44 protein-coding genes and 1 pseudogene (1 of these 45 running past the window's edge) are annotated in these 45,334 nt (G+C 65.5%); 15 read left to right on the top strand and 30 right to left on the bottom strand.

Annotation, left to right across the window (positions count from 1 at the left end; all coding sequences use genetic code 11):
- The first annotated feature begins 340 nt into the window (after window positions 1-340).
- The 8 genes from ACIBCN_RS02185 (at window position 341) to ACIBCN_RS02150 (ending at window position 12,111) form a co-directional block, all read left to right on the top strand.
- Window positions 341-2,305 carry a hypothetical protein gene (locus tag ACIBCN_RS02185; protein WP_396989627.1) on the top strand — a complete coding sequence of 655 codons (1,965 nt, stop codon included), beginning with the start codon at window positions 341-343 and terminating at the stop codon, window positions 2,303-2,305.
- On the top strand, window positions 2,302-4,272 hold the full coding sequence (locus ACIBCN_RS02180; RefSeq protein WP_396989626.1) for a TOMM precursor leader peptide-binding protein: 1,971 nt from the start codon (window positions 2,302-2,304) through the stop codon (window positions 4,270-4,272). The genes ACIBCN_RS02185 and ACIBCN_RS02180 overlap by 4 nt, the downstream gene beginning before the upstream one ends.
- An 11-nt stretch (window positions 4,273-4,283) precedes the next feature.
- Window positions 4,284-5,858, top strand: coding sequence for a SagB family peptide dehydrogenase (locus tag ACIBCN_RS02175; protein ID WP_396989625.1), 1,575 nt, complete (start codon window positions 4,284-4,286; stop codon window positions 5,856-5,858).
- Complete coding sequence (locus ACIBCN_RS02170; protein WP_396989624.1) at window positions 5,855-8,485, top strand: lantibiotic dehydratase; 2,631 nt, start codon at window positions 5,855-5,857, stop codon at window positions 8,483-8,485. The genes ACIBCN_RS02175 and ACIBCN_RS02170 overlap by 4 nt, the downstream gene beginning before the upstream one ends.
- A complete protein-coding gene (locus ACIBCN_RS02165) occupies window positions 8,415-9,293 on the top strand; it encodes a lantibiotic dehydratase C-terminal domain-containing protein (protein ID WP_396989623.1) in 879 nt (292 codons plus the stop codon). The genes ACIBCN_RS02170 and ACIBCN_RS02165 overlap by 71 nt, the downstream gene beginning before the upstream one ends.
- Complete coding sequence (locus ACIBCN_RS02160) at window positions 9,263-10,363, top strand: lantibiotic dehydratase C-terminal domain-containing protein (protein ID WP_396989622.1); 1,101 nt, start codon at window positions 9,263-9,265, stop codon at window positions 10,361-10,363. The genes ACIBCN_RS02165 and ACIBCN_RS02160 overlap by 31 nt, the downstream gene beginning before the upstream one ends.
- Window positions 10,364-10,461: 98 nt before the next feature.
- Window positions 10,462-11,838 carry a nitroreductase family protein gene (locus ACIBCN_RS02155; protein ID WP_396989621.1) on the top strand — a complete coding sequence of 459 codons (1,377 nt, stop codon included), beginning with the start codon at window positions 10,462-10,464 and terminating at the stop codon, window positions 11,836-11,838.
- Window positions 11,839-11,910: 72 nt separating this feature from the next.
- Window positions 11,911-12,111 (top strand): hypothetical protein, encoded by a 201-nt coding sequence (locus ACIBCN_RS02150; protein ID WP_396990199.1) that lies wholly within the window; start codon window positions 11,911-11,913, stop codon window positions 12,109-12,111.
- A gap of 346 nt (window positions 12,112-12,457) precedes the next feature.
- Here the strand turns inward: ACIBCN_RS02150 and ACIBCN_RS02145 are convergent, their stop codons facing one another.
- From ACIBCN_RS02145 to ACIBCN_RS02135, 3 genes are all read right to left on the bottom strand, one after another.
- Window positions 12,458-12,757 (bottom strand): helix-turn-helix domain-containing protein, encoded by a 300-nt coding sequence (locus ACIBCN_RS02145; protein WP_396989620.1) that lies wholly within the window; start codon window positions 12,755-12,757, stop codon window positions 12,458-12,460.
- 993 nt (window positions 12,758-13,750) lie between these two features.
- Window positions 13,751-13,984, bottom strand: a complete 234-nt coding sequence (locus ACIBCN_RS02140) for a Clp protease N-terminal domain-containing protein (RefSeq protein WP_396989619.1) — start codon at window positions 13,982-13,984, stop codon at window positions 13,751-13,753.
- 10 nt (window positions 13,985-13,994) lie between these two features.
- Entirely contained in the window at window positions 13,995-14,303 is a 309-nt protein-coding gene (locus ACIBCN_RS02135; RefSeq protein ID WP_396989618.1) for a hypothetical protein, read from the bottom strand.
- A gap of 690 nt (window positions 14,304-14,993) precedes the next feature.
- Here ACIBCN_RS02135 and ACIBCN_RS02130 point away from each other — a divergent pair.
- Both ACIBCN_RS02130 and ACIBCN_RS02125 read left to right on the top strand, forming a co-directional pair.
- On the top strand, window positions 14,994-16,232 hold the full coding sequence (locus ACIBCN_RS02130) for a pentapeptide repeat-containing protein (protein WP_396989617.1): 1,239 nt from the start codon (window positions 14,994-14,996) through the stop codon (window positions 16,230-16,232).
- Window positions 16,233-16,505: 273 nt separating this feature from the next.
- Complete coding sequence (locus ACIBCN_RS02125) at window positions 16,506-16,682, top strand: recombinase family protein (protein WP_396990158.1); 177 nt, start codon at window positions 16,506-16,508, stop codon at window positions 16,680-16,682.
- Here ACIBCN_RS02125 and ACIBCN_RS02120 read toward each other — a convergent pair.
- From ACIBCN_RS02120 to ACIBCN_RS02105, 4 genes are read right to left on the bottom strand one after another with little or no spacing between them, the layout of a single operon-like run.
- Window positions 16,679-16,990 carry a hypothetical protein gene (locus ACIBCN_RS02120; RefSeq protein WP_396989616.1) on the bottom strand — a complete coding sequence of 104 codons (312 nt, stop codon included), beginning with the start codon at window positions 16,988-16,990 and terminating at the stop codon, window positions 16,679-16,681. The genes ACIBCN_RS02125 and ACIBCN_RS02120 overlap by 4 nt on opposite strands.
- The gene (locus ACIBCN_RS02115; protein WP_396989615.1) at window positions 16,990-18,237 is read right to left on the bottom strand and encodes a polymorphic toxin type 37 domain-containing protein; all 1,248 of its coding nucleotides are present in this window, start codon (window positions 18,235-18,237) and stop codon (window positions 16,990-16,992) included. Before ACIBCN_RS02115 ends, ACIBCN_RS02120 begins: the two co-directional genes overlap by 1 nt.
- 1 nt (window position 18,238) lies before the next feature.
- A complete protein-coding gene (locus ACIBCN_RS02110) occupies window positions 18,239-18,538 on the bottom strand; it encodes a WXG100 family type VII secretion target (RefSeq protein WP_396989614.1) in 300 nt (99 codons plus the stop codon).
- A gap of 4 nt (window positions 18,539-18,542) precedes the next feature.
- The gene (locus tag ACIBCN_RS02105) at window positions 18,543-18,857 is read right to left on the bottom strand and encodes a WXG100 family type VII secretion target (RefSeq protein ID WP_396989613.1); all 315 of its coding nucleotides are present in this window, start codon (window positions 18,855-18,857) and stop codon (window positions 18,543-18,545) included.
- Between the two features lie 487 nt (window positions 18,858-19,344).
- Here ACIBCN_RS02105 and ACIBCN_RS02100 point away from each other — a divergent pair, with 487 nt between their 5' ends.
- Window positions 19,345-19,602, top strand: a complete 258-nt coding sequence (locus ACIBCN_RS02100; RefSeq protein WP_396989612.1) for a ferredoxin — start codon at window positions 19,345-19,347, stop codon at window positions 19,600-19,602.
- A gap of 197 nt (window positions 19,603-19,799) precedes the next feature.
- Here the strand turns inward: ACIBCN_RS02100 and ACIBCN_RS02095 are convergent, their stop codons facing one another.
- The 6 genes from ACIBCN_RS02095 to ACIBCN_RS02070 all read right to left on the bottom strand — a co-directional run bounded on the left by ACIBCN_RS02095 (window position 19,800) and on the right by ACIBCN_RS02070 (window position 24,295).
- Window positions 19,800-19,976, bottom strand: coding sequence for a hypothetical protein (locus tag ACIBCN_RS02095; RefSeq protein WP_396989611.1), 177 nt, complete (start codon window positions 19,974-19,976; stop codon window positions 19,800-19,802).
- Window positions 19,969-21,072 (bottom strand): RimK family alpha-L-glutamate ligase, encoded by a 1,104-nt coding sequence (locus tag ACIBCN_RS02090; RefSeq protein ID WP_396989610.1) that lies wholly within the window; start codon window positions 21,070-21,072, stop codon window positions 19,969-19,971. Before ACIBCN_RS02090 ends, ACIBCN_RS02095 begins: the two co-directional genes overlap by 8 nt.
- Window positions 21,073-21,150: 78 nt before the next feature.
- Complete coding sequence (locus ACIBCN_RS02085) at window positions 21,151-21,312, bottom strand: hypothetical protein (RefSeq protein WP_396989609.1); 162 nt, start codon at window positions 21,310-21,312, stop codon at window positions 21,151-21,153.
- Window positions 21,313-21,825: 513 nt separating this feature from the next.
- The gene (locus ACIBCN_RS02080) at window positions 21,826-23,055 is read right to left on the bottom strand and encodes a hypothetical protein (RefSeq protein WP_396989608.1); all 1,230 of its coding nucleotides are present in this window, start codon (window positions 23,053-23,055) and stop codon (window positions 21,826-21,828) included.
- A 168-nt stretch (window positions 23,056-23,223) separates the two neighbouring features.
- Window positions 23,224-23,769 carry a universal stress protein gene (locus tag ACIBCN_RS02075; protein ID WP_396989607.1) on the bottom strand — a complete coding sequence of 182 codons (546 nt, stop codon included), beginning with the start codon at window positions 23,767-23,769 and terminating at the stop codon, window positions 23,224-23,226.
- A 199-nt stretch (window positions 23,770-23,968) separates the two neighbouring features.
- Window positions 23,969-24,295, bottom strand: a complete 327-nt coding sequence (locus ACIBCN_RS02070; RefSeq protein ID WP_396989606.1) for a hypothetical protein — start codon at window positions 24,293-24,295, stop codon at window positions 23,969-23,971.
- 180 nt (window positions 24,296-24,475) lie between these two features.
- Between ACIBCN_RS02070 and ACIBCN_RS02065 the strand changes: the two are divergent.
- From ACIBCN_RS02065 to ACIBCN_RS02055, 3 genes and pseudogenes are all read left to right on the top strand, one after another.
- Window positions 24,476-25,455 (top strand): annotated as a pseudogene (locus ACIBCN_RS02065) (alcohol dehydrogenase catalytic domain-containing protein).
- A gap of 124 nt (window positions 25,456-25,579) precedes the next feature.
- Entirely contained in the window at window positions 25,580-27,040 is a 1,461-nt protein-coding gene (locus ACIBCN_RS02060; protein ID WP_396990157.1) for an aminotransferase class I/II-fold pyridoxal phosphate-dependent enzyme, read from the top strand.
- Complete coding sequence (locus ACIBCN_RS02055) at window positions 27,037-27,525, top strand: CinA family protein (protein ID WP_396989605.1); 489 nt, start codon at window positions 27,037-27,039, stop codon at window positions 27,523-27,525. Before ACIBCN_RS02060 ends, ACIBCN_RS02055 begins: the two co-directional genes overlap by 4 nt.
- 61 nt (window positions 27,526-27,586) lie before the next feature.
- On the opposite strand, the gene ACIBCN_RS02050 is transcribed toward ACIBCN_RS02055, so the two are convergent.
- From ACIBCN_RS02050 to ACIBCN_RS02040, 3 genes are all read right to left on the bottom strand, one after another.
- Window positions 27,587-28,087 carry a hemerythrin domain-containing protein gene (locus ACIBCN_RS02050; protein ID WP_396989604.1) on the bottom strand — a complete coding sequence of 167 codons (501 nt, stop codon included), beginning with the start codon at window positions 28,085-28,087 and terminating at the stop codon, window positions 27,587-27,589.
- A 94-nt stretch (window positions 28,088-28,181) separates the two neighbouring features.
- Window positions 28,182-29,141, bottom strand: a complete 960-nt coding sequence (locus ACIBCN_RS02045; protein ID WP_396989603.1) for an alpha/beta fold hydrolase — start codon at window positions 29,139-29,141, stop codon at window positions 28,182-28,184.
- A gap of 98 nt (window positions 29,142-29,239) precedes the next feature.
- The gene (locus ACIBCN_RS02040; RefSeq protein WP_396989602.1) at window positions 29,240-30,163 is read right to left on the bottom strand and encodes an alpha/beta hydrolase; all 924 of its coding nucleotides are present in this window, start codon (window positions 30,161-30,163) and stop codon (window positions 29,240-29,242) included.
- A gap of 122 nt (window positions 30,164-30,285) precedes the next feature.
- On the opposite strand from ACIBCN_RS02040, the gene ACIBCN_RS02035 reads away from it, so the two are divergent.
- A complete protein-coding gene (locus tag ACIBCN_RS02035; protein ID WP_396989601.1) occupies window positions 30,286-30,678 on the top strand; it encodes a MerR family transcriptional regulator in 393 nt (130 codons plus the stop codon).
- A gap of 138 nt (window positions 30,679-30,816) precedes the next feature.
- On the opposite strand, the gene ACIBCN_RS02030 is transcribed toward ACIBCN_RS02035, so the two are convergent.
- The 14 genes from ACIBCN_RS02030 to ACIBCN_RS01965 all read right to left on the bottom strand — a co-directional run.
- Window positions 30,817-32,655, bottom strand: coding sequence for an acyl-CoA dehydrogenase (locus ACIBCN_RS02030; protein WP_396989600.1), 1,839 nt, complete (start codon window positions 32,653-32,655; stop codon window positions 30,817-30,819).
- On the bottom strand, window positions 32,652-33,635 hold the full coding sequence (locus ACIBCN_RS02025) for an alpha/beta hydrolase (protein WP_396989599.1): 984 nt from the start codon (window positions 33,633-33,635) through the stop codon (window positions 32,652-32,654). Before ACIBCN_RS02025 ends, ACIBCN_RS02030 begins: the two co-directional genes overlap by 4 nt.
- A gap of 9 nt (window positions 33,636-33,644) precedes the next feature.
- Window positions 33,645-34,826 (bottom strand): SDR family oxidoreductase, encoded by a 1,182-nt coding sequence (locus ACIBCN_RS02020; RefSeq protein WP_396989598.1) that lies wholly within the window; start codon window positions 34,824-34,826, stop codon window positions 33,645-33,647.
- 29 nt (window positions 34,827-34,855) lie between these two features.
- Window positions 34,856-35,725, bottom strand: coding sequence for an alpha/beta fold hydrolase (locus tag ACIBCN_RS02015; protein ID WP_396989597.1), 870 nt, complete (start codon window positions 35,723-35,725; stop codon window positions 34,856-34,858).
- A 286-nt stretch (window positions 35,726-36,011) separates the two neighbouring features.
- Complete coding sequence (locus tag ACIBCN_RS02010) at window positions 36,012-36,668, bottom strand: DUF6182 family protein (RefSeq protein WP_396989596.1); 657 nt, start codon at window positions 36,666-36,668, stop codon at window positions 36,012-36,014.
- Window positions 36,640-37,485, bottom strand: coding sequence for a hypothetical protein (locus tag ACIBCN_RS02005; protein WP_396989595.1), 846 nt, complete (start codon window positions 37,483-37,485; stop codon window positions 36,640-36,642). Before ACIBCN_RS02005 ends, ACIBCN_RS02010 begins: the two co-directional genes overlap by 29 nt.
- A complete protein-coding gene (locus ACIBCN_RS02000) occupies window positions 37,482-39,848 on the bottom strand; it encodes a phosphotransferase (RefSeq protein ID WP_396989594.1) in 2,367 nt (788 codons plus the stop codon). Before ACIBCN_RS02000 ends, ACIBCN_RS02005 begins: the two co-directional genes overlap by 4 nt.
- The gene (locus ACIBCN_RS01995; RefSeq protein WP_396989593.1) at window positions 39,845-41,497 is read right to left on the bottom strand and encodes a GH3 auxin-responsive promoter family protein; all 1,653 of its coding nucleotides are present in this window, start codon (window positions 41,495-41,497) and stop codon (window positions 39,845-39,847) included. The genes ACIBCN_RS02000 and ACIBCN_RS01995 overlap by 4 nt, the downstream gene beginning before the upstream one ends.
- 43 nt (window positions 41,498-41,540) lie before the next feature.
- The gene (locus ACIBCN_RS01990; protein ID WP_396989592.1) at window positions 41,541-42,629 is read right to left on the bottom strand and encodes a hypothetical protein; all 1,089 of its coding nucleotides are present in this window, start codon (window positions 42,627-42,629) and stop codon (window positions 41,541-41,543) included.
- Window positions 42,626-43,201 carry a 4'-phosphopantetheinyl transferase superfamily protein gene (locus tag ACIBCN_RS01985; RefSeq protein ID WP_396989591.1) on the bottom strand — a complete coding sequence of 192 codons (576 nt, stop codon included), beginning with the start codon at window positions 43,199-43,201 and terminating at the stop codon, window positions 42,626-42,628. Before ACIBCN_RS01985 ends, ACIBCN_RS01990 begins: the two co-directional genes overlap by 4 nt.
- 8 nt (window positions 43,202-43,209) lie before the next feature.
- Window positions 43,210-43,464, bottom strand: coding sequence for a phosphopantetheine-binding protein (locus ACIBCN_RS01980; RefSeq protein ID WP_396989589.1), 255 nt, complete (start codon window positions 43,462-43,464; stop codon window positions 43,210-43,212).
- Complete coding sequence (locus ACIBCN_RS01975; protein ID WP_396989588.1) at window positions 43,457-44,323, bottom strand: alpha/beta fold hydrolase; 867 nt, start codon at window positions 44,321-44,323, stop codon at window positions 43,457-43,459. The genes ACIBCN_RS01980 and ACIBCN_RS01975 overlap by 8 nt, the downstream gene beginning before the upstream one ends.
- Before the next feature lie 6 nt (window positions 44,324-44,329).
- Window positions 44,330-45,313 (bottom strand): NAD(P)H-dependent flavin oxidoreductase, encoded by a 984-nt coding sequence (locus ACIBCN_RS01970; RefSeq protein ID WP_396989587.1) that lies wholly within the window; start codon window positions 45,311-45,313, stop codon window positions 44,330-44,332.
- Window positions 45,313-45,334, bottom strand: partial view of a hypothetical protein gene (locus tag ACIBCN_RS01965; RefSeq protein WP_396989586.1) — the final stretch only. It continues 809 nt past the right edge of the window; only the last 22 of its 831 coding nucleotides appear in the window; the start codon falls outside the window, past its right edge; the stop codon is at window positions 45,313-45,315. Before ACIBCN_RS01965 ends, ACIBCN_RS01970 begins: the two co-directional genes overlap by 1 nt.

Here is a 45,334-nt window from a genome sequence, read left to right as displayed (position 1 = left end):
CCCTCAGCATGGGCCACGGCCTCACCGAACTAGGCGCATCCTGTTGCTGCTCCGGTTCCACGTGCAGCAGCTGCTGCGCCGCACCCATCTGATCGATCGACAGCCGCCAAGCCGCTGCCACATCACCGCAGGCGGGCCCGATCTGCCGATTATTCGGATCGGTCCGCTCACCCGATTGCCGTAACGGCTGGCTTCGTATCTACAAATGATCATTCATCACCGGACCATCCAGTCAAGGACATTCAACGTAGTCCGGTGAGATCGATGAATTGCGAAATGAGTTATGAGGCCAAAACTTCGAAGCGACACACTTTATCTGCCTGCGGATGAGGGTGCCTATTTGATCAACAACACAAGCACCCTCACCCTCAAAGGCCGGGGTATCTACGATTGGATCGAGCGACTCGATCCGTTCTTGGACGGCCACAACACACTCGAGGAGTTGGTACACAACCTTCCCGCCGATAAGCGCACGATGGTCACGGACCTGATCGGCCTGCTCGAGCGCAACGGATTCGTCGACGACACGATCGACGACCGTCCACACGGCCTCACCGAGGTCGAGCAACGAACCTACGCCGAAGAGATCGCGTTCATCGGCTATTTCTGCGACTCCGCGGCGGCACGATTCGAGTCCTTTCGCTCCGGGCGGTACCTGGTCGTCGGGTCCGGCCTGTCGAGCGTCGCGGCCATCCGAGCTCTGCTGCACCTGGGACCACGCCGCGTCGACGCGTCCTTCACCCGGGACACAGCGGCCGACCGGCACTGGCTTGCCGAGGCGGTGGGGGCGGCCAGGCGGCGCGATCCCGACCAGCAATTCGTCGAAGTCGAGGAGCCTCCCTGGGATTCTCCTGCGGCGTTGGCGCAGGCGCTGGCACCGTACACGGCAGTTGTCCACGCCACCGACCGGCCGATGCCGCAGCGGTCAGCGGCGCTGGAGGACGCGTGTGTGGCCGCAGGTATCGCCTGCGCGCAGGCGGCCGTGGTCGGTGATATCGCGTGGGTGGGTCCGCTGTGGGCGCCCGGCCTGCCTATCCGCTGGCGTGATGCCTGGCGGCGGCTGTTGCGCAACCGTTCGTCACAGAACCACGACGCGTACGGGTGGCAGGATCGGCCGACCGCCGAAGTGTCGCCGCTGCTCACCTCACCTACTGCTGCGATCGCGGTGAGCCAGCTCGCCTTCGAGATGTTCAAGCGGCTCACCGGAATTCCTGCGGTCGAGCTCGAGGGGCGGGTTCTCCGGCTGGATCTGCGGTCGCTGGCGTCCCGTGTGCACCGAGTCCCGCCCGGGCCCGGGCGCCTGGCAGTCTCGTCGCCCCGCGAAGATGCGATCAGCTTCCGTGATCGATACGAGCAAAGGCGGGCCGCTCCCCCGGTGACTGAGGAGGCGTTCTCCACGGCCGTGCGCGATTGCGTCGATGAAGAGTTCGGTGTCCTCCAGACGGTAGACGAGGCAGACTTTCCCCAGCTTCCGCTGAATGTCTGTGCCGTGTCGTTCACAGCAGCTACCCCTGATGACCGTGTCCTTGGCACCGTCGAGGTGCTGGGCAGCGGAGCCGAGTTCGGTCAGGCTCGTCGCCGCGCCGCACGACGTGCCTGCGAACTCTATGCGGCAATGTCGGTCGACCCGGCCCGGCTCGTGGACGACCGCGAGGTATGGGGAATGGAGCTCGTCGCGGACGAACCGGTCCTATTGCCGGCGACTGCGGCATTCCCGATTCTCGGCGGCCGAGTTCCGGATGACGTCACGCTTCCTTATGTCGGCTCCGCTGCGACGTGGGATGACGCAGTCGCCCGGGCGCTCGCGCGATTCTTCGCTCATCGGGCGGCTGCACGACTGGCCGACAACGCGGATGCGCCCTTGCTGGACCTTCGAGGCCGCACGCTGACGGCCGATGCGGCGGCGTATCTTCGGCAGCTCAAGATCATCGGAAAGGTTCCCCGAATTCGCGATATGTCCGCCGAAAACACCCCGGTGATACTGGCGTTCGGCATGGCAGATCACACCATTGTAGAAGCCGGCTTCGACGAAGCCGCGGTTGTCGAAGCGGGTCTGGCCGGGTGTCTGCTGATGGAGCAGGTGACCGTCGGGGATCGGGATACCGGCTTGATAGTGGCTCCACCCATGCCCATCGCCTCGAAAGAGCCGAGCGGCCAGACCATCCGAAACGGACCGGCTCCGGGGACTGTCCTCCGTGCGCTCGCCGCTCACGGCCGTCGGCTTGCCGCAGTCCCCCTCGACCACGACGCCGCGGTGCGTTCCGGTTGCCCGAACATCCTCACGCTCGTGGAGGTGTCGAAATGACCGCGGGCTACGCCAAGTCGGCGGCCATGTCATCGCTGACCAGCATGCTGCGTCACCGGCTGCCCGCCGGGACTTTCATCGACGATGGCAGCGCGGGCGATGACCGCAACCGGGACTCTGCGCACCTCACCCCTGACCTTGCCGTGCATGTCCGGTCGGGATGGCATCCTGACGACCAGCTCGCCTTCGCCCGGCGTTGGCTGACGGCAGGTGTTCCGGTGCTGACCGTGCATCGTGAACCCGGTTCCGGCTGTCTGGTCGTCGGACCGTACGCGCGTCCCGGGCAACCCGGCTGCACCGTATGCGCGGATACCCGACGCGGATCTGCCCGCGAGGACTACCCGACGTTGACTCGGCTGTGGGAGACCAACCCGCAAGCCATGCGCGCCCCGGCCGTCAGCCTGCTGACCTGGGCGGCCGCCGAGCTCACCGGGCAGCTTGCCGCCGAGCTGGTGGCAGATCAGATAGAGCCCGCAGCAGCGAGCGGGACGTTCCTCCGGCTAGACCTGATCACCCTTCGCGTTACCCTCCACCGGTTCCTGCCCGACGCCCAGTGCGCACTTTGCGCGCAACCCCGCGCCGACCGCAGGGAAAGCGCGGTCATCACCCTTCGACCGCAGCCGAAGCAATCCCCGGACAGTTACCGGGTCGGCTCTCTTGCCAGTCGGCGAGACCAACTGTGGGACACCTACGTCGACCAGCACGCCGGGATCATTCACAGCCTCTTCCGCGACAGTGACGGGATGTTTCCCGTCACCCACGGGCGGTGCGGCCACCCGTTCGTGCACGGGCAGGTCGCTCTCGGACGGCAGCTGAGCTACGAGCATTGCGATCTCACCGCCCTCGCCGAAGGATTGGAACGCTACGGCGGCATGCAGCAAGGAGCCAAGCACGCTACGGTGCGCGCGGCGTACACCGACATCGCGGCACAGGCGGTAGATCCCAGCACCCTCGGCCTGCATGAACCGGAGCAGTACGCACTGCCTGACTTCCCGTTCCAGCCTTACACCGAAGACCTCGTGATGGATTGGGTGTGGGGATATTCCTTCAGCCGCGGCGAGCCGATCTTGGTGCCCGCCACATACTCCTACTACCAATGGCTGTACCACCCGATGCGCGACCAGCCGTTCGCCTACGAGATCTCCAACGGCTGTGCGCTGGGCGGTTGTCTGGAGGAAGCGATCCTGTACGGCCTGTTGGAAGTGGCCGAGCGAGATTCGTTCCTGCTGACTTGGTATGGGCGAATTCCGGCGCCCCGAATCGACATCGGCGCCGCACGGCTTCGCACGATTCCGCTCATGGTCGAGCGTATCGAACGCCGCACCGGTTGCCGGGTCTATGCTTTCGACACCACCGTCGAGCAAGGCGTGCCGTGCAGCTGGGTCATGACGGTGCAAGAACACGATGTGCCGGGCGTACCGAAAGCGCTCTTCGCCGCCGGGTCGCATCTCGAGCCGGAGCTGGCTCTGGAGCGCGCGCTGCTGGAGCTTGCCCCGGTGACCAACGGGTTCCCGCGGATCTATCAGCGGAACCACGATCGCGTGCTGCGCATGCTGGAGGACCCGTATCAGGTTCAGCACATGGACGATCACCGTCTGCTCTACTGCAGCCCGGAGGCATTCGGGCGGCTGGACTTCCTGCTCCGTGGCGATGCGAACCCAGCATCCCTGCAGCCCGGCGAACCACCGTCCGGCGACCTGACCGAGGATCTTCGGCGCCTGGTGAATCGCTACTTGGCGACTGGGCTCGATGTCATCGTGGTGGACCAGACCAACCCGGAGCATGAGCCAGGCGGGTTTCGCTGCGTCAAGGTCATTGTTCCCGGCACGCTGCCGATGACCTTCGGCCATTACGCGCGACGCCTGTGGGGTCTCGAGCGCGTACTGACCGTGCCCACCCTGCTCGGCTATCGGCGGGAACCCTTGCGGTGGAACGAACTCGACCTGGCCCCGCATCCGTTCCCGTGAAGGAATCAGGCATGACACAGCCGAGCGCTGTCGGGGAACGATACCTGCGCCGCACATTCGAGGGCATGTGGGAACTCTTCGCCGAGGGCCAAGGGCCGTTGGGGACGAACGGCGCATCTCGCCGCTACGCCGAATTCGGACGGGTCGCCCTCCCACCCGCCATTGGTCGGCCGCGGCAGAGCGGCGGAGACCGGCCGCCGGGGACGGTGCCGTCGTGGCTTCCGGAGTTTCTCTGGCTCGGCTTCGGCCTGCACAGCCTGGAAGTGGGGCCGTCTTCGGGCTGGCCGTATCACCGGACCACCCCGTCGGCGCGATGCCTTTATCCGACGGAAGTGTACGTGTGGTTGGCGGCGGGAGACGGCCTGCCATCCGGTCTGTACCACTACGACGCACCCCACCATGGATTGGATCTGCTCCGTTCCGCTGTCGCGTCCGAGGTTGTCGGTCGTGCCGTCGGTCGTGATCTCGCCGGTGTCACGGCCGCCGCATTCGTCACCAGCGTCTTCCACCGGACGGCGGCCCGCTACCGCAATTACGCCTACCGATTATGCAGCCAGGAAGCCGGTATGACGGTGGGCTGTCTGGCGTTCGCTGCCGAGGCGTGCGGATTTCGCCCGGCCGTCTGCTATCGCTTCCTCGACCAGGCTGTGCAGCAGTTGCTGGGATTGCCGGACGGCATCGAAAGCCCGTTCGCGGTATTGACACTCACTGAGAGCGAAGGTCCGGTAGTTCCCCCAGAACTTACCGGTTCGGTCTCCGTGTCGGCCGCGACCGCAAACCTTTCCCCGCTGACCGTGCCGACCGAAGAATCGACCACAGCCACCCCCCAGTTCTGCCCGGAGGCCCTCGAGCTGGATTCGAGTTCTCGACTAGTCCGGCTCGATAGCATTCGGCCCTGCGTCGGGGACGCGACGGGTTGTCCCCCTTCCGCTATCGCACCGCTCGATCCCGTTGCCGACGGCACCAGCGAATTCGACTGCGGCATTTCCACATTCGATCCTGGCGCGCTCATCGGGCGGGAATCCGGCCCACCCAACTTTCAGCCTATCCCCGTTTCGATGACCTTCGCACAGCTCTGCGGAATCGTCAGAAGGGCAACAACAGGCGAGCCGCCAGGTGACCTCCGGCTGCCGTCGGTGCGGGCACCGCTGTCGATCTTCGTGGTGGCAAACCGAGTGACCGATTTGTCGGCAGGGGTATACCGCTTCGCTCCCGGCGGACCGCGGGTTGTGCACAACGCGCCAGTCGGCAGGCGCCTGCAGCGAATTACTCGATCCACCAACATAAATGCCTGTGCCTCCCCCGCAGTCCTGTATGTGTGCACGGACGCGAAGTTGTACCTGGACGGGTTCGGAGATCGCGGATATCGCATCATGAATCTCGAGGCAGGCGCGCTGGCGCAACGGCTGAGCATCGCAGCCGCTGCCCACGCCTTGGCCGCACGAGTGAGCAATGGCTATGACACCCCGGCGCTGCGCGAACTGCTCGGGCTCGGCTCTTCCTGGGATTTCCCGGTGTTCCAGATCTTCTTGGCCAAACTACGACTTGCGCCGCGATACCGGTTTCCGTTGGGTGGGTGCACATGAACACGGCAACCTCATCGGATGTCGGGCAGGGCTGGTCGCCGCTCTCGCCGAATCCCGAGGTTGTGGTGCGGACATGCGGACTGGACGCGGCCGTGGCGATGGAACTGCATACCTGCGGTGCCGCACAGATCGCTGACGACATACGCCGACTCGACGCCGATCTCCAGTCTGCCGCGGGGACGCTCTCGGACGAGCTGCACCGAGTCGTCGGCGACGAACCCGACCGCAGCATGCGCGCCCGGCTGATTGCGTTGCGCCGCGACATCTTCAATGGTCGCCCACCTCGGCCGACCATCGGCATGGATGAGCTGACCGATCGGTTAGACCGGCCGCTGGCGGCGCGGTTGCACTGGTATCAGGCCGAAACCAGCCGTCGCCGGCGGCTGCGGGAACAAGGCCGGGAATACTTCGATGCCGAGTCCGAAGCCGCCATCGCAACACTTCGCGAGGCGGCCGGACAGCCGGCGTTCCAGCTCGGCCTCGCGCTGGCCAGTCCGGACTTCACCCACGATCTGCTCAGCTGGCTGGACGGGCACGCCGAGCCCACGGACCGCTTCGTGGAGACCCTCTACAAATACGTGACCCGCGCGGCGGTGAAGACCAGCCCCTACAGCACCTTCGCGACCGCCGGACTGGCGCATTGGATGGCGGATGGACCAGCTGTCTCCATTGTCGGTCCGGCCCGCGTCCGCAGAGTGATTCAGCTCAATGTTGCGATAGCCGAACAACTCCGCGCGCATCTGGCCGGCTTGCCGGGCATTCGAAGCGCACTGCAAGTACGGCTCTCCCCCGCAATACGATTCGCGGGAAACAAAATACGCTTGCTCGACCCACGCGGTGGCGAGCGCATCCGCGAACTGCGGGCCGTGCCCAGCTTAGTCGTTGTCATGAAATGCCTTGCGTCCGAGCGACTATGGTCCTACGCCGATTTCGTCGACTGGCTGGCCGCGACGACCGGTCGATCCGAAGTGGCGGCCGCCGCATACCTCGACCGGGTAATCGGGATGGGCATTGCGGAGGTCGTGCCGTCGATACCGGACCAGGCGGTCGATCGCATCGCCGAACTGGCGGGTACCGCCGAACTGGCCGCGGCGCCACCCGGCCTCGTTTCGAGACTGACAACGGTCGCGGCCGGTCTCGACCGGATGCGGACGGTTGGTCTGCCCGGTGCCCGGCTGACTGCTCGACAGGAACTCCTCGACGCGCTCGACGCCACCTACCGCGAGGCCAGCTGGCCGGAGGCGGCGCGGCTGCCGCGCAAGCACGTGTGTTTCGAAGACTGTGTTTTCGACTCACCCCAAATCACCCTGGGTAGCAACGCCTGGCAAGGCGTCATCGGGTCTTTGACCGCGTTGCACGCGGCAGCGGGGATGTTCGACTGGAACCTGATGTACCGGCGAGCCGCCGCCCGCTACTTTCTGCGACAGCACGGCCCGCATGGGCGGATAGACTTTCTCACGCTGTGTGGCGAGATCGCTGCCGGCGGCGACCCAGTCCTCGCCACTCTCCTCGACCACCCGCAGATGTATCCCACCGACACCCCCGACCTGTTCGCCGAGATCATCACTGCGCAACAGCGCCTACGCGCGACAATCAACGAGTATCCCGAGCGAAACGGCCTGCGGCAGGTACCTGCGGAGGCATTCATCGAAGCCGCCGAAGCCCTGCCGCAGTGGGCGGCTCCGCCGCGCTCGCTGGCGTTCTACGGCCACCCGCTGGGCGGAAGGAACGGCCGAATCCGCTACGTCTTGAACAACGTCGAGGGCGGACATGGGCGTGCCGCCGCCCGGGTGCATCGTCAACTAGGGACCGCGCCGCCGCAACCGACGTGGGCCGATGACGAGCCGGAAACGGTCTATGGAGAGATCTCCGCCTCGGCGGGCTCAAATGTCAATCTGCGGCACGGCAAAGCTCACGCGGAGATCTCCTACCCCGGTGTGGTCGCCTGCCGCCCGAAGAGCGAACTGATCGACCTCGGCGAGTTAGACGTTCACTACGATCCGGCCACCGACGCCCTGCAGCTGACCGCCGACCGCCTCGGCGCCCGCGTGATCCCGGTCCATCGCGGCGTCATGGCCGAATTTTTGCTGCCACCCGCGCATCGCCTGCTCGTGCAGATCTTCGGGGACAGCCCCGTCTGCTATCTCGGCGAGGGACTTGCCGGCCCACGTGTGGGCAGCGCCGGGGAGCCGTACCGGTGCGGGCGGCTCGTGGTCGGCGACGTCGTCGTGCAGCGCGTCACTACGGCGGTACCCACCTCACTGATACCGCGTTGCGCCAATTCCACAGGCCCCGACTTCGACTACCTCATGCGAGTCGGTGGCTGGTGTCGGGAGCACGCCATTCCCGAGCGGTGTTTCGCCAGGGTGCTGCCGAAACCGCAGTCCGAGTCCGCATGGCGAAATAAGGCCCGAAAACCGCTCTACCTTGATCTCACCTGTCGACCGGCGCTGACCATCCTCAACCGGCTGGCCGGCGAGCCTGCAGAAACTGTCCTGTTCCAAGAGGCTCTTCCGCTGCCAGAGGACGCGCTGATCGAGTTTGGGGGCCGCCGCCATGTCGGTGAACTCGTCATCGAGCTGTCTCGAGCGCGGACCATGGCTGTCCGCACATATCCATTACCATGAAGACCTGGACCGGTTGCTCCGTCGCTGCGTCGGCCCACTGGTCGCTCGACTCGGCGATCGGGTCGCTCCCTGCGGTGTGTATTTCCTTCGCTACTGGCAAGGCGGACCACACCTGCGGCTTCGGTTGCGGTCCGCTGACCTGGCCACTATTGGCTCACTGCGAGCCGTCACCGAAGAGTCATTGCACCGGTTTCTCCGTGCGGACCCCTCGCGACGACCGATGAGCCCGGCGGTATACCGGCTGACGGCCGCCGCGTTCGCGGCAGTGGAACGCGGCATCGACCCTATCGAGGACCTGCTCCCGGACAACACGGTCCGGTTCCACGACTTCACTCCGGAACACATCCCCGGAGCCGATCAACAGCACCCCGCCCCGCTGGCGTTTTACGAGCAGTCCAGCCGTGTCGTCTTGTCCGTGCTCGAGCGCCCGGCCCCCGCGGCCCGACGCACTCGGCTCGCGCTGGCGCACTGCGCGGCCGCGATGGGAGCCGTGGCCGACGACGATGACCGTCGTGCCGAGCTCGCCGCGTGGACCTACGACAGTTGGGCCGCCCAGCTACTCGGCGCACACCGCCGGGACATCGAGGTGCGGTTCGCGGAGCGGGTGGCCGGCCTGGAATCAGTGGTCAGACGTGCGATCGACCGGCACACCGGAGCAGCCGAGGAACCGTGGCGATCTGCCGTCCGCAACGTACCCGCCGACCGACTGTCCCTGGCCTACTGCCTGCATACCCACTGCAACCGGCTCGGCATAAACCTGATCGAGGAGGCGTACATATGGTTTCTGCTCCGCTGGGCCCTGACCTGAACGACAACGACAGGCCGGCTCTATGCGTCTACTACTACGGGAATCAGGACGACCTGATCGTGGATGGTGTCTATCCGGCGCTGACCGCGCTCAGCAACCTCGGACCTGGGTTCTTCACCCGCCATTGGCTGCACGGTCCGCATGTGCGGGTCTATCTGCCCGGTGGCCGGAAGCGGGCTCAGCAAGCAGTCGAACTGATTCGCCCGCTCCTCGACGACTACTTACGACGACACCCGTCCGGAAGCGCCGTGGACGAGGCGGCACTGCTAGCCCAGCACCGGATCCTCGCCGTCCAGGAACACATCACCGACGCGCTCACACCACTCCATCCGGACAACTCCATCCGGCTGGAGCAGCTGCCGCAGCGGCTGGCAGTGATCGGCAGCGTCGACGCCGTCGCATTGATCGACGACTTCTACCTGTTGACACAGGAGGTGGTGGGGTCCGCCCTCGGCGCGGTGTGCCGGGGCACGCTCAGCCGGTCGACACTCGCCATCGAGCTGATGTGGGCCATCGCCCATACCGAGCCTGCCGTCACCTACCCGTTCATCTCGCTGCGCTCACATGCGGAGGGATTCATCGCCGCCGCGCCCGACCCGGACAACGTCCGCGGCAACTTCAACCATCAGTACGACAACCACATGGCAGCGCTGAGGGAGCGAAGGCGTCGACTGGACGAGCAGCTACGAGCAGGAACGGAAGTCCACCATATTTCGCCAGTCCTCCATGTCTTTTCCGGACTGCGACCTCGTATTCGTGAGCTCGTCAGGAGCCGGTCGCTCAATCTACCGACCACCGGCCCGCAGGGTGAACAACGATGGGACCCCGGCCTTTTGCGACACAGCACGTTCCACGCCCGGCTCGCCGACGACCCTGGCTATCGCACCATGCTGATGCACGACGAGGGGTTCGCCAGCTATCGAGTGGTGGTGAACCTGCTCTATCTGCACCTCAACAGACTGGGCATCGTTCCGTTCCGGCGAGCCCTGCTGGCTCATCTCGCGGCGAGCACGGTCGAGGATTATCTCGGCGTCCGCGCCGTCGACCTGATCGGCCGGTCGGCCTCGTGACTGCGGTCGGTCAGCGCGGGGCCGTGGCCATCAGCTATGCCGACGCGTCGGCCCGGGCGCGGCCGCGCGCCCACATCAACTGGGCACTGGCGCCGTCGGTGTACCCGCAGCTGGTCGATGGTGATTTGATCGCGCCACTGCCGTGGCAACCTGACGGCGACAGCCGGGCCGAGGTGCTCGCCAGGATTCTCCGTCGATCCTACGGACTCTCGCGGCAGCGGTGGCATGCGCCCGGTGGGATGGATGACCGCCTGCAGGGAGACGACCGCCTCGGCCTGGGTTACCTGCCAGGTCATGCGCGGCGCGCCGTCCCGTCAGGTGGTGCCCGCTATCCGTGCAACGTGTACGCCGAGGTCGACTGCGCGGACGGCCTCGCCGACGGCTGTTACCTCTATCTTCCTGGGCACCATGGTCTATTACGGCGACCTACGGCCGTCCGGCATCCGTTCCGGCTGCACCTGGCCGCCGTGCTGGATCGCAACATCATCAAGTACGGCGATTTCGGCTATCGCCTGCACTGCCTGGACACCGGCGTCCTCATCGGGCAGGTGGTGGCGGCCGCCGAGGTGGAGGGATTGCGGCCGTTTGTGCGCTACTGCTTCGACGACCGCCAGGTGGCGGCAGCGCTGGGTTGCAGACCGGAACGGGAGTGCGTCTATGCCCAAATCGACCTCGCCCCAGCCACCTACGCCGCGCCCGTCGCCCTGGGCGGCCGCCCAGTTCCGGACGGGCCCCCGATGGAATGGGACTCTGCCCTTCCGTCAGAACTACATCGACGGGCAATGGCCGAAACCGAATCGCTCGACCGTGCTGTGCCTCCGCTTACGGCAAACCTTCCACAACCCACCGTCTGGCATCCACTGCCGGCTACAACCGGGCCGGCCCCACTTCCCACGGCGGCTCGGCGGACCTGCTTCGGATACTTCTCCGGAGAATCGATCTCGGTGGAAACACTGGCCGCACTTCTTGAATCCGCTATGCGCCCGTACCGCAGCGACTTACAGATGAACGCCGCGCCACCCCGGCGAACCGCGCTGATCTGCGTGGTCAACTGGGTCGATGGCCTAATGCCGGGTGTATACCTCTACACCAATCAGCGCCACGCCCTCGGTGTATTGCGCACCGGTGATATCCGCCGGCAACTGCACGCCACTCTGTCCGCACCGATCTTCGACTCACCCCGCGCCGCGGTCTGCTTCTTCCCTGTGACCGACTACGTAACCTCGCTCCGGGCTTGGGGTAATCGATGGTTCCGCATCCAGAACATGGAAACTGGGCTTGTCGTGGAACGGCTCTACCTCGCAGCTGCCGGTCTGGGACTCGACTGCCAAGCGCTCTGCGGTTATGACCCCGAACGAGTCCGAGCCTTGCTCGGCGTTGAGGAACACGACGCGAGCCCATTGATCGAAGTCATGGTCGGAGGCAGCCGTGCTCCCGCTAATTTCTATGAATTGCCTTTGTGGGACCGTTGCTGACGAAGGTTCAGTGGAACCCGAATACCAGCACCGGTGAGTCCGGGGACTTCATCTTCTGTGAAGGATGGAGTCGTGTCGTCGAGGAAGAAGTACCCGGCCGAGCTGCGTGAGCGGGCCGTGCGGATGTATGCCGAGATCCGCGAGCAGCACGAATCGGAATGGGCGGCGATGCGTGCGGTCACCCTTACCGGTCGGCGTCTCGATCGCGACGTTGCTGGCCTCGAGATTATGCTGGCCGTAAGCCGACAGAACCTGACGCTGCCATCGCCGTAGCTGGGTGAAGGTGGGGAATGCACGCCAGCGAGCCGCTCATCGAAATTCGGTACGTTGGCGTGCGTCACCTTCACTCCCCTCCAAAGAGAAGAATCATACGGCTCATCCCAACACTCAACCAGCTATTTCCTTCCCGCAGTGTGCAATACGTCGATCCGCCGCAGAATCGACACGGACGGCGAACGTGACGTCGCGTTGGCAGCGACGGATCACCTGGTTCGCGTAGTTGTCCTCGGGTGCGTCCGGTTAGATTGCTTCTCGCCGACCCATTTAATTGCTGATCGATTGCTGTGGCGGTGGAATCTATTCGAGATTCGGCGTGGCGACACACCGAATTGGCGTTGCGCTATAGGCCAACGGAGCGGGACCGGCCTGCGGATCGCATCGGGGTGCCGCGTTTGTTGAGGGCGCGGTTGATACTGCTGGCCGGGAACCCCGTCAGCCCGCTACAGGCAGTCAGAGAGTGGCCGTCGATGTAGAGTCGCTCAGCACGGTCGATGTCGGCTTCGGTCAGGGGCTGGTAGCGCCGCGGAACATCGCGTTTGGTCAGCAGTTCCAGGATCGCGCTCTTGGACACCCGGTAGCGTTTGGCGAGTTCCGCCGTCGACGCACCGTCGCGGTAAGCCTGAATCAGCTGCTCGATCACGGCGCGCGAAAGTCTGCGTTCGAGACGCTGAGGTGTTCGAGATGACGCCTTGGCTCGCGATGATCGCTTGCGCTGCCAAGGGGTCGCTGGAGCGTCCTCAACCTCGAACATGGCGCGCGCAGCTTCGAGTTCCCGCAGGTCAGCATGGTTTGAATAACGCCCCGCTAGGTCCACAGACGAACAACCAGCTAGAGTCCCCTTTACGTGGGGCAAGATCGACTCCACACCGTGGGGCAAACATGGGGCACATGCTGCTATCAGACTTAGCGTCGCACCAGCCGAGGCCCCACGCCGCCCCGACAGCACTGGAAAACTCCTCGACTCTTGATGGGCGCGTGAGCATCGCTTGAGCTTGGTGGATCTGTCGGCTGTCACGGCCAGCGGTGCGGCCCGGGAGCCTACGGCGGAGGAAGCGGCCAGGCCCTCAGCCGCCCAGGATGAGCTGTTGCATGCGGTGCAGCTGACCAGGCAGGCCCGGGTGGTATTGCCAAATTCGTGAACACCGTTGCCACGCAAGCGTTTTCACGTGCCGGGACGAGCCACGTAGGGTTCCGCCAGTTTCCTTATCGGGTCGTTTCGCCGGTGAAGAGCGGTGGGCGCTGGGGAGTTTCGCGATCGGGGAAGCGCCTGGAGCCACCGCGGGGGCGTGCTGTGGGTGCGTCGATCGCTGAGCAGCTCGACCATGCGTTCGGTGAACGAGGGCGCGTCCTGGCCGGACTTTTCTATGACCGTCGGGATTTCGGCGGTGTACTGGGTGGCAATGCGGCCCATGATCGGGTCCTCGATGAAATCCCGGTAGTCCTCACCCGACTACAGACTGCCCCGCCGATCTTGGTCCCCCATCGTCATAACCCAAAGCATCCCAGAAGGGACCGACAAGCGAGCGAACTATGAGCGCGGCTCGAGCGCGAGGACGAGTCATGAGGCGGCCGCGGAAGCGCTCGGCTTGCTGGACTCGGGCAGCCGGGCGATCGCTGCCAGGCTGTCCGTAGCCTACTTGCGCCCGTTGTACCCCGCCGAACCCATGATTTCGCGTAGTTCGGCAGCCAAGGCCGGTGCGTCCAGCTTCAGCCGCGCCATCACCTGGGTAGGAATCGCCGCAGCGTCACCCAGGATCGCCAACTGCACATGCTCGGCACCCACTGCGGACTGACCGAACCCTTCAGCGAGGGTTTGTGCCGCCTCCAGCAGGTCCCGCAACCGCGGGTTGTACGGCAGATCAGTCACGACAGGGCCCCTATCCGGCGAGCATCAGTTCAGTCCAGATCCAGTATCCCTTCCCGAAGATCGGGTCGTGATAGTTGCAGATGAACTTGCGCTCACCGCCGCTGGTGCTGACCCTCTCACCGTCATGGAACTGGTTGCATTCCATGCGAGGCTTGCCGTCCGCGTCCGCTTCAACCTCTGGGTAGCTGGTGACAAACTGGACAGCTGGTGCGGCAGGTACAGGTGCTGCCATGACTTCACCGGCCCCGACGGTGAACATGGTGAAGGCGATCGCGGCGAACCCTACCGCACGGCGAGCGATCGAATACGTTGCAGACATGTTGCTTCCCGCCCGAAAACACTTGTCCCGAAACGGAATTCGAATCGGGTACATGTGGTTGGACGCACAGATACCCGCACCGGTTCCATATTTCGAGAACACAACTGCAACTAATCGCCGAGGACAAGGTTCGGGAGGAGAAGAGGCGCCGCGCAACGACTTCGGTTGTCGCTCCAGAGGCCCCTCGGTATCGGCCTTCTTTCGGGATCGTCCGCGGGATCGTCGAGGGCCGACGGCCTCTCGCCGCGCGCGGGAGGTATGTCGTGTGAACAGCCGATACCTGCAGTGGGGTCGGTTCCATAGCCTGAGCGTTCGGCAACTGTTGTACGTCGGGAACCAACCCTCGTGAGTTGCCCGTCCGGAGGACGATCGCCATGACGAAACCGAGTTCTGCAAAGCTGGCCAAGGCGGCCGCGACCTTCGCTGTTTTCGCCGCTGTGGCCGCGATATTCACCCGGCGACCGCCAGCGCCAGCACCTATCTCGGCGGGGTCAACATGAACGCCTATTGCAGCTGGCGTTACGAAGGCGCGACTGCACGGGTGCTCGATCCCAACAGCGCCTATAGCTGGTACTGCCAGCGGTAAAGCGGGAGAACGCGGCGTTGAAACTCAGTGCTGTGTCCAACTAACGATCGATTCTCAACACTGGCAGTGTTCGTCGCGGCAAGATTCTGGAGTACTGAGCCTAGGTGCTCGGCGGCGAGCAGAATCGAACGATGCTCAGGTGGGTGAGCGCTCTCGGCGCGACAGCACGCAACACGACCAAACCGGTCAGGTCCCGGATTGGTAAGCGCAACAAGGCGATCAGCCGCCGTGCGGGACGGGTCAAATTGCTACCCGCGGTCGTCTTCGCCATCGTTGCTGGTGTGGGTGTGGCCGTCATCGCCTACTGGGTCCTGCACAAGCTCACACCCACGAGCAATGCGCAGGCCGCACCGATCGACCTGACCAAGGTCGCTTTGACCGTCGTGGCCGGCGTCGGTGGTGTGGTCGCCCTCGTCATCGCTTACCGGCGGCAACGCGATATCGAACAAAGCCGATTCGTCGAACGTTTCGGCGCCGCGGCCGCCCAACTCGGCGCCACCGACGTCGCGGTCCGCATTGCCGGGGTGTACGCCATGGCCGGTGTCGCCGACGAAACCGACGGACTGCGCCAACAGCAATGCATCGACGTCCTGTGCGGATACCTCCGACTGCCCTACAGCCCCGAACTCGGCGCCAACCACCAGAGCAAACTGGTCGTCAAACACCACCGTGCAACAGCGGACAACACCCGCGCCGACGACCAGGAACGCCACCACGAATACCGGCACAACGACCGAGAAGTCCGCGCGACCATCCTCCGAGTCATCGCCGACCACCTCCGACTTAACGCCGAATACAGCTGGTCAACGAGGGGCTTCGACTTCCGCACGGCATATCTCGAGAACGTCGATTTCAGCCGTGTGAGATTCCTGAATTCCGCCCGGTTTGACGACGCAATCTTCTCCGGCAACGCTGGCTTCGACGGCGCTACCTTCTCCAGCAACGCCCGGTTCGGCGGTGCGAACTTCTCCGGCAACACCGGGTTCGACGGCGCGACCTTCTGCGGAGATACCTGGTTCGACGGCGCGACCTTTTCCGGCAACACTCGGTTCGAGGACGCAACCTTCTGCGATGCCGCCTGGTTCGGCGGCGCAACCTTCTCTGGCAGCAACACCCGGTTCGACGGCACAACCTTTTCCGGCAACACTCGGTTCGGCGGCGCATCCTTCGTTGGCTATGTCCAGTTCAAGAAGGTGGACTTTGGTAGCGGGCCTATCTCGTTCGTTGACCCGAGACAGTGGGGCCCTCCGGCACCTAAATTCGACTGGGACCAGGATATCGACCAGAAGCCCGCCAATATCGAACCGCAGGCTTGGCCGCCCGCTGGCGCGGAAGGCGCGTAGCCATCCAACAGTGGTGTTGCGAATCGTTCGTTTGTTGCACACGGGCCCGGCCGGATGGATTCGCCAGGATGGCCGCCCCGGAATGGTGTCTAAGCAACGTGTCGAAAACGGTTGGTGTTCAACAAGTTCTGTCGGGCCTTTCTCGTACAGTCCTGGGCACGGCCAACCCGACTCACGCCTCGACATCGCCGAACCGCTCGCCCTCGACGGTGACGCGCTCAATCCGATCGGCCGCGGTGGCGCCCTCGTCGGCTACGGCCGCGTGTCGACCAGCTGCTCGACCGCCAGTTCGCCGCGCTCACCGCGGCCGGTTGCCAGCGGATCTTCACCGACAAGAAATCCGGCAAGAACGCCGAGGGCGGAGAGCTGTGGGCCTGCCTGGATTACCTGCGCCCCGGCGACACCCTCGTAGTGCCGTCGCTGGAGTGTCGCTCATCGCCACTCGCTTAGGCAGAAGTACCGAAAATGGATTCGTGCCAGTACTTTTGGGGGTCGCGAAACCAGGGGCCAATTTGGCTGTTGTCGAGCTGGCGAAGTTGGGCCAAGTCGATGCGGTACCGGGAGAAGAGGGCTAGGAGTTCTCGCAGGGAGTCGTCATCTACCGGGGTCTCGACGACGATCTCCAACGTGCTGAGTCGCCCACCGTACGAGCGGACCGAGGGGATCCGGTCAAGCCACTCGAAGAACGCTGCCTCGTCACCATGCGAGTAGTACCAGACGTCAGTCGCCTCCAGTACCATCGTCGACCCGTCGCCCATCAGCTTCCTCCTCCTGGTCTGACGTTCTTGTAGCCGCCCTTCGGGAACTCCACATCCCAATGCGGGCCGCCGTGTGCCGCACCGCCCTGACCGGTCGGCACCCACACATTTCCATCGGCATCTTCCCAGCCGAAGCCGCGACCGTTCGGATTGGGCACCCAGCGGTCACCGCCTTTGGGGGGCGCGAATCCTTCCGCGTCACCCGGTCGGCCTGGCGCCTTGGCCCCGTCGGGATCATAGGCGTTGGCCGGAGGCTTGTAGTTCGCGTTGAATGTCGAGTCTCCGGCGATGGACAAGATGGTCAGGCCGGTGATGGTGGCGAGCGCACCTGCGGCAAGTGCCGCGGCGCTGAACTTTATCCCGGCCAGCGCGGTGAAGAAGGTACTGACGGCACCGGCCATAGCGGTTGCGGCGCCCTCCAGCACAGTGCCATCCACTGTCGCCGCCTTCGGATTGCGGATCACCACGGCAGCGACGGCGAACCCGATCGCCGCGACGACGACGATCGCCGCCACCTGGGTATTGATGTCCGCGCGAACCGCGACTACTGCGGCGTGGTGCTCGGCTGTCGACTTCGCGAGGTCGTCGGCGACCAGCTTGATCTCGTCCGCGTTCTTCGCGAGCGTCCTGAGGTGGCCCGTCAGGTTCGGGATGTCGTCCGCGCCGAACCTGCCCAGCCCGTCGGCGACGACGCGCAGCCGAGGTCCGGCGGCGAAGATAGTGTTGTTGCCGGCGAACAACTTCCACTCTTTCGCCGCGCGGTCCAGCTTGTAGACGTCACCGTCGGGAAGTTTGTCACCCGCGAGCTTGGCGATGACCTTGTCGTACAGCTCCGGAAAATCGGTCTCGATTCCGGGTCCGTTGTTCCGCGACGACGCCACACCGACGACAATGCCTGCGCCATAGGGCAATTCGGAGGGGATAGGACGCGGGCACGCCGGGCCGGTCCCTTTGTTCGGATCGCGGTTCGCCGCGTAGTTCGAGCATTCCCAGTTGTAGCCCGACGCGATCAGAATGTCGCCGAAATGCTGCAGCGCCCTGGCAAAGTTGGTCGCCGCGAGGGTGAAGGCGCCCGCGCGCTCGTCGTACGCGTCGGACCACGCCTTCGTGGCCTGGCAGCTGCCGGCCATCCCGCTGGTTTCGAGAAGCGCGGTCTGCAGCGGGTTATAGGTCGATTGGAATTCCGTCGACAGCTTGTAGCAAGCCTCGGCGGCCGTGTAGTACGACTGCGGCGCGACAACGGCCACCTCATCCCCCCGTCATGCGCAGATTCACCGCCGCCGCGTCCGAGTACGACTCGTGGGCGGTCCGTCCGGCCTGCTCCATCTGAGCAAGCCCGTCGAGCAACTCACGCGCGGCGGCCATCCAGACCCGATGCTCCTCGGTGTAGGCCGCCGCGGCCGCACCCGTCCACCGCCCGCTGCGCATCAGGCCTTGCACGACGTTGTCCAATTGATCGAGATGCTCGGCGAAGAACTCCTTGAAGCCGCGGGCGCGGGCGGTCACCTGGTCGATGTGGTCGAGGTCGAACGCGAATTCGTCGGACATGCCGTCAGTCCAATGTCAGCGAGCTGATCGGCGCCGCATTCGCGTTGTCCCGGTCCTGCAGCGTCGATACACTGACGCCGAGCTTCGAGGCGAGGTCGGTGAGCGCGTCCCACGTCTTCATCGCGCCATCGTGCATGTCATCCCACCCCGCGCGGTACGCATCGGCGGCGCTCCCCTTCCAGGTGCCGAACAATGCTTGAACTTCCCGGTCCAACGCCATCGATCCCGACTTCAACTGCTGCGCAACGTCATAGGCCTGCCTGCCGACCGCCGTCACTGCGTCTGGCACCACGTTCAGCGATCGGTCGTCTGTCGCCATGTCCTCTCCTCCCCGGCCCACGGCCGCGCTGCAAATCGTTGCCGCTATTCAGCCGGTCCGATCTTGCCGCTCATCGTGAGAATCCACCGAGTCGCCCCATATCTACTCCCCGCACAGTCGATGATGGCACGGTTTAACGAGTCTCGCATCGGTTCAGTGAGGTCGACGCGCAACGGCGGGCGCCCTTCGGCTGCACCCCGGGCGTGTGAGACGACTATGCGCTGGATTGGGGTCCCTGACGGCGCAGAAAACAACGAAGTTCGGGTAGCCGCTGGCCATGTGGGTGTTGTGTGATTGGTGTTGCAGGGCAACGCGATTGGTGCTTGGCTGCTGGCGAAGGCGGCACGCCGAAGGCCAGTCGCAGCGCGATATCGGCGAGCGCTCGCGCCCAGCCCGGCCAGCGTCGCCGCCGCGGCTCGATTGAACGGCGAGCAGCCGCCGAGCGCGGCGGCGCACGCTCGCGAGGCTGGAAGCGAAGGGTTGTGCGATGGCGTATGTGATCACCGAGGTTTGCGTCGGGAACAAGGATGCATCCTGTGCGGAGGTGTGCCCGGTGGGGTGCATTCATCCCGAGCCGGGGGAAGCGGGGTTCGAGGCGGCTGAACAGTTGTTCATCGATCCGACGGCATATATCGACTGCGATGCGTGTTTTTCGGTGTGCCCGGTGGCAGCGATCCATCCTGCCGATCGGATTCCGGCGGAGCACGCGACGAGCGTGACGCTGAACGCGGCCTGCTATGGGTGAGTCGTCGGTGACACGGCTGTTGCATGTCGCGGGGGTGTCGCAGACTCGACTGGATGCGACGGCGATCACCGGGTTGCCAGCGGAATCTGTTGCCGCGCCGTAGGTTTGTCGATGCGATGCGTTGCTGTGGACGGTGCGTCCCGGCGCGGCAGCGACCGCAGTCGTGCCGGCACGGCTGCGAGGTTCGGCGCGGGCGATCACTGTGGTCGGCGGTTTCGTGCGCTACCGAGTTCACGCCATTGCGCGAACCAGCGCAGCACTTCCTGGCTGTCCTCGGTAAGCGCGAGTTGGCGTTGCCGGACGTAGTCGTCCCACACCAGGTTGCCCTCATCCCAGAACAGCACGCCGCAGGCTACGGCCCTGACCCTAGCCACGGCCGGCTCCTTGATACGCCGAGTACAGGCCGGCGACAAGTTCGCGCACTGCGACCGAAATGGTCTCGCTGCCAGCTCCCGCTTCGGCCCACAACCAGTCGCACGCCGTATTGACCTCGAGGAACACCGGGCCATCTTCGGTGTCGAGCAGATCGTACGCGGCGACGTCGAGGCCGAACAGCGTGGTCAGCTCGGCGAGTGCGGCCTCGAGCCGGGCCGGGAGGACCACCGGCTCGACTCGTATCGAGGCGGGGTCGGTCCACATAGCGTCTGGGCTGGTCCGGGTGATCCGGTAACCGATGAGGCGTTGCCCCACGGCGTACACCCGCAACTCGCTCGACGCGGGCACGAACTCCTGTACGAGCACCGGAGCCGGCTCGACACCACATTCCTCCGCGATAAGCGCACGGCTCATCCGTCGAGGGAAGACGCCACGCAGGCTGCCGGGTTGGGGCTCGATCGCATGCCGCCCAAGGCTTTTCACCAGCAGATCCCCGCCGCCGGGAATGGCGGCCGCGGTGTCGGCAAGCGTCGTGGCGACCACTGTCGCGGGAGTCGACAGGCCAACCGCGCGCGCGGCGGTGAGTTGACTGACACGATCGGGGTGGCCGGGTCGAATCGCGGCGTTCACCGCACGAGCCGCACCGCCGAACAGCGCCGAGGCGAACACCGGCCACTGCTCGCGCCCGTAATGGGCCAGCAGCGCGTCGTCGGGAACAGGCATCGACTCGGTGGTGAAGTAGCGTTGCCAGCACACTCTTGGTCGGAACCGATGCGATTCCCAGTGCAGTATCTCGACCGCCGGATCCCACACCATCCCCGCCCCGGGGCAGCGGTCGCTGTCTATGCGCAACAACGGAATTCCCTGGGCTGCCAACCACAGCGACAGTCGGTCGATCTCCCGATCCACCGCGCGGGTGAACACCACGACGCAGGGCGTCGCCCCATCCTGATCGGTCACAGTCGGACGCCCGACCCGGCTTTGGAAGTCGTTGCACGAGTTAGGGGCCACCGCCGTGAACGGCTCTGCACGCAGCAATATCGGGATGGTGGCCGGGTACCGGTCTGTACGTTCCGCGGTGCTCGGCGCGCTCATAGTCTTCCCTTCGTCTTCGAGCGTCTTCGAGGTGGGAGCGCGGGGCCCCGCGCTCCACCGATCTGCTATGTCACGGAATTACTCGCCGTGACATCCCTTGCATGGCGGCAAGGTCTCACCGAGGTACGCGCTCGCGTACGCAGTGAAGGTGGCGTCTTCGATCTCCGACCAGGAACGCAACGATGTCTCGTCCGCCTCGGTCAGGTCGATCAACGCCTGTGCCATCTGTTCAATACTCATTTCCGATTCACCTCCCTCCACGGAATCGCATCCCCCGACAACCGGTGCCGGAGGCGATCGTCGAATCGACGCCTGCCATCCGATACTGCGAAGGTCGTCGAGAAATGGCCCATTCGAACCATTCCTCTGCGTTCGATCGCGGTCCGTGTACTGCCGGGGAACCTCACCAGCCTGGCGGACCGACGGCCGGATTGCTATGCACCGGTCCATCCAGCGAACCACTGAATGTGTTGTTGCAGTTAGTATTACGGTGATGCAGCGAGTCGCAACAGGCGGTCGGTCGTGCTGGATCCACCACTATGACAAGTGTCGGCCGCCTCGTGCGGACAGCCCGTAAAGACCAGGCCGCGATCGCGTATTGGTGTGTGCGGCGAGACGAACGACATCGACCGGAACGGAGGAGGGGCGAGAGCGCTGCGCCACGATCGCTCTTCGCGACCAGGTTGGAGCAACTCCTCGACTGCCGCGCCCAGCGGCAGGGCCGCCACGGCGATGGCGGTGGGCGTCGGAGGTTTATCCGCGATGCGGTTGGTATAGCAGACGCACGACTCGGTTACCGCGCACGATCGCGATCGATGACAGCAGGGTGGACTTGGCTTCCCGCAGGCTCCAGATCGGCACCTCCCCGCTCAGCATCCAGTCGGCGAGGATGGCCGGGAGGGTAAAGCTGAGTCGGAAACCGGCTTCACCATCTTTCGGCACGATCTCCCAGTCCTTGCTGAGCGGCCGGTTGTCGCGGCGGTCACGGGGATAGTCGAGAGTCACCCGGACGTCGGTGTTGTGTGCGTTGTCAACGTACTCCGCGAACGCTTCAGGGTTGTCGACCTGCAGTACGAGAACGAATGGCGCTGGCGGGAATCCGAGGACGAAGTTGTCCAACCCGACGTCACCGAGTCCGGTCACGATCGCTGCCAGCCGGCCGGTCGGCAGTTCCCGCGCCAGCGGCGAGTCCTGGTAGTACTCGTAACTCTCGTAGTACTCGTCGCCTGGCTCGTCGCGCAGTTGTGCCACGTTCAGCCCAGCTTGTTCCCTGTCGTGGGCGACGGCCAGACCGAAGGCAGGCGCCGGGAAGGCCGATTCGCCGGCTGGCCCACGCATCTGGTGGATGTGAGCGGCGAGGTCGGGGAAGTCCTCGTCGTCTACGTTGGTCGGCCAGGTGCCCAGGGTGTGGCGGAGTGCGTGCCGAACCTGATTCAGCGGGAGTGAGGCGAGACCAGCCTTTGCGGCCAGATCGACGATCTGGGTGGCGATGTCATCGGCGGCTGCCAAGAGCGCATCGAAACCCGGATTCGACAGGTCGATCAACGAGATCTGTTGCGCTAGAGCGTATTCCTGCGCCGGCCTGGTGAAGCCACTGGCGGAGAACAGGGCGTACTGATATTGGTAGCGCTTCATCGGGATGTGGTAGGCCCCTGGCGTCTGCGTGCCGTAGTGCTCGTTGACATCACGGATGGTTCCATAGGCATTTCGCACATGCTGGATGCCCGTTCGACGATTGCGATGCTTGGCCTCGACGAAGAGGCGCAACGGCAACGAGAAGGGCAGCGGCAGATCCAATTCGCCGAGCACGTCGACCTGGTGGGTCGTGCCGCGGCCTCGGACCAGCAGGCCTCTTCCGCTGTCTTTCAGTGCCTCTCGATCCTGATCTGCCGCTACAAGCAGCCGATAACCGTTGTCCTGCAACAGCCTGGCGAGGAGTTCCTCGAGCACATATCCCCGTACCGTCGCCAGTATGATCGGCAAGTTGTCCCCTCGGTCACAGATTCCGACTGCCCTGCATGTGCCACTGCTTCAGTCACTGTACTGAGTACGCGGGGTCAGCCGTACGGAAGTTGCCCTGCAGCAGTTGATTCAAGATTGCATTGCTTCCCGAGCGACGGCGCGTTCAGCGGGACCGGTGGCGTTACCGAGTCACGATTCGAAACGGGGCCGTAGCAGCATGCGGAGGCCGGCGGAGCGTTGGCGGACTCCGGACTTTTTTGAACGGTAGGCACGCGTCCTCTCACACGTCGGATAGACCACGAGGACATCGATGTGGGACTTGCGGGCGGCCGCATCGGACAGTGTGCCTAGTCGGCGGCCGATTGCGGTGCTGGTGGCTCGGTCTCCGATGACTAGGAGGTCGGCGTTGGTTTCTGCGGCGACTGCGAGTAATGCCTTGACGGGTGGGCCTTGGACGGCGCGTCGTGCGACGGATTTGATGTCGAACTCTGCTGTGCATTCTGCGGCCGTGCGAAGGATTTCGTTCGCGGGTGCGGAGCCGCGGATCATGTACGCGTCGTTCTTCAGAATATCGGCTATTGCGTCGGCGTCCCGTAGGTGCGTTTTTTCGTAGGGACACACCAGAATCAGTTTTGCGCCGTTGACGACGGCGATGCTCGCTGCCCGTCGCACAGCGATTTTGGATATGTCTGTCCCGTCGACATCGACGACGATGGTTCGATACGTGCTGTTCATTTGGATTCTCCTGGCAGCATGAGAACGAGGCGCGGTTCCTCGGCTCGAGACGGCGTCGTCGCTCGAACAAGAGCTTCGGAAATTGCCTCTCAGCGTCCCTGCTCGCTCCCGGCGAGACGCGAGTGTGTTCCAACCGGAGGAACACGAGTCTGCTGCTGGATCGAACCCGCGGTCGGCTGGACCCGGTCAGGCGCTGCCCTCAATGCCCCCGCTGGTCGGTGAGGCCCAGTCCTTCTTTGGCTTTGATGCGCCGGTGTTCGAGCAGTATCCATACGACGCCGGTGGCTGCTAGTGCCGCTGACGCGATGCCGGCGATGAGGGCCCAGCCTGCGAAACCGTAGGCGGCGGCGGTCAGGCACAGGGCCAGGGCGACTATGCCGAGGGCGCACAGGATTATTCCGGGGATGTTGTAGCCGTCCTCGATGCCTTCACCTGCGTGGCTTCTAGTGGTTCTGGCGTGGTCGGGGAAGCCGTTCTGGTCTCCGTGCCGCGGTGCGGAAACGGGTTCCCGATGTGCGTACGTCATGAGATGTCTCCTTCCGAGGGGATGGAACTAGCGGGGCTGTACCCGCCGTGACTTGGCTCAACCGAGCAAGGAGGCTCCGGTCGCGGCCTCGGCGGCGGGGCAGCGCGGTTTCGGCGCGCATCACCGGGGTACGTGCCAGGGCACCGGGGGTTCGATTGACCGATGCGATCAGGAGCAGCGATGAAAGCCGTGACATGGCAGGGCAAGCGCAAGGTCACCGTGGAGACTGTTCCCGATCCGCGAATCGAGGAGCCGACCGACGCGATCATCGAGGTGAGCTCCACCGGCATCTGCGGTTCGGATCTGCATCTGTACGAGGTGCTCGGCGCGTATATGAGCAGTGGTGATGTGCTCGGTCACGAACCGATGGGACGCGTCGTCGCCACGGGGGCGGCGGTTACCGGACTGTCCGAGGGCGACCGCGTTGTCATTCCGTTCCAGATCAGCTGCGGTGGGTGCCTGATGTGCCGCACCGGGCTGCCGACCCAGTGCGAGACCACGCAGGCGCGCGAATATGGTTGCGGGGCAGCGCTGTTGGCGATATGGCCTGCCGGGTCGCCGCGCACCGCGGCTACCGGGTGATCGGCGTCGATCGCGTTCCTGAGCGTCTGGCGCGAGTCGCCGGTCGCGGCATCGAGGTGATCGATCTGGATGCCGCGGGTGGCGAACTCGGCGACATGATCCGCGAGCGCACCGATGGCCGCGGCACGGATTCGGTGATCGACGCCGTCGGGATGGAAGCCCACGGCTCGCCGATCGCGCACGTCGCGCAGTCGGCGGCAGGTCTGCTGCCCGATGTCGTCGAACAGAAAATGATGGATACCGCGGGTGTCGATCGGCTTGCCGCGTTGAACTCGGCGATCGATATCGTGCGCCGGGGCGGCACGGTATCGCTGCTCGGTGTCTACGACGGGATGCTGGATCCGCTGCCGATGCGGGTGTTGTTCGACAAGCAGATTCAGCTGCGAATGGGTCAGGCCAATGTCAAACGATGGGTCGACGACATCATGCCGCTGCTCGGTGACGACGATCCGCTGGGCGTGGAAACCTTTGCCACCCACCGTCTTCCGCTCGCTTCCGCGCCGGAGGCCTACGCCTCGTTCCAGCAGAAGACCGACGGCGCGGTGAAAATCGTGCTCGATCCGCGGGCTCGGAACTGACAGCCGGTGGTGCGCTCGGAGCCGCCATCCAGCGGGCAACCGAACACCTCGGGTCGAGAACCTCGCGCGAAGTCGAGGGGTTCCTTGCTGAGAATTCGCTGCCATGCTGGGTAATACCCCGGATATGGACCACTCCACAGCTCCCTTGGTAGATGCGTTGGCGGACTACCAGCGCATCGGTCGATACGGGTTCACACCGCCCGGACACCGGCAGGGCCGTGCCGTCGACCGACGGGTCGCCGACGTACTGGGCGCGGACGCGTTTCGCGCTGATGTGCTGGCCAGTTCCGGGCTCGACGATCGGCGCAACCGCGGCGGCTATCTCGAAGACGCCGAAGCGTTGATGGCGGACGCGGTGGGCGCGGAGATGGCGTTCTTCTCCACCTGCGGCAGTTCGCTGTCGGTAAAGGCGGCGATGATGGCGGTGGCCGGCGGACACGACGGCGGCCTGCTCGTCGCCCGCGACAGCCACAAGTCGATCGTGGCCGGGCTGATCTTCTCCGGCGTCCAACCACGCTGGATCACGCCACGATGGGATGCCGAGCGCCACTTCTCCCATCCACCGTCGCCGGAGCAGGTGCGTCAGGCCTGGGAAGATCATCCCGACGCGGCCGGAGCGCTGATCGTGAGCCCGAGCCCCTACGGCACCTGCGCCGACATCGCGGGCATCGCCGAGGTCTGTCACGCGCGGGGTAAACCGTTGATCGTCGACGAGGCGTGGGGCGCGCACTTGCCGTTCCATCCCGACCTGCCGACCTGGGCGATGGACGTGGGCGCCGATCTGTGTGTGGTGAGCGTGCACAAGATGGGCGCCGGTTTCGAGCAAGGCTCGGTGTTTCATGTACAGGGTGATCTGATCGACCGGACCAGGCTCAGCGCGTGCGCGGACCTGCTCATGACGACGAGCCCGAACGTGTTGATCTACAGCGCCCTCGACGGTTGGCGCAGACAGATGGTCGAGCAGGGCCATGACCTACTCGACGCCGCACTCCAGGTGGCCCGGTGGGCTCGCACGGAGCTCGCGGGAACCACGGGAATCACTGTGCTGGAAGACGAACTACTCGGTGTCGAAGCCTCGCACGACCTGGATAGATTGCAGGTACTGCTCGACGTGTCCGAGACCGGTGCCACCGGCTACCAGATCGCCGACTGGTTACGCGAACACCGCCTCCTCGATATCGGCCACAGCGACCACCGTCGAATCCTGGCGACGCTGTCCATGGCCGACGACAAAACCACCGTCGGCCCCCTCATCGAGGCATTGGGTGCCTGCGTGGACGACGTGAAAGGCTCTGCATCCCCATCAATTCGACTGCCAGGCCCGGAAGAACTGCAGTTGGAGAGCGTCCTGCTGCCGCGCGACGCGTTCTTCGGACCGGTGCAGGATGTGCCTGCCCGAGACGCTCCCGGACGCATCGCCGCGGAGCAGATCACCCCGTATCCACCCGGCATCCCCGCCGTCGTGCCCGGTGAGCTCATCGATGAAGCGGTGGTGGAGTACCTGCGCACGGGCGTGGCCGCGGGCATGAATCTGCCCGATGCCGCGGACTCGCAACTGGACACCATCCGGGTCGTCGCCCGATGACCAGCGCGAACTCGCGCCATCGCGTCGCCGAACAACTCGCCCGGGCAGCACTCGGCACCGGGCAGACCGTCGCGGTGGCGGAGTCGTTGACCGCGGGACAGCTCGCGGCCGCGGTGGGCGCGGCGCCGGACGCCGGTAGCTTCTTTCGCGGCAGCGTCGTCGGCTACTCGCGCCGGGTCAAACACAAGGTTCTCGGCGTGCCCGACGGCCCGGTCGTGTCCGAGCACGCCGCCGAGGCCATGGCCCGCACTGTCAAAGACCTGATGGACGCCGACATAGCCGTGGCGGTGACCGGTGTCGGTGGCCCGGATACGCAGGACGGCGAGCCGCCGGGAACGGTGTGGTTCGCCGTGGCCACCGAGACGTCGACGAAGACATCGCGTCAACTTTTCCCGGGCGACCCCGGCGAAGTGCTGCGCCAAACGGTCGACTTCGCGCTGGAGTTGCTAGTGCAGGCTGCGAACGAGCCGAAACATGGTGCCTAGTACGGGTTTCGCTCAACACCCTGGGCGATATCGGACCGGACACCGCGCCGACCCCAATGCGTCAGGAGATCACCGCGTCGACCGCCTTTTTCACCGCCGAGGGCTGGGCAGGTGATGTCGGGGCCTGCTTCTTCAGCTCGATCATCCGCGCGCCGATATCCTGAAGTTGCTTGCGGCCCAGCTTTTCCCGAACTTTCGGGAACCACTCGTGCTCTTCTTCATCGATGTGATGCTCGACGTTTTCGATTAGCACGGTGACCTTGGCGGTGAAATGCTCGTCATCCGGCTTCATCGCGGCCAGCTCCAGCACGAGCACATCGGCGACATGATGCTCCTCATACGATTCGAGAATATCGTCCGTCAGGTCAGGAACCAGTCTGCGGACTTCTGGATACATGCACTCGTTCTCGATGTAGGTGTGCGCGGTGAGCCCCGCGATGATCTTCTCGACAACACGGCCTTTCGTCACATACGCGCCGGAACCCGCTTTCTCGAAGTCCCGGAACAGCTTTCGAATCTCCTTGTGGTCTTCACGCAGCAACACGATCGCATCGGTGCTCATAACGTTCCTCCGAAATGAGGGGTCGGGTAGGCACTCTCCGATATGCCCCGCCTGTAGTGCGCGAAACCACGCGCCACCCATTTCGGGTGCAGCGCTACGGGACAGCTACCGTCTCATCGTCACTCGCTCGCGGTCGCGGTCGCGCAAAAAAGTCGGCCAATGCACCGGTGAGCTCCGTCGGTGCTTCCTCGGCCATATGGTGTCCGGAGTCGATACCGTGGCCACGCACGTCGACGGCCCACGATCGCCAGATGTCGAGTGGATTGCCGTACAGCTCCTCCAGATCATCGCGCAACGACCACAAAATCAAGGTGGGGCACTGTATTAGCCGTCCGGCGGCGCGGTCGGCGGCTTCGTGTTGCCGGTCGATGGTCAGCCCGGCTCGATAATCCTCGAGCATGGCGCGCACCACCTCCGGATTGCGCGTTGCCGCCCGCCATTCGTCATAGTTGTCGCGCCCCATGACATCCGGATCGCCTTGATACCAGCCGTCAGGGTCGGCATTGATGACGCGCTCGGGAGTGCCGGGCTGAGCGAAGAAGAACCAATGCCACCACCGCGTCGCGAACTCCGGCGTGATCCTGGACAAATGCTCGCTGATGGGCAGGCAATCCATCAGCACCACGTGCGAGACGGCGTCCTGATGGTCGAGGACCATACGCAATGCCACGTAGCTGCCCCGGTCGTGCCCGACGACAGCGAACCGGTCGTGCCCCAATGCCCGCATGACGCGCATCATGTCCGCCGCGACCACCCGCTTGGAATAGCCCGTGTGGTCGGTCGTGAAAGCCGGTCCACGCGAACGGCCGTACCCGCGCAGATCCGGGCACACCACCGAGTAACCTCGCTCGACCAAGGCCGGAGCCACCCGATGCCACGTCGCCGACGTCCGCGGATGACCGTGCAAAAGTAATACCGGCGCTCCGATACCGCTGTAACGGACGAAGATTGATGCGGTGCCGTCCTCGACGACAGCGGTCTGAAAGTTATCGAACATCATTCGTAGCGTTCCTGCCTCTAACCCAAAGTGCCGGTGGCCGACCGCCGCTCGCACAACGGCAGTACCCCGAGGCGGGCAACCGAACCGAGGCGATCGATCCCACAGCATTCGCACCGCAATGACCGCACGGTTGCCACCGACTCGGTGCCTGATCAAACGGCGGGCAGGTGTTCCTCGGCGAAGGCGACGGCGTCGGCGATCGCCTTGTCCGCGGCGGGGAGGTGGCCGGCGAGCAGATGCCACACGTGTCCCATTTCCGGTGCGATGTCCAGGCGGGTGGGTACGGCGTCCTCGGCCAATTTGGTGGCCAGCCGGATGGCGTCGCTGAGCATGACCTCGTGCCCGCCGATCTGGATCAGGACCGGAGGGAGACCGCGGGTGTCGGCGAAAACCGGTGAGGCCAGCGGACTGTGCCGCGGGGCGCCGCCCAAGACGAGGGCTGCGGCGCGGCGCAGTCCCGCACGGCCGACGGAGGGATCTGTGCCATCGAGTGTGCGCATGGTGGTCCCGGTGTGCTCGAGGTTCGCCCACGGGGAGATGGCGATCGACGCGGCTGGCAGCGCAAGCCCCTGGTCACGGGCTGCGACCAGGACGCTCACCGCCATCGCGCCGCCCGCGGAGTCGCCGGCGAACACCACGTTCTCCGGCGCGGCACCCTGCTCCAGCAGCCAGCGGTAGGCCGTGACCGCGTCATCGACGGCGGCGGGAAAGACCGCCTCTGGCGCGAGCCGGTAGTCCGGCACCAGCGCGCGAGCACGCAGACCCTTGGCGAGATTGCCGACCAGGCCGCGGTAGCCCTGCGGGTCGCCCACGAGGTAGGCGCCCCCGTGCAGGTAGATCAGGTGCCTGCCGGGGACGGCGGCCGTGGGGGTCGCCCATTCGGCGGCCACCCCGCCGACGTCCACAGCAGCGAAGGTCATCGCGTCCGGTGCGGGAAAGCTGTCCTGGAAGAACTTTCGGTAAGCGATCCGTACCTCGTCCAGGGTGTCGGGCCCCTCCCCTGCGGCCGCGTCGACGACGCCGCCGCTGCGGATAGCCCATTCCTGGTAGAAGGCAGGGACATCGATCGGAACCATGCGGTCCTCCTCATTCGCGGGTGAAAGCGGCTGTGTCCCAGCCGCCCTGCGAGTCTGCAACCATCACATCAATGTGAAGGTCAAACAGCGCAGGCCAGCGGCGGCGTCGTAGGCTCGGGCGCATGAGAATCGGAGAGCTGGCCGAGCGCACCGGCATCTCCCGGCGGTTGCTTCGCTACTACGAGGAGCAGCAGCTGATCACGCCCGGGCGTTCCTTCAACGGCTACCGCGAGTACCAGGAAGCGCATGTGGGCCGCGTGCTGCAGATCAAAGGGCTGCTCGACGCAGGGCTGCCGACCCGGGTCATCGGGCAGATCCTGCCCTGCCTGGACAAGCCCCGCAGCATCTACTTCGACGATCCGACACCTGAGATGGTCGCCATGCTGGAGCGCGAGCACGATCATCTGACGAAACGCATCGACTGCCTGACCCGCAACCGGGACTCGATCGCCGACTACCTGGAGACGGTGCGCGGCATCAGAGCCGTCGTCGAGTCCCCCCGCCGGGTGGGCTGAGCACACTGCCGCATCGCTGACGCGGTCCTGGAATGGTGTCGGTCCACGGTGATGCGATGGCGGCTGCAGCAGGGTTCGTTCTCGTGGACGGCGGTCGCCAATGCGTCGGCCACCAGCGGACGATCCTCGGGGTGTTTATTAGAAGGCGGCTTCGTCCAGGTCCATCATGTCGGTGTCGAGGTTCGAGAGGATGGTGCGGACTGCGGTGAGTTCTGGGAGGACGTTGCGGGCGAAGAACTGGGCGACGGCGACCTTGCCCTGGTAGAACGACTCGTCGGGGCCGGTGGCGCCGTTGTCGAGCGCGTTGATGGCGACCTCGGCCTGACGCAGCAGCTGCCAGCCGATGAGCAGGTCGCCGATCGCGAGCAGGAAGCGGACGGAGCCGAGGCCGACCTTGTACAGCTCGGACGGGTTCTCCTGGGCGCCCATCAGGTGGGCGGTGAGGGTGGCGGCCATGGTTTGCACGTCTTCGAGCGCGGTGGCGAGCTGTTTACGCTCACCCTTGAGGCGGCCGTTGCCCGCTTCGGAGTCGATGAACTTCTGGATCTGGCCTGCCACGTGGGCCAGCGCGACGCCGCGGTCACGGGCGATCTTGCGGAAGAAGAAGTCCTGCGCCTGGATGGCGGTGGTGCCCTCGTAGAGCGAGTCGATCTTCGCGTCGCGGATGTATTGCTCGATCGGGTAATCCTGCAGGAATCCCGAACCGCCGAAGGTCTGTAGTGATTCGGTCAGGTACTGGTAGGCCCGCTCGGAACCGACACCCTTGACGACCGGCAACAGCAAACCGTTTATCCGCGCGGCGAGTTCGGCGTCGGCGCCGGAAACCTGTTCGGCGACAACAGCATCCTGGTGCGCCGCGGTGTACAGGTACACCGCGCGCAGACCTTCCGCGTATGCCTTCTGCATGGCCAGGCTGCGGCGCACATCCGGATGGCGAATGATCGGTACCTTGGGCGCGGACGAGCCCCCACCGCGGGCGAGGTCTCGGCCCTGAATCCGGATTCGCGCATACGCCAACGCATTCAGGTATCCGGTGGACAACGTGGCGGCGGCCTTGACGCCGACCATCATGCGGGCCTGTTCGATCACGTCGAACATCTGCGCTATTCCGTTGTGCACCTCGCCCACGAGCCAGCCCTTGGCCGGAATGCCGTTGCCGCCGAAGGTGACCTCGCAGGTAGCCGAGACCTTCAGGCCCATCTTGTGCTCGACGCCGGTGACGAAGACGCCGTTGCGCTCGCCGAGTTCACCGGTCTCGCAATCGAAGTGGAACTTCGGCACGAAGAACAGCGAAAGCCCCTTGGTGCCAGGACCGGCACCGTCCGGACGGGCCAGCACCAGGTGCATGATGTTCGGGAAAAGGTCATCGGCGTCGGCGGAGGTGATGAACCGCTTGACGCCCTCGATATGCCACGAGCCGTCCTCCTGCGCAACGGCTTTGGTGCGCCCGGCGCCGACGTCGGAGCCGGCGTCCGGCTCGGTGAGCACCATGGTGGCGCCCCAGCCTTGTTCGGCGACGATGCGCGCCCAGCCCCGCTGCTCCGCGGTGGCGTTGTCGTAGAAGATGTTGGCGAACGCGGTACCGGCCATCTCGTAGAAGAAGGCCGCGGGCTGGGCGCCGAGGATCAACTCGGCGACCGCCCACATGACCACCCGCGGCACCTCGATACCGCCGAGTTCCTTGGCGACGAAGAGCCTGCCCCAGCCACCGTCGCGGAGGATGCGGAAGCTCTTCTTGAACGATTCGGGCAGCGTGACGCCGTGCGTTTCCGGATCGAACACCGGCGGGTTGCGGTCGGCGTCGGCGAACGACTCCCCCAGCGGCCCCTCGGCCAGTCGATTGACCTCCGCGAGGATTTCCTCGACCGCGTCGACGCTGAGATCGCCGAACGCGTTGGCGCCCAGGATCGGACCGAGGCCGAGCACCTCGAACAGGTTGAACTCCAGGTCGCGGACGTTGCCCCGGTAGTGACTCATATCTTTGCTCCGAACTCTGCTGCGGCTACCTGGCCGCGGATGCCGTTGTCGCGGTGCGCCGAAGTCAGGAGCGTGTCCAGTTCCCGCACGATGCGGCGCCCGTGCGCCGCCGCGGCCGGAACGAGGTCCTGCATCAGGAAGAAGCCGTGCACCAGCCCCGGACCCGGAATATGCGTCACCGCAACGCCTTCCACACCGAGCTTGTCGGCGAGCGCCTCGCCCTCGGCGCGCAGCGGATCGAATTCGGCGGTACCGACGATGGCGGGCGGCAGTCCGCGCAGATCCGCGTGCAACAGCGCCACGCCCGGCTCGCTGCGCAACCGCCGATCCGGCAGATACTGGTCGTAGAACCAATGCATCTCGGAACCGGTCAGCAAGTAGCCCTCGGCGCACTCGCTGTCCCTGACATAACTCAGGCTCGGATCGACCGGCGGATACAGCAGGAGTTGCGCCGTGAAATCGAAGTCGCCGGCGTCGCGTGCGTACACCGCGACACCAACGGCCATATTGGCGCCCGCGCTGTCGCCGGCGATCACATGGTTTCGGCCCGGATAGCGGCGGGCGGTCCATCCGGCGGCGGCGATGGCGTCGTATAGCGGTGTGGGATAGGGGAATTCGGGCGCCCTCCGATAGTCGACGGACACCACGATCGCGTCCAGCAAGGCGGCGAGCCCCCGGCACGGCCCGTCATGACTCTCGATGTCGCCGAGCACCCACCCGCCGCCGTGCAGGTAGGTGACGACCCGCTCGGCGTCCTCGCGCGGCGTGTAGGTCCTGACCCGCACGCTGCCGTCGCCGACGTCGAGCGTGTGGTCCGCCGTCGCGATCGCGTCCGAGCCGGAGCGATCACGACGCGACCCGATCGCGTTCGCCAGATATCGGCGCCGAGCCTCCTCGACCGGCAGGTCGGAGAACAGCTGCGGCGGACCGTCGGCCGTCTGCCATCGGATCAGGCCGCGCAGAATTCGATCGAGTGGCACCAGAACCTCCTACGACGTCCGCACCGCAGCCGCCGAGCGGACCGGTTCGGTGTAAGCGAAAGCGACTTTGGCCGGGAAGGAGTTGCGGCCGTCGGCGGAGATCCGCAATCGGTACCAGTCGAGCAGCTCACGCAACCGCTGCTGCCCCATCGGCGCACCGGTATTCGACTGCCCCACCACGGCTTCGGTGTTGGTCAGATCGAATGTCTTGCTGTGGTGAAAGTAGCTGCCGTAGAACTCCATGGCGCCGTCGAGCAGTTCGTCGATGCCGGTCAGCTCCCGGCGATCCGCGGTCAGCCGGGGCGGGCGCAGGCCGGCCCAGGGGAACGCGATATCCATGAATTGCTGGGTACTGGGCGATTCGGCGTTGCTCAGGTGATAGACCGACCGCACCGGTCCGCGCAATCCCACCTGAACGCCGTTGCGCGCGACCAGATCGACCGGCACGAAGTTCAGCTCGGCGACGGGATCGCACAGCAGGGTCACGTCGCGGTACCGCATCATGTGCGCGAATACCTCCGCCACCCGCTCCCGGAATTTCATCAGCGCGCTGGCGAATCCGTACATCCCGGAGAAGGTGGTGACCGCCGCCGTCCCGGAGTGACCGACCACGATGCTCGGCCGCAGAATCCGCCAGTCGAACCCGCTGCCCGCGACCAGGCGCTCGGCGCGGATCTTCGACACCTCGTAGTGGTTGTTGGCCCACTCGGTGGTTTCGGGGACCTCCTCGTACTGCACTCCGGTGCGGCGACCCGCGGTGTAGCTGGTGCTGACGTAGTTCAGCTGCGGACCGCCGAGATCGCGCACCAGGTCGAGCACATGCTGTGTGCCACCAACGTTGAGCCGATAGATCTCGTCGGCGTAGGCATCCTCGTAGCGCAGCGAGGCCGCCGAGTGCCACAGCTGAGTGATCCGGGGCAGTCGTGCGGCGTCGACCGCGCAGCCGGGCTCGAGGATGTCGCCGGCGACGGCGCGGACCCGCTGCTCGATGTCGGGGATCAGGTCGACGCGGCCGAAATCCTCGGCGGCGGTCTGCAGGGCCAGGTCGAGCCGGTCCTGCGCCATGGCGTCGTCGCTGCCGCGGACGATGGCGAACACCTCGTCGTCGGTGGCGTCGAGCAGCTCGAGGATCAGGGCGGCGCCGACCAGGCCGGTACCGCCGGTCACCACATGCGTTGCGGCATTGCTCATGGGAATCTGCCTTTCGGGAGGGCTCGAAGTCATTGCTGCTTCGCCGATTCGAGGCCACCGATGAATGTGCGAATGCCCTGCTCGACCGCCTCGGTGGCTTCCATGGACAGCAGGTGCCCGATGTTCGGCAGGAAGAGCAACTCACTGTCCGGTATCAGCTGGGCGGCGGCCTCGGCCGAGCTACGGCTCCAGAGGAAATCGTTCTCGCCGATGATCAGCAACGTCGGGCACACCAAGGTGGACAGCGAGTCGGGGTCGTCCGCCGCCTCGAGCGAGGAGGTCAGATTGGCCAGCAGGGACGCGACCGAGTGGAGGGAGGTGAAGACCTCCCGCAGCCCCAGGTACAGCGCGTTGCCACCCGCCGCCATGGTCTGATCGGAGAAGATTTGCGAATACAGCTGATCCCACAGGGCCGGGGTGCCCGCGCTCTCCAGCGTGTTCAGCCACGACCGGGTGACGGCTCGGCGCCGTCGGCTGGTGTACGGCGAGAACGACGGCGCTTGCAACACAACGCCTTCCACCCTGTCGGGGTGGGCGATCGCGAAGTCGCGGGCCAGCAGCGTCGAGGTGGAGGTGCCGACCAGATAGACCTGCTCGAGTCCGAGCCCGTCGAGCAGGTCGCGCAGATCATCGAGATGATCGGACCAGCTCACCGCCTCGAAGCCGGCCGTCGTCGCACCCTGGTTGCGCAGGTCGTAGGTGGTGACCCGATAGTCCTGCGACAAGGTGGGCGCCCAGGTCCGCCACATCGGGGCGATGCTGTAGAAGTTGTTGAGCAGCACCACATTCGGTCCGGTGTCGCCGTTGGTTTCGTGATAGATCTCGATGCCACGGTCGGTGACCAGCGGAGCGCTCTCGCGGTAGCGGACGTCCAGCGATGGTAGGGCAGTTTCGGACATGGGTGATCCTTCCTGATGGGTCTTATTCCCACTGCGGCCCGGGCGAATGCCGCCGCACGCCGCAGCATTTCCGGTGCCCGGTATTACGGCCGCGCTTTCCAGCAGTAATCGACGGGAACGAATTCGATCGACTTCGCCTGCCGCAGGTTCTCTTGTGCACGAGGACGATTCGATTCTCACTACAGAAGGGGACGCCCATCGGTTTATGCGCCGTGCCTGACATTACCAGTGCCGAACATTTGTACAACAGATGATTTTCCCACGACTCATCGTGAATTTCGCACGGTCACAGCTTGAGTGCCGCATAGCAACGCAACAGTTCCTGGTCGTGCCGATCGGCCGCCACCCGAAGATAATCGTAAGGTCCGCGCGCCGCGTCTATTCGGTCGACCGAAACCAATCGCAGGAAGCCACGATTGTCCAACATGCCCATCGAGACTGCCTCCGCGACAACGTGATTGACATGTACCAGATACTGCTCGAGCGTCAATCCCGCGCTGTCGACCGCGAGCGTGGCCATTGCGGTGTCCGCGTTCCGCGCATTGAGCGAGGCCACCGCTCGCGTCGTTCGCGATACGCCGGTGGTAGCGAACAACGGCCGCAATAGTTTACGAAGGCCGGTGACGGCGCCGAGATCATCGGGGCGATACCACGCTATTGTGCCATCCGCCGAAACATGGTCCGGCGGATATCGTATCGCGATGTTCTCCGGCTGGCCGGCCAGATAGACGGTACGTGTGAAACTCGCACACCACCGGTTGCGTACCTCCGCAGGTAATCCTGAGGCGAAGGCGAATCCGGATTCGACGAAAACTGCCGGATCGAAAGCGGAAACGACGGCCACGGCGCAGGGGCGATCGACGGTCGGAAAATCCTCGTCGAGTCGCTGGGCCCATGCTATCCGGCGTTTCGCCTCACGCCGCAGAAGTTCCTGTGTGAACACGACGTTCGTCCTTTATTAACTGCTCGGTCAATGCTTCGGCGACTTCTTCGGATGACATGTCGCCGACCTCGATGCGGCTCACCCGAACGCGGGACGGCAGGTTCTCCAGCACGCGCAGGTAGCCGGCCCGCAGTGTCAGCAGGTGGCGGCGGGTCTCGTGCAATTCTCGCGGCCCCCGCCTGCCGGCGAGTCGTTGGAGTGCTCGCTCGACCCCGAGATCGAGCCACAGCACGCGCCGGGGCAGCGCCGCCTGCAGCAGCGGGGCGATCTTCGCCAGGAACGGTCCGAAGCCATGATCCGCCAACGCCATCAACTCGCTGGTGAGCGCGGTGAAATCCAGGGTGGTACCGAGTCGCCGGTTCTGCGCGTCCGCCCACCGGGTGATCAGCCCGCGTTCCTCGGCCGACACCCGGTCCCGCCATTCCGGGATGCCCTCCGCGTCCCCGGAACTCTCGATCATCCGCCGAAAGAGCGGAAGGTACACGGCGGCATCGATGATCGGGTGCCGATCCGACAGGACGACCGAGGGCGCCAGTGCGCGGATCATGAACTGCTCCGTCGGGCCGTATATGCACATCTGCAGATAGAGCGTGGCGAGTTTGAGTCGCTGACTACCCAATTCTTCTGCGGCAGTGCGCAATCGATCCAACGCCAGGGACAGGTCGCGAAGCGGGGCGTCGGCGACCTCGTGGTTGCGCATCGATGACAGGACCGCGCAGTGTGCGCCGAGCCGGTCGCCGACGAGACGTATCGCGGTCGATTTCCCCGCGCCGTCGATGCCGACGACCGCCGCGACGATGGGTTCCCCTCGCGTCATCGGGTCTCCGATTCCAGCGCAAGCAAGCGCATCGTGGTCGGTACCACCCGGTCGAGAAACGGCAGCGCCTGATGCGAGTTGGCCATCAGGTAGAGCTGGAGCCTGGTGGTGGCGAAATCCCAGAGGGCCCAACGGTATCCGGCTCGCCAGTCGTCTTCGTGCCATTCGTCCGCGCCGTTGCGGCCGATCGCACGCCGGTGTCGCTCGATGAGCTCGGCGGTCTCCTCGACGGTGGCGTCCGGGGTGAGCACGAAAGCCATGAGCTCGACCAGATCTCGCTGCGGGACATGCAATGTCGACAGTTCCCAGTCGTAGGCGACCAGGCTGAGGTCCGCGGCGCGCAGTGCGATATTGCGCGGGTTGAAGTCGCCGTGCACCAGCGTGCGTGGCAGCGCGGCCAGGTCCGGCCACCACGACCCGACGGCGTCGATGATCTCGAGCAGTCGCCGAGTGTCGTTCTCGGTGAGCAACTTCGGAAACTCGTCGGCATTGTGCCGGACCAGAGCTGTCCATAGCGGACCCATCAGCGCCGCACGGTGTGCGGTCTGCGGCTCACCCAGCCAGCCCGCCGTCACCAGGTCGTCTTCGCGGCCGAGCCAGGCCGCGTGCACGGCAGCTATCCCCTCGATCGCGGCGTGCACATGGTGCGGTTGCCAAGCATCGAGGGAATTCAGCAAGATCACATCGGCGCCGAGCCGCTCCAGCAGGAGCACATAGGCCTCCCGCGCGGGGTCTTCGAGCAGGCCCCAGAGATCGGGCATCACCTGCCGTAAAGCCTTGTCGGCGTTGCGATATAGGGCGAGCTCCCGAGTGTGGGTGTGCTTGAAGCCGGTCCACTCCCGATAGCGCGAATACTGCTCGGCAACGTCGCCGCCGCACAGCGAGGCGATCTTGCCCACCTCGATGATGACCTCGCTGTCGAGCGGCTTGACCTTCGCGATCAACTCCGCGGTCTCGGTACCGGCCCCCGGGTAGGTGTATTCGACCCGGATGGGCACGACACCGGTGAACTTACGGCGCTCCCCCGCACCCACCGCGTCCGTCAGCAGGCTCGAGGTGCCCCCCTCGCCGAGGAGCGCGACGCCGGACACGACCAGCTCGGGGCGCTCCAGCGTTTCGGCAAGCAGCGACCCCACCAACTCGCGATTCAGCGAGTCCGGCCGCAGCCAGTCCACCCGATGCGGACGGCCGAGACGCTCGTGCGCGTCGGCGAAATGGCCTGCCGCGATGGCCGCGGCCGTCGACAGATCGAGGGCGAGTGCGAAACCACCGATGATCTCCGCGAGCCTGCGCGCACCGCCCTCACCCGCACAGCCCATCGCGGCGAGATAGTCGTTCTGCTGAGCCAAACGCGTACCGCCGCCGACTGTTCCGACGATCAGGTTGGGCAGCACGACACCGGCCAGCAGGCCGTCGTCGGTCACCTCCGTCGTGAACATCGCCGCGCTCGACTCGTGCACGCTGGCCACGTCCTGTCCGGTGGCGAGGTACATCGCCGCGATGACGTTGGCCGCATCGACGTCGGCCAGCGCCATGCCACCGAACTGGGCGGCCTGCTGCGCCCTGCGCCAGGTCTTGTCGACCGAGCGCGCGGTGGTCTTGAGCACCCGCCGCAACGTGTCGTGGTCGATCAGGCACTCCGCCAGTACTCGCGATCCGCGGCCGCCGAGCCGATTCAGCGCGGACAGTTTCTTGTCGCCGCTGAAGTTGCCCTCGACCGTGAACCAGCTCGGCACCGGCAGCCCGGGCTCGGTGAGGCGACCGCTGATCCACTGGCACGCACGCCAGGTCGCGACCGTGGTCATATTCTGGCCCGCGGCATCGGCGGTCTCGTAGACGAACCGCACGTGCACAATCCGGCCCAACTGCACCGGATCCAGCTGGATGAGCGTGGAATGCCGGGATACCGAGCGCACCTCCTCGGCCAGCGCGGCGAGCTGGCCGCGCACCCACTCGGCGAACCGGGCGGCCTCGGCGAGGTCGCCGAATTCGAAGGCGGGCGCGCGCACCATCCGTTGCCACACCACCCGGGTCGTCACGCCGCCGGAGCGGGTGATCGCCCGCGACCCACGCGCCACCGACGCGACCAAGGCGCCCTCGGTGGTGGCCAGCGGTGCGGTGATCAGCCCGCGGGCGTCGTCGCCGGTGAACAGCATGGGCCCGGCGAGGCCGACCGGGACTTCGACTGTGCCGACGAAGTTTTCGATATTGCCGCGCAGTGTCCGCGCCTCGATGCCCGGCTCCCCGAGGGATCGCAGCGCGGCGCCGCTCTGCAGGCGCAGCCAGTCGAGTCTGTGCTCGCGTGCGGCTTCGGTGTACTCACCGCGGCAAGGCACTTCGTCCTGATCGATGAATGCGGTCATACCAGTAGCTCCGACCACACGGACGACTTGGGATCGAAGACTCGGTCCTTGACCCGGGGTGGGCGCTGTCCTGCTCGCACTCGCTCGAGCCACGCACTGAAGAAGGCGGTGACCGGCGCCGGGTGTACCCGGGCCGGTCCGATGGCATCGATGCGTCGAGCCGCCGCGTACGAGGGGGATTCCGCGCTGAGGAAGGTGTCGAGCAGGCGCTCGAATCGCGCGACGTCCCTTGGGGTCTCGTCGTGGCGGAAGGCCACGGCGACCTCGTGCCGAGGCGGGTCCGATCCGTCGTCGAGCCGCCAGGTCAGGTTTTCCACCTGCATCCCGCTGGCCGTCGCCGTCTGGTGCATGGCGCGCACCGCCTGGTCCTCGCGCAGCCGGGCGCCACCCGCGGCGAGCTCACCCTGACGTCCGCCGTACTCGATACGCGGTGTCCCGCCGACGAATTCGACGACCCGGACGATATCCCTGGTGGCACAACGGTGTATCCCACCCACCCTGGTCAACACCACGTGATAGTCATTGCCCGGCACCACCTCGTGCGCAAGCAATGTCCTACTGGCCGAGGTAATTTCCTCGTCCGCGGGAATGAACTCGTAGAAGACCGCGGTCGTCATCAGCGGCGAGGCCGACGGATGCCGATCGATCGGCGCGGCGAGCGGCCCCTCGGACGAGCCGATGGGCGCCGGGATGATCCGTACGCCGGGACCGTAGTCCTGGCCGAGGGCCCGCAGATACATGCCGCCGATGTAGTTGGACCACACCACGACTCCGTTCAGCCGCGGCCAGATGTCCTTCGGCCGAATCGTGCCGAACCAGTTGGCGAGATTCTCGATCTGGTCGGCACGCGCCTTGTTCGGGGCGGTGAAGGGCTGACCGTCGAGTGTCCCGTCGCGCAGATCCCGCACGATCCGCGGCCACCACAGCGCCAGCTGGGTGGGCAGGGCGTGCGCGACGGCCGGGTTGATGGCGAAAACGCAACGGATGTCGTATTCCGCCGCGATTCGCAGGCGCAGATAGGTCCGCTGCAGCGGATCGACGCCGTCGAAGGAATCGGGCAGGCGACTCCACGCGGCGCGGTTCCCGAGTCCGACGGCCAGGTCCTCGCCGAGGCCACGGTAGTCGAGTTGGCTCAACCCGATGTGCGGCGTTCCGTCGGCGGTCCGATCGGTCGGCGAGTAGGGGTCCTGCCACAGGTTCAGCACCGAGTTGTCGTCGTGCAACGCGTCCGGGCACTGCTCCAAAATTGTTGCCAGGCCGGCGAAATAGAACGGGAGGAAGCTCTCCCTGAGGTATGACGCGGTGACCGGAATGCGCTTCTCCCGGCCGGTGGTGCCACTGCTGGAGAAATATACGAAGGGATCCTCGTCGCTCAGGACGTGGGACCTTCCGGCGATCGTGGCTTCCAGCCACGGCTCGAATTCCTCGTGCACACGAATGGGGACGGCCTGCTGGAAGTCGGCGATGCTCCGGACGGACGCGAACCGATGATCCCGGCCGAACTGCGATTCGGCATTGCGTCGCACGATCGAGAGCAGCAGCTTCTCTTGCACCGTCGCGGCGTCGTCCAGGACGGCGAGCAGTGCCGAGCGTTCCTTGTCGGCCCGACGCAGAATATCGGCTCGCCGGTCCGAGATGTTTTCAGACATAAAGTGTTCCAGCCTCTCGCAATCCCTTGTTCAGGAACGGCAATCAAAGAAAGATGTTCGTGAGCACCCGCGTCGGCGGGGCGCCACCGAGCAGCGACGACGTCAGCCGGTACGGGTCCACCCAGCCGAACTTCGAGGCGTGCCGCCTGACGTACTCGGCAGGGTCCGCGGCGTCGTGCTCCGTCGTCAGCAGCTTGTGCGACCTGGTCATCGCGCGGTAGAGCATGGTCCGATCGAGCGACGGTCCGGCGCCCCTGCCGAGCATCGCGGTGAAGTAGACGCGCATGCCGAGCCGATACGCGTCGAGATCGACGCTGGCCCGCGCCGCCGCCGACAATTCGCCGAGCGTCGACCCCGCCCACCCGCCGCGCCTGCTGGACACCGTCTGCCCCGCCACCGGCACCCGTCCCAGCGGCAGCCGCGACACGGTGATCCCGAAGTAGCCGATGATCTTTTGCAGCAGAATGAAATCCGGGGAGATGTCGTCGTCGTGCACGAGCAGCACGTGATCGTGCGAATCGACGAGGGGCAGAATGTCCCGGAGCGCGGTGATCACGTAATTCGGATGACCATCACTGCCGACCACGATCCGCAGCGGGACGCCCCACCGGGTGCCATCAAGGTAGACCGGTCCGCCGATACCACGATGATCGAGGCACAGTTTTTCGGCCACCAAGATATCGATCAGCTCGTCGACCGACCACCGGTGCGGGTGATCCGCCGTGAGCCCGGGGTCCTCGACACCGAGCTCGTCGAGCTGCCGCGACCACAGGTCGACCATCCGCGCGGTCGCCGGATGAACCCATCCGTTCGTCTCGATTCGCTCGCGATAGCTGCCCGCGGCGTCGAACGTCGACGAACTCGTTTCCGCGTGATAGGCGACGTAGAGATTGCCGATCTGCAACTCGTCGAGCCGCGAGAATTCGACGTCGGGGTGCACGCGGTCGAGATAGTCCCAGAATCCGATCGACTGCCCGGTGAGATTGGCGGTTCGGGGATTCCATACGCACGTCACATCGGCGACAAGACGAGAAGCCTTGCGCAACACATCAACCCACAGGAATCCCTTGATGTGCGTCGGTGTCAGCGGCTTGGTGGGCGTGATGGTGACGGGCGCGATCAGCAGTCTCATTCGGGACGCCGAATCGCCACGGCGAGTGCCAGATCCGCCTCGGTGCGGACCCATACCGGCGTCGGGACACCGCGGTAGGACGCGATCAGCCCGCTGCCGGAGTGGGTGAGCTCGATCCGCCAGAACAGAAAGTCCTCGAACGTGCCGGTGCCGTACAGCGCCTTGAAGGCCGCCTCCTTCGCGGCGAACAGCTCGCGCGGGGTGTAGGCCCCGGCCGGCGCGAGCAGTGCGCGCCGTTCCGGTTCGCGCAGCACGAATTCCGTTACCCGCGGGCTGATCTCGGCGTTCTCCAGATCGATGCCGACCGCCTCGGCGCCGCGCGCCACCACCGCGACCGCGAGGTGATCGGTGTGCGCGATCGAACCGGCGAATCCGTCCGGAAAGCGTGGCCTGCCATCGGATTCGCGGTGCACGACCCGATCGGCGCAGCCCGCCGCGGCCAGCGCCGCGGCGGCCGCGCGACGACCCGCCGCGAACTGCTGAGCCGGCCCGTGCGGCCACGGCACCGCGTGGAATTCGATCCACGTCCCCGGTGCGATACCAGCGGGAAATTCCAGCCCGACAGCCACCATCTATCCCTTCAATTACGCACGGCCACAACGTGGTCGGCCATCGCGCCGATCGAGCGCAGCACCTCGGGCTCGACGTCGTCGCTCCACTCGAAGCCGAACGCGTCCTCCATCGCCACCAGCAAGCTGACCAGCCCATTGGAGGACAGCCCGGCCCGGCGCAGCGACTCGGTATCCGACACGCCGTTGACGACATGGTCGCCGCCGAACAGCTCGGCCAGCAGCGCACGAATGCCCTGCCGGACCTCTGATGCCGTATCAGTCATGCGATTCCGCTTCTTCGATGAACTTGCGGACGAGCACCTGGAAGCCTTCGGAGTCGTCGAGGTGCGGCACGTGGCCCGCCTTCGGCAGGATCTCGTGGCGACCGTTCGGGAACCGCTCGGCCAGCTCCTTGGCGCCGGTCGGGCCGAGCAAGAAGTCGTCGTCACCGGTGAGGATCAGCGTCGGCACGGTGATGCGTTCGAGCAACTCGGGGCTGGTCGCGGCGTCGAGGTTGAGCTTCAGGCCGTTGGCGAGATCCTCGGAAGTGGTCAGCGCGATGAAGCTCTCCCGCAGGCCGAGGAAACCGGGAGTACCGAGCTCCTCGTTCATGTCCGAGCCGAACACTTCCGGGTACAGCTGGTTGTACAAGGCCGCCATGCCGTGGTTTTCCAGCACGTGCAGCCAGGACCGCTGGATCTGCATGTGCCGCCGCATGCCACGGGGGCCGAGGACGGGGCCCGACATCACCAGTCCCCGAACACGATCCGGGTACCGTAGCGCGACGTCCCGCGCGAGCACGGTGGACGCCGACGTGCCGATCAGATACGTCGATTCGATCTCCAGCGCGTCGAGCAACGCGATCACGTCGTCGGCGTGCTCGTCCCAGGTCGGTTCCTGCTCGACATGGGTGGAGGCGCCGTGATTGCACATGTCGTAGCTCACGACGCGGTAGTGCTGCGGCAGCTCGTTGGTGAACACCCGCCACGACGGGGTGGTCAGGAAGAAGTTGTTGAGCAGCGTGATTGCCGTGCCTGCACCGCGGGACTCGTAGTAGAGCTCGACGCCCTCCCTGGTACGAATGCGCGGCGCGTCCTCGTGGTAGTTCAGTTCCAGCCGGAACAAGGGCTCGTAGTTAGGCATTGATTTCTATCCCTTTCCTATTTCTGCGACTGCGACGCCCGGAAGGACGCGAGCAAACTCGGCGACGACATCGGCCGCCGAGAGTTCCGAGGAGATGGCGCCGCAATCCTGGCCGCAGTACATCGCCATTTCCTCGATCCGGCCGCTGGTCACGTCGGTCGGTACCGCGGCGCTGAAGCGGGGAACCAGATACGACTTTCCTTCGACAACGGTCTTGCCGATGAACTTGGTGACCTGCATCGGGTCGCGGGTGGCCGCGGTCGCCAGCACCCGATGCCGCCGATTGGGCCAGCCGATCGCGTAGACGTCGGTGATCACCGTGTCGGCCGCGTCGGCGGCGGTGACCGCCTGCTTGAAGTAGGGGTGCGCGCGCGATTCGTGCGCGACGACGAAGGCGCTGCCGAGCAGTACCCCGTCGGCGCCCGCCGCGAGCGCCCGACCGGCCGCGGCCGGTGCGCCGATGCCGCCCGCCGCGACCAGACAGGCCTCGGGCAGGCGTTCGCGCAGCGCGCCGACCAGTTCGTCACGGGTCGACGTGCCCAGCAGATGGCCGCCGGCCTCGATACCCTGGGCGACCACCACGGCGCCCCGATCGGCCACGCGCACACCGTCTTCCACGGTTCCGACCTGGACAACGAGGCGCCTGCCCGCCGCGGCGATCCGATCGAACACCGCGTCGCCGGGCATGCCGAACAGCGACAGATACACCTGCGGCGGCGTCTCGTCGAGCACCTGCGCCACCTGTTGGCCGAGCTCTACCGGCCCGACCACCTCCGGAATCAGGTTCACGCCGACCGGCCGATCGGTCCCCGCGGTGAGCCGGTCGAGCATGGCCGAAAGCGGGCCGCCGACCAGTTTGTAGCCGCCCGCGCAGCCCGCCGCGCCCGCGTTGGATACCGCGCACGCCAACTCCGGCCCCGCGACGCCGCCCATGCCCGACTGCAGCAGGCTCACGTCGATACCGAGCACCGCCGCCAAGGTGGCACGCATCAGCCCAGTGCCTCGACCGCG

It is taken from the genome of Nocardia sp. NPDC051052 (assembly GCF_044456045.1).
Classification (GTDB): domain Bacteria; phylum Actinomycetota; class Actinomycetes; order Mycobacteriales; family Mycobacteriaceae; genus Nocardia.
Note: the sequence above shows the minus strand (reverse complement) of the source record. Positions and strands in the feature narration are given on the sequence as shown.

Excerpts from the sequence above, each read along its gene's own strand:
- ACIBCN_RS02180 (WP_396989626.1), top strand. The coding sequence starts at position 2,302 with ATGACCGCGGGCTACGCCAAGTCGGCGGCCATGTCATCGCTGACCAGC.
- ACIBCN_RS02175 (WP_396989625.1), top strand. The coding sequence starts at position 4,284 with ATGACACAGCCGAGCGCTGTCGGGGAACGATACCTGCGCCGCACATTC.
- ACIBCN_RS02170 (WP_396989624.1), top strand. The coding sequence starts at position 5,855 with ATGAACACGGCAACCTCATCGGATGTCGGGCAGGGCTGGTCGCCGCTC.
- ACIBCN_RS02165 (WP_396989623.1), top strand. The coding sequence starts at position 8,415 with ATGTCGGTGAACTCGTCATCGAGCTGTCTCGAGCGCGGACCATGGCTG.
- ACIBCN_RS02160 (WP_396989622.1), top strand. The coding sequence starts at position 9,263 with ATGGTTTCTGCTCCGCTGGGCCCTGACCTGAACGACAACGACAGGCCG.
- ACIBCN_RS02135 (WP_396989618.1), bottom strand. The coding sequence starts at position 14,303 with ATGTCTGCAACGTATTCGATCGCTCGCCGTGCGGTAGGGTTCGCCGCG.
- ACIBCN_RS02120 (WP_396989616.1), bottom strand. The coding sequence starts at position 16,990 with ATGGGCGACGGGTCGACGATGGTACTGGAGGCGACTGACGTCTGGTAC.
- ACIBCN_RS02110 (WP_396989614.1), bottom strand. The coding sequence starts at position 18,538 with ATGTCCGACGAATTCGCGTTCGACCTCGACCACATCGACCAGGTGACC.
- ACIBCN_RS02105 (WP_396989613.1), bottom strand. The coding sequence starts at position 18,857 with ATGGCGACAGACGACCGATCGCTGAACGTGGTGCCAGACGCAGTGACG.
- ACIBCN_RS02100 (WP_396989612.1), top strand. The coding sequence starts at position 19,345 with ATGGCGTATGTGATCACCGAGGTTTGCGTCGGGAACAAGGATGCATCC.
- ACIBCN_RS02090 (WP_396989610.1), bottom strand. The coding sequence starts at position 21,072 with ATGAGCGCGCCGAGCACCGCGGAACGTACAGACCGGTACCCGGCCACC.
- ACIBCN_RS02085 (WP_396989609.1), bottom strand. The coding sequence starts at position 21,312 with ATGAGTATTGAACAGATGGCACAGGCGTTGATCGACCTGACCGAGGCG.
- ACIBCN_RS02075 (WP_396989607.1), bottom strand. The coding sequence starts at position 23,769 with ATGAACAGCACGTATCGAACCATCGTCGTCGATGTCGACGGGACAGAC.
- ACIBCN_RS02070 (WP_396989606.1), bottom strand. The coding sequence starts at position 24,295 with ATGACGTACGCACATCGGGAACCCGTTTCCGCACCGCGGCACGGAGAC.
- ACIBCN_RS02060 (WP_396990157.1), top strand. The coding sequence starts at position 25,580 with ATGGACCACTCCACAGCTCCCTTGGTAGATGCGTTGGCGGACTACCAG.
- ACIBCN_RS02055 (WP_396989605.1), top strand. The coding sequence starts at position 27,037 with ATGACCAGCGCGAACTCGCGCCATCGCGTCGCCGAACAACTCGCCCGG.
- ACIBCN_RS02050 (WP_396989604.1), bottom strand. The coding sequence starts at position 28,087 with ATGAGCACCGATGCGATCGTGTTGCTGCGTGAAGACCACAAGGAGATT.
- ACIBCN_RS02040 (WP_396989602.1), bottom strand. The coding sequence starts at position 30,163 with ATGGTTCCGATCGATGTCCCTGCCTTCTACCAGGAATGGGCTATCCGC.
- ACIBCN_RS02035 (WP_396989601.1), top strand. The coding sequence starts at position 30,286 with ATGAGAATCGGAGAGCTGGCCGAGCGCACCGGCATCTCCCGGCGGTTG.
- ACIBCN_RS02030 (WP_396989600.1), bottom strand. The coding sequence starts at position 32,655 with ATGAGTCACTACCGGGGCAACGTCCGCGACCTGGAGTTCAACCTGTTC.
- ACIBCN_RS02020 (WP_396989598.1), bottom strand. The coding sequence starts at position 34,826 with ATGAGCAATGCCGCAACGCATGTGGTGACCGGCGGTACCGGCCTGGTC.
- ACIBCN_RS02015 (WP_396989597.1), bottom strand. The coding sequence starts at position 35,725 with ATGTCCGAAACTGCCCTACCATCGCTGGACGTCCGCTACCGCGAGAGC.
- ACIBCN_RS02005 (WP_396989595.1), bottom strand. The coding sequence starts at position 37,485 with ATGACGCGAGGGGAACCCATCGTCGCGGCGGTCGTCGGCATCGACGGC.
- ACIBCN_RS02000 (WP_396989594.1), bottom strand. The coding sequence starts at position 39,848 with ATGACCGCATTCATCGATCAGGACGAAGTGCCTTGCCGCGGTGAGTAC.
- ACIBCN_RS01995 (WP_396989593.1), bottom strand. The coding sequence starts at position 41,497 with ATGTCTGAAAACATCTCGGACCGGCGAGCCGATATTCTGCGTCGGGCC.
- ACIBCN_RS01990 (WP_396989592.1), bottom strand. The coding sequence starts at position 42,629 with ATGAGACTGCTGATCGCGCCCGTCACCATCACGCCCACCAAGCCGCTG.
- ACIBCN_RS01985 (WP_396989591.1), bottom strand. The coding sequence starts at position 43,201 with ATGGTGGCTGTCGGGCTGGAATTTCCCGCTGGTATCGCACCGGGGACG.
- ACIBCN_RS01980 (WP_396989589.1), bottom strand. The coding sequence starts at position 43,464 with ATGACTGATACGGCATCAGAGGTCCGGCAGGGCATTCGTGCGCTGCTG.
- ACIBCN_RS01975 (WP_396989588.1), bottom strand. The coding sequence starts at position 44,323 with ATGCCTAACTACGAGCCCTTGTTCCGGCTGGAACTGAACTACCACGAG.
- ACIBCN_RS01970 (WP_396989587.1), bottom strand. The coding sequence starts at position 45,313 with ATGCGTGCCACCTTGGCGGCGGTGCTCGGTATCGACGTGAGCCTGCTG.